The organism is Nannocystis bainbridge (assembly GCF_028368995.1).
GTDB lineage: Bacteria > Myxococcota_A > Polyangia > Nannocystales > Nannocystaceae > Nannocystis > Nannocystis bainbridge.
In genome coordinates, this window is the sequence record NZ_JAQNDL010000003.1 from 2,016,954 (window position 1) to 2,074,624 (window position 57,671).

Sequence of the window (57,671 nt, forward strand, 5' to 3'; positions counted from 1 at the left end):
TACCTCGACGTGATGAACGTGTACAACCACCAGAACGCCGAGGGCATCATCTATTCGCCAGACTTCTCGCGCACCAAGACGGCCGTCGGCCTGCCGATCCTGCCGGTCCTCGGCGTGCAGGTCAGCTACTGAGCCCTCAGGCCCGGCGACATCGCCACGTAGACCAGGCCCACGACCGAGCTCGCAATACGAGCGATGTCCGGGTCCGTCGACAACATGTCCTTTCGACCAGATCGCATCGGCCCCCGGTCGAGCGATCGACCTGTCCCAAAGTACATCCCCCGGCGGCGCCCTCGACCCGGGTAAGGAGCAGCACGAGACCCCGCCACTCGCACCTTCGCCGACCCCGACGTCGAACCCGGCCCGTTCGCCGCGGCAGGCGGCGGCGCGCGGCCTCGCGCCGGCGAATCCTCTCGCGGGACCGCGTCAGGCGCCGGGGGCTCGCCGCGTATACTCGGCCCGACCTGTCCCCGCAGACAGGAGGAGCCTCATGGACGCAGCAGTCGGCAACCGCGCCACTCTCGCCTGGTCGCGCATGCAGACCCAGTTTCCGGCCGAGCTGGCCTCGACCGTCGCCTTTGTCACCGACCCCGCCGCCTCACAGGTCACGCGGGCCGCACCGACCCACCGCAGCATCTCGGTCTTGCCGCAGATCGAGACGGACCTCAGCGGCCAGCTGCGGCTCGTGCACGACCCGCGCGACCGTTACCGCTCGCTCGGCGTGGTCGGCGAGGGCGGCATGGGCGTGGTGGAGCACGCCGAGGACGTCGACATCGGCCGCCCGGTGGCGATCAAGCGGCTCCTGCCCGAGGCCTCCCACCCGCTCGGCGTGGCTCGCTTCGTCGGCGAGGTCCGGATCGTCGGCAGCCTCGAGCACCCCAACGTCGTGCCGATCCACGACGTCGGGCTCGACGCCGACGGCCGCTACTTCTTCGTCATGAAGTACGTCGAGGGCGAGACCCTCGGCGAGGTCATCGACAAGCTGCGCCGCGGCGACCCCGGGGTGCACGCCGCCTGGCCGTTCGAGCGCCGGGCCGAGATCGTCCTCTCCGTGCTGCGCGCGCTGGCCTACGCCCACGAGCGCGGCATCGTCCACCGCGACATCAAGCCCGACAACATCATGATCGGCCGCTTCGGCGAGGTGTGGCTGATGGACTGGGGCATCGCCAAGCGGATGGACGAGCCCGACCCCGGGGTCTCCACGGAGCGCAGCGTGGACCCGACCGCCGGCCTCATCGGCACGCCCGCGTACATGTCGCCCGAGCAGGTCCGCTGCGAGCCGCTCGACGCCCGCAGCGACCTCTACTCGGTCGCGGTCGTGCTCCACGAGTTCATCGGCCTGCGCCACTACCTCGCCGACCGCGCCGACAACCTCCACGTCCTGCTCGACGCCATCGAGCGCGAGGACCCGCAGCTGCGCGCGTACGACACGACGCATCAGGGCCCGCCGCCCATCGAGCTGCAGATCGTCGCCGGCCGCGGCCTCGCCAAGGACCCGACCCAGCGCTACCAGTCGGCCGCCGAGATGCTGGCCGCCGTGCGCAGCTACCTCGAGGGCCGCGGCGAGGTCCGCTGCGTCTACTCGTTCACCAAGCGGGCCATGCGCGAGAGCGGCCGCGCGGTCGACCGCTTCCCCCGCCTCGCCGTCGCGCTCTACTTCACCCTGATCGCCCTGGCCCTCGTCGGCCTGGCCGCGCTCGTCAAGCTGCTGCTGCTCGGCTGAGCCCGCGCTGCCGACATTCCCCGAGGGACATGCTCCATCGAGCATGTCCCTTCGATCATGTCCTGAATCCTGGGTCTCCGGCCCAGGAGGCGGTCGGACGACGCCGGCCCGCCGCAACGGCCGCGCTCGATGGTTCGCGGCCGCCTCGCCGTGAGCGACCGCCGCGCCGTTGCTCCGCCGCGCGGCCCGGCCCAGAGATCCGCGCATGATGGGCGGTCTGAATCTCGGAAATATCAAGGGTGTGCGGATCTCCGCCGATTGGAGCCTGTTCGTCGCCCTGTGGCTGGTCGCGGTCAGCCTCGCGCTCGGCTCGTTCCCCACCTGGCACCCCGAGTGGGGCGGCGGCCTGCGCTGGGGCGTCGCCTGCCTCGCCGCCGTGCTGCTGTTCGCCTCGGTGCTGGTCCACGAGCTGTCGCACGCCCTCGTCGCGCGCAGCTACGGCCTCGAGGTGCGCAGCATCAACCTGTTCGTGTTCGGCGGCGTCGCCAACATCGAGCGCGAGCCGGAGACCCCGCGCGCCGAGCTGATGATCGCGATCGTCGGCCCGCTCACCAGCATCGGCCTCGGCCTGCTGTTCATGCTGCTCGGCGGCTGGCTCGCCCGCCTCGGCGGCGACCCCGAGCGACTGCTGCGCGACCTCGGTCCGGGCGCGACGCTGCTGTTCTGGCTCGGGCCGCTCAACCTGTTCCTCGGCCTCTTCAACCTGCTGCCGGGCTTCCCGCTCGACGGCGGGCGGATCTTGCGGGCCCTGCTGTGGCGCGCGACGGGCGACCTGCAAGCGGCCACGCGCTGGGCCTCGCTGGCGGGCCAGACGATCGGCTTCGCGCTGGTGTTCGCCGGGCTGGCGATGATCTTCGGCGCCCGCCTGCCATGGCTCGGCACCGGCGTGGTCTCCGGCCTGTGGATCAGCGTGATCGGGTGGTTCCTCGCCAGCGCGGCGGCGATGAGCTACCGCCAGCTGGTGATCCTCCACCTCGTCGAGGGCGTGCCGGTGCGACGATTGATGCGCCGCGAGGTCGCCGCCGTGCCGCCGAACCTGCCGGTCGCCCGCCTGGTCGACGATTACCTGATGCGCAGCGATCAACGGGCCTTCCCGGTGCTCGCCGGCGAGCGGCTGGCCGGCATCGTCTGCCTCGACGACGTGCGCGTGGTCGACCGCGACGTGTGGAGCGACGTCGACGTCGGCACCATCATGACCCCGGCCGCCGCGCTCGAGACCGTGCGCTCGGGTGACGAGCTGACCGTGGCCATGCGGGCCTTCAGCCGCAAGGACGTCGAGCAATTGCCGGTCGTCGACGACGAGCGGCTGGTCGGCGTGCTGCGCCGGCGCGACATCCTCAAGTGGCTCGAGCTGCAGGCCCCCCGCAGCGAGCGGCCGGTCCACCCGCGACCGGCCTGATCGGCCCGCGGGCGCGCGAGCCGGCGACAGGTGGCCGGCGCGCACTCGCCACGGCGCCGCTCGCTACATTCATGATTGCCCCGCACGCTGGCCCGCCGCGGCGCGTCGGCGGTGGCACGAATCGCAAATCGTCCAACGCTGCGGCCATGTCATTCACCAAGATCTCTCTCCCGCTGACCGTCGCGCTCGCCCTGGCGCTCCCGGGCGTCGCCGCCGCCGAAACCTCGCCCACCCCGCCGCCGCCGGGCACGGTCCCCGGCGCTCCCACCAATCCGAACCCGACGACGCCGCCGACCCACAACACCGAGGCCAACCCCACCAATGTGAACACCGACGATCTCTCCGACGCGGAGATCCTCATGGTGATCGAGACGATCAGCGACCGCACCGCCGAGCACAATCGCCGGGCCCAGAAGTCGGTCAAGCACAAGCGCGCCAAGAAATACGCCGACAACCGGGTCAAGCACGCCAAGGCGGCCAAGAAGCGGCAGACCGCCATGCGCAACCGCCACAAGCTCAAGCCGCAGCCCAGCGAGTTCGTCACCGCCTACGGGATCGCCATCGACGGGTCCTACAAGGACCTCGACACCGCCGCGAAGGGCCCCGAGTTCGACACCACCTACATCGACGACGAGATCCAGGTGCTCACCGACGTGCTCGACGCGGTCGACCGCAAGTTCATGCCCAGCGTCGACCTGCCCGAGCTGCGCGACGAGCTCAACACGGTCCGCGCCCAGGTCGCCGCCGACCTCGTGGAGGCCGAGGCGATCCGCGGCGCCCTGCGCGCCCAGCCGGCCGCCTGACGCTCGCCGCGCACGCCAGCGTCACCCGGGCACGCGGACCACGACGGCCTCGCTCGCTGCGGCGCAATACGGGCCGCACTCGGTGCCGTTGGGCCAATTGCCGACGTACGTGGGTCGATGGGTCCCCTGCGCCTGCACCGTGCCGTCGCGGGTCACGGTGATCGTGAGCTCGTCGGGGCCGGTGACGGCTCCTCCGTCCTCGCGGATTTCGGTGAGCGCGAGGGCGAGGCCGTCGCCTTCATGGGTGGCGTCGACGTCCCAGCGCACCGGCTCCCCCTCGAGCTCGCCCATCGCCGTGAGCGAATCGCGGTCACAGGCAGCGTCGGGCGGCTCGGCGGTCGCCAGCGTGCACTCCCACTCGAGGACCACGGCCGCCGATTGCAGGCGGAAGTGATAATCGCCGGGCCGAAGCGAGCCCCCCGCCGTCCCCTCGTCGACGACGCGGATCCACGGCTCCACGGCGCAGCCCGACTGCGTGCACACCTCCGGCTCGCTGCAGGCCGCCACGACCAGGACAGCCAGCGCCCGGTACCTCCAGGACGGTCCCATCAATCGTCCCATACGACCAGGACCTTGCGCTGCTGCCACCATTGCTCGAGCGTGCGCCCCGGGTCGGCGACGCAGGCGATCGTGAGCGGGCTGAGTCGCACGCTGATCGGGTGCGACGCCTTGCCGTCATACGTGCCGATGTCGACCACCGCGGCGCCGGCCAGCTGCAGCTCGTGGCGCCGCAGATACTCGCGGATCGCCGGCACCTGCAGGTCGACGCCCGTGGTCGCCTCCGCGTGCGGGTTGCGCAGGGTCTTGGCCAGCGCGATCAGCTCCGAGAGATCGGCCGGATGGGCGGCGAAGTTCGCCGCGTAACTTTGATAATAGACCGACTCCAGCGCGTCCTCCTGGCGCACGAATTCGCCGTCGACCTCGTAGCCGATCGCCCACCGGTCCTCGCCGTATTTGCGGTCCCACTCGCGCTGCCGCGCCGTGCGCTGCTTTTCGCCGCCCGCCTTGCCGAGCCGGCGCTCGGCCACTCGCCAGCCCATCTCAGCCGTCCTTCGTCCCGCCCTCGCCCTTGTCGTCGAGGAGGTGCGTCAGGGCGTGTCCGGAGGGCAAGATCGCCTCGCTCACCAGATCCAGCAGCGGCGGATCGTCGCTCGGCCTGGGCGCCGGGACCTCGGGCTTCACGACCTCGGGCGCGTCGGGCACGAACGTCACCGCGACCTCGAGCCCCGGCGACGCCTGTGGCTCCTCGAGCCGCGAAGGCTCCGTCGGCGTCGATTCAGTCACCTGAATCACCGGCGCCTCATCGCTCGCTCGCGAAGCCTCCGCCGCCCGCACGCCGGGCGACGATTCGCCCATCCGCGTCGGCAGCACCCCGGGCGCCTCCACCTTCGGTTCGAACGCCCGCGTCGGCAGCTCGCCCGGCGCCTCGACCTTCGGCGTCACCAGCGGCGCCACGTTCGACTCGTGCGTCACCGTCGTCCCGGCCGGCGCGCTGATGAACACGTGCCGCACCAGCTCCGGCGCCCCTGGCCCCGACCCGCGCAGCACCGTCCGCTCCGCGCTGCGCGGCGCTCCCGGCGGCGCGAACCTCGGCACCTCCGCCACCCGCCCCGAGCCCGACTCGCCCGGCAGCAGCGTGCGCGGGGCCAACAGCAGGTCTCCCGGCGTCCGCCCGCCCGACGGCATGTCGACCGCGAACAGCCCACGACGCCCGCTGCCCGACTCGCCCGGCAGCAGCGTCGTCCCGCCTAGCACCGGCCCGTCCGGCACCACCGTCATGCCGGTCACCACCGGCCCCTCGGGCACCACCGTCATGCCGGTCACCACCGGCCCCTCCGGCACCACCGGCTCCTCCGGCGGCAGCGTCTTGCCGTCCGGCCCCGTCCATGCATCGACCCGCTCGCCCGGCGACGACGGCGGCACTGCCACCATTCGCTCGCCTTCGCCCGCCGGCAACCTCGTGACCTCCACCGGCGCCTCACTCGCTACGTCCGCCGCGCCGAGCACGGCGCCCGCGAGCACGACCCCGCTCCCCGGCTTCACGCCGAGCACCTCGTCGACCGTCGGCGCCCGCGCCACCATCCGAGCCGGCCCCGCAGACATGTCCTTGCCGCCATGTCCCGAAGCACCGGTCCCGACGGACATGTCCTTCTCACCATGCCCCGAAGCACCCTTCCCTTCGGACATGTCCTCCGAGACATGCGCGTGCCCCAGCGGCGACACCGCCACCCCGAACGCCACGCAGGTCGTCGCCACCGCCGCGAACACCAGCGTCACCAGCGACTCCGTGCCCGGCACCGCCGCCGCGTGGGGCAGCGCCGCCAGCCCGGCGACCAGCATCCCGCGCGGCCAGCCCAGCGCCAGGGCCGAGAACGTGCGCTCGTCGACCCCGCGCAGCACCAGCCGCGCCGCCAGCAGGCGCAGCACCACCAGCAGCAGCCCGAGCACGATCCCCATCGCCAGCAGCCCCCACGGCGGCCCCAGGTTCATGCCGAGGTACGTAAACAGCAGCACCCGCGTGATCTCGACCGTGCGCGCGTGGTCGTCGAGCGCCGAGCGGAAATCTTCGTCGGCCGCCTCGACGATCGTTCCGCGCGGCCGGAACAGCGCCCCCACCAGCGGCCCCGCGTTGCTGACGACCGCGCCGAACACCAGCACCGCCAGCGCCCCGATCCCGCCGAGCGTGTCGGTCACCACGTACAGCGCCAGGATCGCCGCCAGCGTGTACGGATAGACCCCGCGGCCCGGGCCGACGCGGCGGATCGCCGTGATCCACAGCAGCCCGGCGAACGCCCCGAACGCCAGGCCCAGGCCGAAGCCGGCGGCGATCGCCGCGTACGCCTTGCCCACCGGCACGCGCAGGCTCAGCAGGTCGATGCAGAACGCCGTCGCCGCGATCGCCAGCGCCCCGGTCAGCGCCGCCTCGCGCTCGAGCGCCGCCACCAGGCCCGGGTGCGCCCGCCGGTACAGCGTCGGCGCGAACACCTCGGGCGCGGTGCACAGCATCAGCGCCCCGAGCATGAACGCGTGCGTCCAGCTCCACACCGGCAGCAGGTGCAGCCCCGACAGCGCCTGGCTGAACAGCGCCACCAGCGGCACCACCAGCGCCGCCCCGGCCAGCGCCAGCTTGCGCGCGCGCACGACCTGCTCGCTGGCTGCCCCGAAGACCATGTCGCGGCCGGCCTCGAACAGCACGATGATCACCGCGATCGCGGCGAAGAACGGCGCCAGCGCGGCGATCGTCGCCGGCGGCACCAGCCCCGTGGCGCGCAGCACCACCCCGAGCACGATCAGCCACGCCGCCTCGGGCACGTTGGTGCGCAGCGCCAGCGGGCGCACCGCCGCCGCGGCGGCCAACAGACAGGCGATGGCGACGAGAAAGACGGTGACGGGCGCCATGGGGGACCGTCAGTGTGCCACAGCGCCCGCGCCTCGCGGCCGGCAGTCACCGCCGCCCACCGGGCCCGAGCGAGCGCCTGGCCGCCGCTCGCGCCACGAGCGAGCCGCGACGCCCCGCGCTGGTTATCGACGCGCGGCCAGCCGGCGCGCGAAGTAGAGCCCCGCGTAGACCTTGAGGTCGATGTGGTGGCCCTGGGCGACGCGGTCGTCGAGCCAGGCCTCGACCTCGGCGAGCGGCACCTCGAACACGGTGATCTGCTCGTTGCCGTCGCCGCCCCCGGGGCCGACCTTGCGCAGGCCGGAGGCGAGGAAGATGGTGATGCACTCGCTCGTCAGCCCGGGCGAGCTCGGGCCGTGGGCGACTTGCTCGATCTGGCTCGCCTCGTAACCTGTCTCTTCGACCAGCTCACGATTCGCCGCCGTCGCGGTCTCCTCCGCCTCGTCGCCGGGCGTATCGCCGACCAGCCCGGCCGGCAGCTCGACCGCGATCCCGCCGAGCGCCGGCCGCGGCTGCTCGATGAGCACCAGCCGCCCGTCGTCGGTCACCGCCACGATCGCCGCGGCCCCGCGGGCCCCGCGGCGCTCCACGTACTCCCACTTGCCGCGGCGCACCAGGCGCAAGAAGCGCCCGTCGCCAATCGTCTCGGTCGCCGGATGGGTCGCTTCCTGCAGGCTCGACATCCCCCCGACTATCGCAGCCGCGCCGCCCTTTGGCCAGGGCTGCCGGTCACGCCCGACCCCGACCTTCACCCGGTGCGCGGGTCCGGGTAGCCTCATGCGAGTGACGGCCGCCCGCCTGCTCAGCCTCGACGCCCTGCGCGGCCTCGCCGTCGTGTTGATGATGGAGCAGCACATGGCCGTGTGGCTGTGGCGCTCCGACCCTGGCCTCTCGCCGATCGCGCAGGCGCCGGTGCTGATGGCCTTGAACGGCCTCGGGGGCCTCGCCGCGCCGACCTTCATCACCCTCGCCGGCGCCGGCACCAGCTTCCTCGCGCGCAGCCGCACCACCGGCCTCGACGCGATCCTGGTCCGCCGCGGCCTCATCGTCATGGCCTTCGGCTGGCTGCTCAACCTGCTCACCCCGAGCTGGTTCTCCGCCGGCTCGTGGTTCGTCCTCCACCTCATGGGCGTGGGCATGGTCACCGCCCCGCTGTGGCGGCGCCTGTCCGATCGGGCATTGCTCTTCGGACAGGCGATGTTCCTGCTCGCCGCGCCGTTCGTGCAGCACTGGCTCGTCACGCCCGAGCTGCTCGTCAACGATCGCATGCGCCGCCTCGACCTCGCCGGCGGCCCGCTGCGCCTCGCCCTCGCCGAGGGCCAGTTCCCGATCGTCCCGTGGCTCGGCCTGTTCCTCGGCGGCATCGTCGTCGGTCGCTGGCTGCAGCAGCGCCGCACCGCGCCGATCCTGCGCATGGCGAGCGTGCTGCTCGTCACCGGTGTCGCCCTCGCCGCCGTCGGCCTGCGGCTCGGACCCCACGAGGGCGTGTGGCACCGCCTGTTCCAGATCCGCCTGAGCTTCTACCCGGCCACGCCAGCGATCGTCATGTTGCTCCAGTCGGGCACGCTGCTCCTCTTGCTCGCCGCCCTCGCGCTCGAGCGACGCGGCAAACTCGACGAGCGCGGCTGGCTCGTCCCGCTCGGCCGCGCCTCGCTCACGCTGCTGCTGGTCCACGTCGTCGTCTTTCGCGAGCTGACACGACCGCTCGGCGCGTGGCAGGCCTTCAGCTCAGAGGTCGCGCTCACCATCGTCGCGATCTGGGTGATCTTGTGCGCGCTCGCTGCGCGCCTGTGGCAGCGCGTTGGCTATCGCTACGGCGCCGAGTGGCTGCTCCGGATCTTCGGCGGTTAAAACGCTGACGACGTTGCCGGCGCATGCTCTGGTCGCGCCTATGCAACCGGCTCAAGTGCTCGCCGTCGCCGCGACCGCCGGGGAATCCTCGGTGCGACGCAAGTCGCGGTTCACCACCCTGCCTCCTCAAGTCCTGGACTTCGCGCTGTCGCTGGCGACTCAGGGCCGCGCCATCGTGCTCGTCAGCGTCGTGATGGCCGCCGTCGTGGTCGTCGCCGCCGACCCCGGCCCGGCCGCGATCGTCGGCTGCAGCGCGTTCGTGTTGGTGCAGGCGGTCTCTTTCTTCAACCCTGTCTCGTTCGACCGCGCCCGCACCCGCACGCGCGACCTCGTCCGCTACGCCGCGCTCGCCGTGCTGCTCGTCGCATTGCCGGGCCAGCTCGCCGCCGACGCGCCGGTGATGCTGCTCGGCCTCGCCGCCGCCTGCGCCGCCCCGCTGTCGTTCGCCCCCAAGCTCGCGGGCATCTGCATCGCGGGCCTCAGCCTCGCCTGCGCGCTCGGGGTCGTGGTCGCCGGCGGCCCGGCCGGGGCGGCGCTGATCGCCGCGCTGACGGTGGCCGCCGCCGGCGTGCCGCTCAACCTCGTGCTGGCGCACCACGGCCGCAGCGGCGAGATCTTGCGCTCGGCGCTCGGCCGCCTCGAGCGCGAGATGGAGAACCGGCAGCAGATCGAGGATCAACTGCGCCGCACCCACGACGAGCTCGAGCGCCGCGTCGAGGAGCGGACGATCGCGCTGACCCGCGCCAACCGCAAGATGGAGTCGGAGATCCGCGTGCGCCGCCAGGCCGAGGAGCAGGCGCTCGAGGCCAATCGCATCAAGAGCTCGTTCCTCGCCAACATGAGCCACGAGCTGCGGACCCCGCTCAACGCGATCATCGGCTACAGCGAGATCTTGCTCGAGGACACGGCCCGCCCGGCCCTCCGCGAGCTGCACGACGACCTCGGCAAGATCCACGGCTCGGCCGAGCACCTGCTCGCGCTCATCAGCGACATCCTCGACCTCTCGAAGATCGAGTCCGGCAAGATGGACATCAACCTCGAGGCGTTCCGGCTCGATGACGTGCTCGCCAGCGTGATGTCGCACCTCGCCCCGCTGGCCGAGCGCAACGGCGACACGCTCAAGCTCCGCTGCGCCCGCGATCTCGGCGAGCTCAAGACCGACCGCACCAAGCTGCACCAGATCCTGAGCAACCTGCTCAGCAACGCCTGCAAGTTCACCCACAACGGCCGCATCGAGCTGTCGATCAAGGCCCAGGGCGAGGGCGGCCGCGCGTGGTACCGCTTCGAGGTCAGCGACACCGGCATCGGCATCGCCCCCGACGTGCTCGAGCGCCTGTTCGCCCCGTTCGTCCAGGCCGACTCCTCGACCACCCGCAAGTTCGGCGGCACCGGCCTCGGCCTCGCCATCAGCCGCCACTACGCCCGCATGCTCGGCGGCGACATCACAGTGCGCAGCCAGCCCGGCGTCGGCTCGACCTTCACCCTCCGCCTGCCGCAGGAGTCCATCGACCCGCGCAAGGCCGGGGTAATCCTCGTCTCGCATTTTTAAAGTGCATGTCCCTCGGGACATGTCTCGAAGTTCGCCGACCCCGTACATGACCTTCGGGACATGTCTCGCCGAAGCAGTCGGCTCGTGCATGACCTTCGGGACATGTCTCGCCGACCCGCGGCTTGTGCATGACCTTCGGGACGTGCCACGCCGACGCCGAGCGCCGCCAGCGGGGGCCGGCCCGGCCCGGCGACGCACCTGAGCGACGGCCCGCCCGGGCTCGTCCTCCCGCGCGTGCGCCTCGGGATCGGCCCGGACAAGGGCCTCCCGCGCGGCGCGCGATCGCGCCGGGCCTGGACGCTCGCGGGACCCGTCGTCGCGCCCCGCCGCGAGCCCGCGCCGATGCGCGGAGGTCCGCCGCGGCCTCCGTGCGGATCCACGCCGGGTCGAAGTGGACACGACTGTCCGTTTCGACCACACTCCTCCGGCCGAAGGAGTGCCCCCATGAACCAGCCAGCGTTCCCGACCCTGCCCCCGAACGCGTCGTTCGTCACCCGCGTCCGCCTCAGCCTGCACGCGCTCAAGGTCCTGACGGACGACCCCGGCAACACCTACTACGGCCCGCTGGTCAACGCCTGCCTCGACGGCGACACCTACGCCAAGCTGGCCCGGACCTGGCGCGCCAGCGACGACGGCCGGCAGATGCTCGACGAGCGCCCGACCCTGCAGGGCCGCGAGCTCGACCTCGACGCCCTGGAGCAGCTGCCCGCCGGCACTCTCGGCCACGAGTTCGTCCGCTACTTCCGCGACAACGGCATCCAGCCGTTCGAGACCACCTTCCCGGTCGAGAACGACGTCGACTACCTGAGCAAGCGTTACCGCGAGACCCACGACCTGTTCCACGTCCTCACCGGCTACGGCACCGACGAGCACGGCGAGATGCTGCTGCAGGCGTTCGTACTCGGCAACCTCGGCGTGCGCCAGGCGGTGCTGATCCTCGCCTACTCGGTCCCGCGGCGGGTCAAGGTCGCCGGCTGGAAGGACCTCGTGCCCTACCTCGGCCGCCTGCGCGCCGCCTACCGCCGCGGCCGCCGCTCGCGCGAGCTCCTCAGCGTCAACTACGAGAAGCTGTGGTCCACCCCGGTGGCCTCGCTGTCCCGCCTGCTGTGCGCGCCGGCATGATTCGCCTTCGCCGACGAGATGTCCGAGAGAACATGCCCATGCGGACATGTTCTTTCGGCCACACCACCGCGGCGCGCCTCACTCGGCGAGGGTGAGGACCCGGGTGTAGACGGCGTCGGCGACCGAGAAGTACGGCGCCAAGAACGGCACGGCCGGCAGCCCGGGCCAGGGCGCGAGGGACGGGTTCGGCAGCAGCAGCAGCGCGCCGCCGCGGTGCTCGAGGCGCGCCCCGGCGACCATCTTCTGGCCGAACCACACGTTGCAGCGGACCACCCGCAGGCTCCCGTTCGCGGTCTCACCGAGGATCGCCCCGTGCCCGTCGCGCAGCTCGACGCCGTGCTCGAACAGCTCGAAGCGGTACAGCGTGCGCCTGAACGAGGCCATCTCGGGGCGCCCGAGGATCGCAAAGAGCACGATCAGCGCGGCGAAGGCGAAGACCACGGCCGGCGCCGCGAAGCAGGCCACGAGCGGCAGCGAGGGGTCTTGCCAGCGCACCAGCGGCGCGAACGCGGCCGCCGGAACCAGCGAGCACACCGCGACCGCGAGGACGAAGCGCACCGCGTTCGTCTCCCACACGGTCTCACGCGCGAGGGCAGGTCTCGCGGCGCCAGGAGAGGCTGCGTTCGTCGTCACCGGGATCGAGTAGCACGGCCCGTCGCGCCCGGTCGACGGAATCCGCCCGAAGACGCCGCGCGATCGCTCGCCCAGCGCGCTCGCTGCAGCGCTTCGCTCGCGCTGCGCGGCATCGCCAGGCCCTCGTCGCGCGGCCGCGCCGATTGACGCCGGTCGCAGGGTCGCCTCCCGCCGCGATGGAGGCTCAGTCCGGGCTTCCTTCTCGACTACGATAAGTCCCAGCCCGGACGCTCACCTCCGCTCATTTTCTGCGCGAATGAACCTTCGGACATGCCCTTCAAGGCATGTCCGAAGATTCATATCCATCTGTTCTTTCGGACACCCGCCTCACGGCGGAGGCGTGTCGTCGTCCTGGTCGCTCGTGATCGGCGGCAGCGGGCGCTTGCCGGGCGGCGGCGGTGGTGGAGCCGGGCGCGGGCGACCGGGCGTCGGCGGCGTGATCGCCTCTGCCACCGGGCGCACCGGCTGCGGACCACTCGCGTTGGTGCGCGCCACCGTCGGGCTGCGCGGCGCGTCGAGCTCCGCCTCCAGCGGGGGCGGCGGCGCCTCCATCGTATCCGTCATGCGGAACCGCGACGCGCGCGGGCGCGGCGTCGTGTCTTCGTGGACCAGCCCGCCGCTGTCGGTCGACTGGCTCATGAAGATCGCCTCCGACACCCCTGACTGGGCCGCGCGCGGCACCACCATCGTCTGGTGGATCGCCGCCTGCGCCGGCACCGGCCCTGAATTGCGGCTCGCTGGCGGCGGCGGCACCGGCCGCGGCGGCGTCGGCCGCCACAGCGGCCGCCACAATCCGCCCTGCGCCGCGCTCTGCCAGCCCCACGGCAGCCAGCGGATCAGCGACCACGCCAGCCACAGCGCCCACGCCAGCATCAGCCCGCGGTACCACCACAGCGACACCGAAAGCACCCACGGGCGCGGCATCAGCCCGCCGACCCCTTCGACGTACTCCACCCGGTCCTGGTACCAGCGCAGCGAGCTCGCGTACGACCCGTTGCCTTCGATCTGCATGTCGGGCTGACCGAGCAGCCCGGCGTGCACCGCCGCGATCAGGGCCGAGCCCGCCAGCAGCGTCCAGCCCGCGATCGTCAGCTGGCGCAGCGCGAACCATCCTGGCGTCAGGTCGACCCGGCGGCGGCGCCAGCCGAGCAGCAGGAACCACCCGATCACCAGCATCGCCTCCGGCACCGACACCGTCGACAGCCCGAGCCCGAGCAGGAACCACTGATGGCCGCGCAGCGGCGACACTGACAGGCGGGCCAGCACCGCCGACCCGATCAGCAGCACCACGATGTAGCTCCAGAACAGCACCGCCGGCCCGAGCCGCGGCCCGCCCAGCAGCAAGATCCACCGGCTCGGCGGGAACTCGACGTGGACCTCGGCGTTGACCGCCGCCGCCCCGAGGTCGACCACCGGCGCCGTGTAGCGCTGGCCCAGCGTCGCCGCCTCGCGCCACTCGAGCTGGACCCGCTGCACCCCGGGCGCCACCGGTACGCGGACCTGCTGGCCCTCCTGGCCGATCGGCTGCTGCGCCCCGTTGATCAGCACCTTCTGCAGCTGCGCGTCGGCCGGCAGCGCCAGCGTGTGATGGCCGCCGCGAGACGAGCGCAGCTCGAGCTGCAGCTCCGCGTCGACCGCCCGCATACCTGGCCGAAGGGTCAGGCGCGCGAAGTCGAGGGTCAGCGTCTCGCCGGGCACCCCGGCCGGGCGCGAGATGTCCAGCACCACCTGTTCCCCGGGCCAGGGCGTCCAGACCTGCAGCCCCTCGGCGCCGCGGCGGGTCGGCGGGATCCCCCCGGCCTCCACGTGCCACACCGGCCCCACCATCACCTCCCACACCTCGCTCCACGGCGCCCCCGTGGCCGCCGCCAGCACGATCTGCGGCGAGATCGGCAGCACGCTCGTCCACTCGACCACGTCCTCGTCGGGGCGGATGTTGACCAGCACCGCCCCGGCCTCGACCCGCTGCTCCGCCGTCGTCACCGACTCGCCCGGCAGCAGCGGCACCTTCAGCACCACCGCCGATCCGCGCGGCGTGGCGCGGACCACCCGCGTCGTCACCTCCCACGACAGCCCCAGCGTCAGCGCCCGCTCGACGCGCACGAACGGCGGCAGCGTCCCGACCTCGAGCGTCTCCGCCTGCGCCGCGTCCTGCTTGCTGGTCCGCGTCAGCTGCAGCACCTCGTCGGCCAGCCCGTCCTCGTGCAGCCCGGCGACCGACCAGCCCTCGGCCCTGGCCGTCACGCGGTGCGGCCCGAGCGGCAGGCGCAGCTGGATCGTCTCGCGGTTCGGCAGCGGCCCCTCGAGCACCACCTCATGTCGGCCCGGCTCGAGCGCCAGTCGCAGCCCGCCGTCGCTCGTGCGCATCAGCCCGCCTGTCGCCGGCGAGCCGTCGACGCTCACCTGCGACGGCAGCCAGTGCTCCGCCGAACCGGGCAGCGGCGCCTCGACCTGGGCCGCCGCGTGCAGCTCGACCACCAGCCGCAGCGCCGACCCGCTCGCCTCCAGGCGCATGCGCGGGCTCGTCACGCAGTCGGGCAGGCAGCTCGGCGGCTCGGTCAGGCGCGCGCGCAGTTGCTCGAGCGTCGCCGCGTCCGGCACCTCCGCCGCCGTCGCCGTCGTCGGCAGCAGCAGCGCCGCCAGCGTCATCATCACCGTCGAGCCGATGGCCGAGTTCGGCCGCTGCGGCGGCGCCTGCCGCCGCTTGCGGAACACCCCGAACACCGCCAGCACCAGCGCCACCAGGAACAGCACCCGCACCCCTGCGAGCGCCAGGTTCACGTGCGGCGGCACCAGCACGAAGCTGACCTGCTGCGCCCGTTCGACCGGTCCGCTCCAGCGCAGCGGCACCGAGTGCCATGACCACCGCGGCACGCCCGGACCGGTCTGCACCACCGTGCTCGCGTCGTACTCGCGCAGCTTCTTCTGCTGGCGCCGGCGATAATCGCCGCTCAGGCTGGCCCCGCTCGCCCCCCACGACGACGACACCGACTGCTCCTCGTCCTCGTCGAGTTTTTCGGCCAGCTTCGCCCGGCCCATGCGGCCCTCCTCGCCCCCGTACGCCTTCCCGCCCTCGGTCTCGAGGTCGTTGGCCTTCTGGTCGAGAGAGCCCGGGGCGAACGTCGCGGGCGGCATCTCCTCGGCCATCACTGCCGGCCCCAGCTGACCTGTCGCAAGGGCCAGATCGAAATTGTCGCGCCCGCGCTGCTCGAGCGCCGGGTACAGCCCCTGGCGCAGCTGCTGGATCGCAAACACCGAGCAGATCCCCGCCAGCATCACCAGCGCCGCCAGGCGATAGCCGCGGACCAGCGAGCGCAGCCAGCTCTCGGGCAGCGCCCGGTGCAGCGCCTCGCCCACCAGCACGAAGATCCACACCGACCGCGGCGCCATCCACTCGGGGAAGATCAGCGCCAGCGTCACCACCGCCAGCACCCCCCAGGCCCAGCCGTACAGCCTTGCGATCGCGATCGCGATCACCAGCACCATGAACAGATCCAGCAGCGTCCAGCGGCCGAGCCACGTGTCGTCCACCTGATCGACCCCGGTCGCGTGCAAGATCCGCCAACCTGGCGGCAGGTGCAGCGTCCCCGTCACCGACGCGAAATCGTGGTCCCAGTCGACCGCCGACACCGACGGGCGCAGCCCCCCCGCGGGCACGCGCAGGTCCGCCGCCAGCGACACGTTCGGGCTGCGCAGCTCGATCCCTGCCTTGTTCGGGTCTTCGCGCGCAGTGATGAATTGCGGCTGCCCGCCGACCGCCACCGCCCCGAGGCGGGCCGAGCCCTGCATCTCGAGCCGGCGTGTGCCCTGCACCTGGCCCTCGATGCGGTCCTTGACCGTGAACCCGCCGCCGTCGAAATCGAGCCACCAGTCGCGGGCCAGCGCCAGCTGATCGGGCCCGCGGTCGGCCTCGCCGCGCTGCGTCACCGTCAGCTGCAGCGCCTGCCCGGGGCGGGCGCGGAACGCCGGGAACGAGCGCCACGCGTCGGGCAGCTGCGTCTGTTGTGGGTCGACCGCGTCGAGCCCGGCGAACTCGACCCGCCGCAGCTCCGGCGTCGGCGCGAACACCCACACCTCTTCGCTGGCCCACGGCCCCTCGTTGCTGGCGAGGGCGATGCTCTGCAGGTCACCCGGGTGGCGCGCCTCGATCCGGATCGTCCACGAGCCCGGGCGCACCTGCACGCGCACGCGGCCGTCGGGCTCGAGCCGGGCCGGCAGCTCGCTCGCCACCTCCATCGCCACGAAGTCCGGCGGCAGCGCCTTGCCCAGCAGCTCCTCGCGGCTCTTGCCCGCCACCTGCAGCGAGATCTCCGTCGTCAGCCGCAGCGGGATCGCGTCCGTCACCTTGCGGTGCACCACCACGTCGAGCAGGTTCTGCTCGCTCGCCGCCTCCACCTTCTTCTGCAGCCACAGCGTCCCGTCGTTGTCCCGGCGCGGGAGCGCCTCCGGCTTGCCGCGCAGCTTCAGCGCCAGCAGCCCCGTCTCGGCCGGCACGCTGAGCTTCTCCGGCATGCTGTCCCACAGGAACGCCCCGGTGATCCGGTGCGCGCCGGGGCCGAGCTCGACCACCGGCAGGCCGCCGCGGCTCATCACCACCGCCGCCTGCCCGTCGACCTCGACCTCTTGCGGCCAGCGGCGCGCGTCGCCGGGCAGCGGCACCATCCCCTTCGCGTAGAGCTGCCAGCGCTGGGTGAACGACCCGCGCTCGTCGGCCAGCTCGAGCTCGAGCTGCGACGGCCAGGCGCAGCGACGCTCGCTGGTGCTGGCATGTACGTACGGACATGACCGATCGGACAGGGGCTGCAGCACCCACGGGATCCACTCGCGCAGCGCCTCGGGGATGTCCGCCGGCGCCTGCGCGACCGGTTCGACCGGGGCTCGTGGGGGCGCCGCCGCGGCCTCCGCCGCGAACAGCAGCATCATCAGCGCGAGGACCCAGTGCAGCTGCCGAGGCGTGGAGCGAGTCATGGGGGACCCAAGGGTACAGCGAGCCCAGGTGCCCGGGACAGGGCGGGACCCCTGGTCGGCCGCGGGCCCTCGCCCACCCGGCCCGCCCGTGGCACCCTGACCTGCGTGTCTTCGCCCACCGACTCCGAGCTGGCCGAGATCCTCGCGCGTGCGCGCACCATCGCCGTGCTCGGCGCGCACACCGACCCCAACAAGCCCGCGTGCTACGTCCCGGACTACCTGCACGCCGCCGGGTACACCGTCTTGCCGGTCAACCCCGTGTTCGCCGGCCGGCGCATGTGGGGCTCGACCTTCGTCGCCGCCCTGACCGACCTCTCGCTCGCGCCCGGCCAGCTCGACATGGTCGACGTGTTCCGCCGGCCCGAGTACCTCCAGGGCCACCTCCCGGAGATCTTGGCCGTGAAGCCCCGCGTCGTCTGGCTGCAGCTCGGCATCCGCCACGCCGAATTCGCGCGCACCCTCCGCGAGGCCGACATCGAAGTCGTCGAAGATCGCTGCGCCCTCGCCGAGCACCGCCGCCTCGGCCTCCCGAACCTCGGCGACTGACCGCGAAGTCCGCGCAGCGGCCCGGCCCGCGCGGTGCCCCGCCGCCAGTGCGTGGGGGACATGCCCTTTACGACATGCCCTTTACGACATGCCCTCGACGACATGTCCCTTCGACCCGGCGCCCCAAACGAAGACACGCCGGCGAGCTCCCTCGCCGGCGTGTCGCCGTACAGTCGGCTCGCGGCGTGCTGCCGCGAGCCGCGTTCGTTCACGCGATCATCGCGTCGATGACGCCCGGCTCGAGCTCCGGGTCGCCGAAGTCTTCGACCAGCTCGCCGGTGACGGCGCTGAGGATCGTGTTGTGGAACTGGTTGTGCGTCACCCCGCCGGCGTCGATGTACTGGCCGGTCTTGAGGTAGCCGCCGCAGCTGCCGGCGCACACCCACGGGATGTTGTTGTACGTGTGGCTGACGCCGGCGCCGAGGTCGTTACACCAGATCGCCACCGTATCGTCGAGCAGCGTGCCGACGTCGGTCTGCAGCGCCGACAGGCGGTCGAGCAGGTGCTTGAACAGCTTGCCGTGCTCGCGGTCGATCACGTGGTGCTTCGACTGCGCGTCGGGGATCGGGTCGCCCTCCGAGCCGTCGGCGTAGATGCGGTGCGAGATCTGGTGGAACCGCGGCAGCTGGACCCCGTCGATCCAGTACTGCGTGCCGTCGTTGCCGTCGCCGATCTGCAGCGTCGCCGCGCGCGTGTAGTCGCACGAGAACGCGAACGCGATCAGGTTCATCTGCAGGCGCGTCACCGTCTGGATCAGCTCGTCGGCGCCGTTGTAGTCCTGCTGCGCCTCCATCTCCATGATCTCGGCGTCGCTGGGCAGCTCGCACAGCAGCTCGACCTCGAGGTCGCGGATCGCGTCGAAGTGGATCTGCAGGCGGTCGTGGTCGGCCTTGCTCATGTCTTGCTTGCTCATGAGCGCCTGCATCTGCTCGCGGACCAGGTCGTTGACGCTGGTGCGGCGGGCCTTGATCTTCATCGCCACTTCTTGCGGCAGCGCCGTGATGCCGACGATCTTGGTGTACACGCTCCACGGGTTGCGGTCGGCCGCGCGCAGGTCCTTGGCCCCGCGGTAGCTGAGCACCTCGTTGATGTAGCCGGCCATGCGGCCCGCGTAGAGCGTCAGCGGGTCGGGGTTCGAGGCCGGGTTGAGCTCGCGGGCGATGCGGTTGTCGACCGACTCGCCCATCGACAGCGACAGGTTGCCCTTCGGGTCGTCGGACACGCGGGCCGCCGTGAGGCACTGGTTGCCGCCGCCGGAGTGGCCGCAGCCGTTGCCCGGGAAGCCGAAGCGGGTGCCGCGGACCAGCAGCAGCTTGTCGGCGTAGTCGGCGAGCTCGTTGACGGCCCGCTCGGCGTCGATCGTCGACAGGCTCTCGGTCGTGACCGGGCCGAGCGCCGACGGCCAGAAGCGTTCGGGCTCGTCGCCGTCCTTCTGGGCGCAGCCGTTGGCCTGGCGGACGTACACGCAGTAGCGCGGGCGCTCGGTGGCCGCCTTGGCGTTGCGGGGCAGCAGGCTCGGGAGGAACGGCAACGCGACGGTGGCGCCGCCGATGCCGGTGATGAAGGCGCGTCGGGACAGGTTGCTGGGAAGTCGCATGGCTTACTCCTCCACCGGGGCGCGGAAGCGGAACGCGTCGCTCGTCGTCAGCTCGACGATGAGCTCCTTGATCGAGTACATGCCGTCGCGCGAGCCTTCGGCCAGGCGCTTGATCTCGGCGTTGTCCTGCAGCCGCGGCACCCGACCGTAGCCGTACTCGAGCAGGTGCGACACGTAGCAGCGGTGGGCCTCGTCGCTGCCGGAGATCAGCTTGGCCAGCTGCACCCCGCCGTCGAAGCTCTGCTTGCCCTGCACGAAGTTGAACGAGCCCGACGCGTCGACCGGCTTGCCGGCGTCCATCGTCTGCCAGCGGCCGAGCGGGTCGTACTGCTCCATCGCGAACCCGAGCGGGTTGATGAGGTAGCCGTGGCACGCCTCGCCGCAGGTGCCGACGCCGGTGTGGCGATCGATCAGCTCGCGCAGCGACTCGCCCTCCATCGGCGGCGGCGGCGGCGGCACGTTGTTGGGCGGCGGCGGCAGCCCGGTGCACAGGATCTGCAGGTTGAGGAACACGCCGCGGTGGATCGGGTCGTTCTGGGTCGAGCTCGCGTTGGCCGCCAGGAACCCGAGCTGCGTCAGCACGCCGGCGCGCTGGCTCGGGTCGAGGTCGGTCTTGACGTGCTGGTCGCTGAACTCGCCCTGCGCCCCGTACAGCGGCGCCAGCGTCGAGTTGACGAAGCTGTACGGCGCCGCCAGCAGCGTCGCCACGTCGCCGAGCTCGTGCTCGAACACCACGTCGTCGACGAACATCATGGTCTCGCGGACCATCATGTCGCGCATCGGCTCGGCGAACTCGGGGAACTTGTCGGCGTTCTTGTTGATCTTGCTGTAGCTGTCGACCTTGAGCGTCTGGAAGTGGAACGACGCCACCATGTCGTGCGCGCGCTGGTCGTCGAGCATGCGCGCGGCCTGGGCCTCGATGCCGGCGACCGACTCGAGCGCGCCGCCCTTGGCGGCCTCGAACAGCTCCTCGTCGGGCATCGTGTCCCACAGCATGTACGACAGCTTGGTCGCGACCTCGTAGCCGTCGAGCGGCACGTTGCCGTCCTCGTCGGGCGCGTCGCTCAGCTCGACGCGGTACAGGAAGTACGGCGACTGCAGGAACGTCTGCAGCACCACGCGCACGCCCTCGAGCACCGGGTCGCCGCCGCCGAGCGCCGCGCCCTCGTGGAACACCTGCATGTGGCGCTCGATCTCCTCCGGCGTCAGCGGGCGGCGATACGCCCGCGGCCCGAACGACTCGATGAACCCGCGCCCGCGCGCGTCGCTGTCGCCCTCGCTCGGCACCAGCAGCGCGACCAGCTCCGCGTCGGCGATCACCTGCTCCGCGATCTCTTCGGCCGCGCGCTGGTAGTCGGTCCACAGCGTCGCCGACACCACCAGCTTCTCGCTGTTGTTGTCGTAGCCGCCGCTGATTGGGTCGCCGATGAACAGCGACGACTTGCCGATGGTTTGATCGAGCAGCAGCAGGTCGCGGATCGAGTTCTCCCACTGGCGATGCGACAGCCGCGGCACCCGCGACGACTCGGGCAGCTCGGGCAGCTCGGTGCCGCCGGTGTCCGTGTCGCTGGAGGGACCGCCGTCGGTCGGTTGGCCGTTGGTCGTCGCGTCGGTGTCGCCGTCGGTCGCGCCGCCGGGACCGCCGCCGGGACCACCGCCGGGCCCACCCGAGGGATCACCATCGGTCTGCTGCCCCGACATCCCCGAGTAACACCCGGTCGACAGGCAGAGCCCCAAGGGCCACGCCCCCAGAGTTCGCCACCAATGCGCTCGTCGTCGCTGAGCCATAGGGAGGCAATGTCCCGGTAGCAGCCTGCGCTGTCAACCGTGGGCGATCCCCGATGGACTGCCAGCGACGCCGAGGGGGCCCAGGGCCCCGTGCCTTCTGCGTGTGTGGCCGCTGCCGACGAGCGCGGATACGACCGACGACACGCGTATCCGTCAGTGCGTGTCTCGCATCTTCTGCAGGCTGCCGTCGGCGAGCATGCGCTCGACGTCCGTGAAGCCGCCGATCAGCGTGCCGCGCACGAACACCTGCGGGAAGGTGGGAAAGCCCGACCACAGCTTGATCGCGAGCCGCTCCTTCCACTGGCTCACATACGAGCCGTACTCGAGGTACGTGAACGGCACGCCTGCGGCTTCGAGCGCCCGGCGGGCCTTCTTCACGAACGGGTTCTGCGCCATGCCGACGACGACCACCGGGTCGCGGGCGATCGCCGCAGTGATCGCGTCGACGATGTTGCGGTGGAAGCTCTGGATCTTGTCGCCGACGTGCGGCGCGAGCGAGGACTCGGGGAGGAGGGGGCGAGACATGGGCGCGGAGCGTGGTGCCGGATCCGCCCGTGGCAAGGCTTCGCGCGCGTGCGCCCGCTCGCGGGCTCGCGTGAGCGATCTGCCCGAAAGGCCCTGTAAGCGGCGCGCGTCGTCCGGCGCGAGCGGGCGACGCGGCACGAGAACGGCATTCATCGCGGTCGCGTGCGGCGTTTCAAAGCGTATGCGCGGGAAGACCCGCGGCCCCGACGATCGCGTTGCAGGCCGGCGAACGATACCCTCGCCAACCTGGAGAGATCCATGCGCCGCCACATCCCGCTCGTCGTCTGCCTCGGCCTCGCTGGCCTCGTCGCCTGCACCGGTCGCCCGGGCCCTTCGGACTCCCAACAACAGTCGCAGCCGCGCGCGACCGACGAATGCAAGCTCGAGTGGCGCGCCCCCGATCCGCAGCCGACCGCCGGCGTCGCGCCCTTCTCGCTCACCAGCCAGGACGGCACCGGCCTCAAGCTCCTCAGCGTCAAGAGCCGCGCCGTCGTCGAGGACCCGCTCGCCTTCACCGAGCTCCACCTCGCGTTCCAGAACCCCAACGATCGCGTGATCGAGGGCCGCTTCGAGATCAACCTCCCGCCGAACTCGGCGATCTCGCGGTTCGCGATGCTGATCGACGGGCGCTGGCAGGAGGCCGAGGTCGTCGAGCTGCAGGCCGCGCGTCAGGCCTACGAAGACTTCCTCCACCGCCGCCAAGATCCGGCCCTGCTCGAGAAGAGCGCCGGCAACCGCTTCAGCGCGCGCGTGTTCCCGATCCCCGCCCGCGGCGTCAAGGAGATCATCGTCTCCTACTCCGAGGAGCTGAGCTCGAGCAGCGAGCCGTACCGCGTCTACCTGCGCGGCCTGCCGCAGCTGCAGGACCTCGACGTCGAGGTCGTCGTGCCCAAGGGCGGCGGCGTCAGCGAGAAGACCCGCATCCACGAGACCAACTTCATGCCGCAGCAGGACCTCGAGCTCGCCACCAGCCGGCGCGCGCCCGAGGTCGGCCTCCGCTACGACCGCCTCGCCGTCGCCCGCATCACCCCCGACGTCAAGCTGCCGGAGGTCCCCGTCACCGGCGTCACCGTGTTGTTCGACACCAGCGCCTCGCGGGCGCTCGACTTCAAGGGTCAGGTCGCGCGCCTCGGCCAGCTCGTCGCCGAGCTGCGTGGCGCCGCCGGCGTCGATTTCCCGCTCACCGTCGCCTGCTTCGACCAGGGCGTCGAGCAGGTGTTCGCCGGCCCCGCGAGCAGCTTCGGCGCCGCCGCCCAGGACGCGATCTTGAAGCGCGGGGCGCTCGGCGCCTCCGACCTCGCCGGCGCGCTGCGCTGGACCGGCACCCAGGCGAAGGTCCACGACCGCGTCATCCTCGTCGGCGACGGCGTCGCCACGGCCGGCGGCATCGAGCGCGACGTCCTGCGCACCGCCGTGCAGGAGCTCGGCCGCGCCGGCGTGCGTCGCCTCGACGCGGTCGTCGACGGCGGCCTGCGCGACGAGGCCGCGCTGCGCCAGCTGACCACCGCCGGCCTGCAGGACGCCGGCATCCTCGTCGACGCTCGCCTGCCCGCGCCGCTGGTCGCCTCGCGGCTGGTGCGAGCCACCAAGGCCAACGTCAAGGTGCATGTCCCCGGGGCCAGCTGGGTGTGGCCGCAGACGCTCGGCGCCGTGCAGCCCGGCGATCAGTTCCTCGTGTTCGCCGACCTCCCCGTCGACAAGCCGATGCGCGTCGAGCTCGGCGAGCGCGGCGAGGATGTCCGCGACATCAAGCTCGGCGACGCCGAGCGGCCGCTGCTCGAGCGGGCATGGATCCGCGCCAGCATCGATCGCCTGAGCGGCATGATGGGTCACGAGGCCGCCGGCGACGCCAAGGCCAAGGCCGACCTCAAGCAGCAGATCATCGGCCTCTCGACGCGCTACCGCGTGCTGTCCGACTACACCGCGCTGCTCGTGCTCGAGACCGACTGGGACTACCAGCGCTTCGGCATCGATCGCACCGCGCTGGCCGAGATCCTCACCGTCGGCCCCCAGGGCGTCGCGGTGGTCGACCGCACGCGCCTGCCCGACAAGCCGATCGTCGTCCAGCCGATCGTCCCCGAGCAGCCCATCGCGCAGGCCGACGACGGCGACGACGACGGCCCGCTCGGGTGGTTCTTCGGCGCCGAGAAGCGCAAGAGCGAGAGCCGGAACAAGAAGGATGCCTCCGCGGTCGCGGCCAACTTCGAGCCGCAGGCCGAGGCCAAGAGCGAGGCGCGGCCGCTGCCCAAGCCGGCCGGCGCGCAGGACAAGGGCGGTCGTGGCGGCGACGGTGAAGCGGCCGAAGAGGCGCGGGCGATCGGCGGCGCTCCGGGCGCAGCCGAGGCCGCGGTCGACGGCATGGCCGACCCGGCGATGAGGGCGCGTGATGAAGCGCCGGCTGACGCTCCCGCACACGCGGCACCGCCGCCTCCGCCCCCGTCCGAGCCTTCGCCCGAGCCGGCCGGGCCCGCGCCCGTCACCGCCGGAGGCTCGCCGCATGCGGACATGCGCGAGGTCGAGGATGCCGTCACCACGGACACCCGCCGACCCACGCGCGTCGCCGCCTCGCGTCGCGCCCCGCCGCACGGCCACGAGGCTCCCCCGTGGGATCCGCAGCCGCGGCCCACCTTCGAACAGCCCAAGCCCGCCGACGCCTGGGAGGGACGTTTCGCCGATGTCATGTTCGAGGTTCGCGCCGGCCGCGCCGCTCAGGCGCTCACCAAGGCGTGGGAGTGGCGCGACAGCAACCCTGGTGACGAGGTCGCGCTGGTCAGCCTCGGTGAGGCGGCCGAGGCCAGCGGCGACCGCGTTTTGGCCGCGCGGGCCTACGGCTCGCTCATCGACCTGTTCCCTGGCCGCGCGGACATCCGTCGCATGGCTGGCGAACGGCTCGAGGCGCTCGGCGACGTCGGTCTGCAACTTGCGATCGACACCTACGCGCAGGCCGTGGCCCAGCGGCCCGACCATCCTGCCAGTCACCGGCTCTACGCCTTTGCGCTGGTCAAGGCCGGCCGGTACGCCGAGGCCTTCGCGGCCGCGCTCGCCGGCGCCCGCCGCAGCTATCCGAGCGGTCGCTTCGCTGGCGTGCAGCAGATCCTCGGCGAGGACCTCGCCCTGATCGCGGCCGCCTGGCTCGGGGCTCAGCCCGGTGACGCCGCCGCGCAGTCGGCGATCGCCGCTGCCGGAGTCACCCCCGCTCGCAGCCCCTCGCTGCGCTTCGTCCTCAACTGGGAGACCGACGCCAACGACGTCGACTTCCACATTTACGACGGCAAGGGCGGGCACGCCTACTTCAGCCAGCGGCAGCTGCCCTCGGGTGGCCGTCTGTACGCCGACGTGACCACGGGTTACGGCCCCGAATGCTTCACCATCCCGGGCGACGCCGCGGCGTTCCCGTACGTGCTCCAGGCGCATTATTACAGCCGCGGGCCGATGGGTTACGGCATGGGCAAGCTGCAGGCCGTGCAGCACGACGGCAAGGGCGGACTCGCGTTCATGGAGCACCCGTTCGTCATCATGAAGGACCGCGCGTACGTCGACCTGGGCCGCGTCGACCAGCCGCTGTCGGACCTGAAAGTCGTCGTTCCGCGCCTGCCGTCCGGCCCTGGGGCCCAGGGTCAGCCTTACGCACCGTACACGCCGCCGCCGCCGGTTCCGCCGCCGCCTTCGCGCTATTAAAAACCTCGCGTGCGTGTCGGTCGCGCGACCGGACGTGCGCGTGCGATTTTGCTCCGTGACGACGCCGTGCCCGTTCTCGGGTACGGTTGCGTAATTCCGACGATCCGGACGGATCCACCGCGTCGCAACCACTGCTGCCCGTGGGTTCTTCATCCCGGGTCGCTACGAACCACCTGGTTTCTTTTCCAATCGAGGCTCGCATGTCCCGCTCTCGTGCTTTCTTGTTGAAGCTCGTCGCTCCCCTCTGTCTGTCCGCCGTCGGCCTCTTGGCCTGCGGCGACAGCAGCAGCAGCTCCAATTCCAACAGCGCCTCGAACTCCGGCACAGGCACCGACGTGACCTCCGGAGGCATGACCGAGCCGACGGCGGGCAGCGTGAGCATGTCGGCCAGCGAGGCCACCGACGGCACCGCGGGCATCTCGGACTCGAACTCGGGCGTGCCGACGACCAGCGGCATGGGCATCTCGGACTCGAACTCGAGCGACACGATGACCGAGGACACGACCACCGGCATCGGCGGCGGCGGCTGCGGCGACAACGTGCTCGACCCGGGCGAGGAATGTGACAGCGGCGCGAACAACGGCGGCGGCAACGAGTGCAAGCTCGGCTGCATGCTCAACTTCTGCGGCGACACGTATATCGGCCCGGGAGAAGAGTGTGACAACGGGGCCGAAAACGGCGACATGAACTCGTGCAAGCCCGACTGCAAGAAGGCCTTCTGCGGCGACGGCAAGGTCGGCCCCGGCGAGGGCTGCGACGACGGCAACCAGAACAACGCCGACACCTGCACCAACACCTGCGCGCTGGCCTCGTGCGGCGACGGCATCATCTCCGCCCAGGAGCAGTGCGACGACGGCAACCAGAGCAACGAAGACGAGTGCACCAACAACTGCACCGCCGCCAAGTGCGGCGACAACTTCGTCCAGAACCCCGAGCAGTGCGACGAGGGCCCCGACAACGCCAACACAGGCGACTGCACGCTCATGTGCAAGCTGGCGGTGTGCGGCGACGGTGAGCTCCACAACACCGGCAGCGGCAACGAGGAGTGCGACCTCGGGGCGGGCAACGGCCCGGGCCAGCAGTGCAACGCCCAGTGCAAGACCAACACCTGCGGCGACGGCGACAAGAGCCCGACCGAGCAGTGTGACGACGGCAACAACCAGGGCGGCGACGGCTGCACCTCGCTGTGCAAGCTCGAGGAGTGCGGCAACAACGTCATCGACCCGGGCGAGCAGTGCGACGACGGCAAGAACGGCAACCAGGACGACGGCTGCACCGACGCCTGCGCCCTGCCGAAGTGCGGCGACGCGCTCGTCCAGCCGAGCCTCGACGAGCAGTGCGACCTCGGCCCCGGCAACAACAACTCCGGCGCCTGCACCCTGGTGTGCACCGCGGCCAAGTGCGGCGACGGCCTCATCTGGCAGAACCACGAGGAGTGCGACGACGGCGTCAACAACTCCAACACCGGCACCTGCAAGGCCAACTGCACCAAACAGTTCTGCGGCGACGGCTTCGTCGGCCCCGGCGAGGCCTGCGACGACGGCAACCAGAACAACAATGACGGCTGCACCAACGTGTGCAAGATGGCCAAGTGCGGCGACGGCTTCATCCAGCCGGGCGAGCAGTGCGACAACGGCGGCCTCAACAGCAACAACGGCACCTGCACCACCGCCTGCCTGACCCCCAAGTGCGGCGACGGCTACATCCAGGCCAGCAACAACGAGACCTGCGACGACGGCGTCAACAACGGCGACAGCAAGGCGTGCCTCTCGACCTGCGTCCCGGCCAAGTGCGGCGACGGCAAGACCCAGGTCGGCGTGGAGGAGTGCGACGACGGCAACAACGTCAACACCGACCTCTGCACCAACACGTGCAAGGCCGCCAAGTGCGGCGACGGCATCACCCAGCCGAACGCCGGCGAGACCTGCGACGACGGCAACAACGACAACACCGACCTCTGCACCAACTTCTGCGTGCCCGCCAAGTGCGGCGACGGCTACAAGCAGCCGCAGAACCAGGAGCAGTGCGACGACGGCAACAACGACAACACCGACGCCTGCAGCAACGCCTGCAAGACCCCCACCTGCGGCGACAGCATCGTCCAGCCGGGCGCGCCGTTCAACGAGCAGTGCGACAACGGGGCCAACAACGCCAACGACAAGGCGTGCAACGCCACCTGCAAGAAGACCACCTGCGGCGACGGCACCAAGCAGACCCCCAACGGCAACGGCCAGAACGAGATCTGCGACGACGGCAACCAGTCGAACGCCGACGCCTGCACCAACACCTGCGCCAAGACGGTCTGCGGCGACGGCATCACCCAGAACCCCAACGGCAACGGCCAGGCCGAGACGTGCGACGACGCCGACCAGTCGAACGCCGACGAGTGCAACACGTCGTGCAAGAAGACCACCTGCGGCGACGGCATCATTCAGAACGACCCCAAGAACGGCGACGGCGTGACCGAGATGTGCGACCAGGGCGCGCAGAACGGCACCCAGGGCTCGTTCTGCTCCGCCACCTGCCAGATCAAGCCGGCCTGACCCGGACCTGAGCCCGGCCCCCGCGCCGGACCCCACGCGCGCCGCGAGCGACATGTCCCCAAGGACATCCGCTCGCGGCGCGCCGCGTTGTCGACATGTCCCGAAGGTCAGCCGCTCGCGGCGCGCCACGTCTCCATGGACATGTCCCGAAGGTCAGCCTATCGCGACGCGCAACGACTCCATGGACATGTCCCGGAGGCCATGTCTCGGCTCCGCAGCGAGCACGTGGTCGAAGCTGTCGGCGAGCGGCTCACGGCGAGGCCGCGAGGCGGTGCGCATCTGCGCCAGCCGCCCGTCGCCGCCACGCCGCGCGGTCGTCGTCGGTCGGACCGCGAGCGCGGCTCGTCGCTACTGGCCCGGACCGGGAGCGCGAGCCGACGCTCCATCCTGAAGCCAAACCCGCGAACCCCCGCTCGTGCCGCATGAGCGGGACAGCCGACTCCGACGTCCCGTTCGCTCCGGCGCCCCTGGACGTGCAAGGATTCTGCGTGGCCCCCGACGGGCAAGCGACGCCGGGCTTCCGCCACGGGAGCACGACGAGCCCTCGGCGCCCCGGGAGCCAGGAGAGCGCGCAAAACGGATGCCCGGGGTAGCCCTGTTCATCGCTCCGTCCGACCTGGTCGTTTGCGCAGAGGCGCCATCAGGCCATTGCGGCGCCCGATGAGCCCGGTATCATCCGCCGATGATGCCATGCCTGCAGCGGACGAGCGCCTCGCTCCTCGTCCTCACCCTTTTTTCTGCCAGCCTCCCCGCCCACGCCCAGCCCGCCGAGGCCGTCGCCGCGCCCGCGGAGCAGCCCGGCGATCGCGTCCACCTCGTCAACGGCGGCATGGTCCAGGGCTCGATCCTCGAGGTCTTACCGAATGACTCGTTGACCATCGTCTCGGCGGCCACCGGCGACCGCAAGACTTTCTCCTGGTCCGAGGTCGCCGCCTACGAGCAGGGCGGCCAGCGCATCGAAGTCGGCGCCGTCGCGACCCCGGCCCCCGCCGCGCCCGAGCCACCGCCGGCTTACGGCCCGCGCCTCCATATCGAGACCACCAAGCCCGCCAGCGTCCAGCTCTATGAGATCACCGGCGAGATGATCGCTCACGGCGCCAACGTCACCGTGCACGGCATCCACTACCGCTCCGTGTGCTCGGCCCCGTGCGGCGGCGTCATCGACACCAGCCGCGGCAGCTCGTTCTTCTTCGGCGGCGAGGGCCTCACCACCTCCAATCGCTTCAACCTCGCCGACGCGCGCGGCGACGTCACCGCCCTCGTCAAGCCCGGCCGCAGGGGCCTGCGGATCGGCGGCATCATCACGATGAGCGTCGGCATCAGCCTCATGGCCCTCGGCGGCTTCCTGGTCTGGTACGCCAAGTCCGAGGCCGAGTTCGATGCGGAGCTCAACGGCGGGCCCGCTCGGTCGCCGAAGTACGGGGCGCCGATCGGTCTGCTCGTCGGTGGCGCCGCCGCCCTCGCCGGCGGCATCACCATGATGGTCCTCGGCAAGACGCGCTTCCAGCTGAAGACCGGCGGCATCGGCCTGCTCCGCCCGCTCCGCTTCGGCTGATCTTTCAGGCCAAGCCCATCGCCGCGCTCGAGAGATTTGGAGGTCGCGCGAGCGACCTCCAAATCTTCAAAAATTCCGCACCTCTCATTCGATCGTTCGCCAATCACAGCACCCTGCGATCGCCCCGTCCCATGCCGGACTCGCAGGATTTGGCGCCGCGAATGGCACGACTGCCTGGCCTGGTCGCGAGACCCCATTCGCCTCGCCGGAGCATCGCGCACCCAAATTGTGACGCGAGTGAATGGCCTGGGTGATCGAATCCTCGATCGTCGGAGTGGAGGGCCATCGTGCACCCTCCCGGACGCTCACATAGGCCCGCGGCGAGCATTATTAAATCTCGCGGCGCATGAAGACCCGCGACGACTCGTCCAGCCCGCGGGCCTCGTGTTCCACGCGGATCGCCGCCATCCCTGGCGTCAGCGCCTCGACCTCCACGAAGCCCAGGCGGCGGTAATACGGCGCGTTGAACGGCACGTCCTTGAACGTCGACAGCGTGAGCGCGGCCCAGCCGCGGGAGCGAGCGACCGCAGTCACCGTGTCGAGCAGCGCTGCACCGATCGCTCGGCGCGCGTGGCTCGGCAACACATCGATCTGCTCGACGTACGCGCAGCCTTCCAGCTCGCGGAACATGACGAACGCTACTGGAATCTCGTCTGCCGCGGCCACCAGCAGCCCGCCCTCGGCGATTCGCCGCGCCAGCGTGTCCACATCGGTCGGTTCGTCGTCGGCGATCGCCGCCCGGCTCGTGCCGACGAAGCGCGTCGCCGAGATCTGCTCGATCTCGCGGACGCGCCCGATCTCCGCGGCGCGTGCAGGGCGAAAGCTCAGGCCGTCCGTCATTGCGGCCCCGAGGGTCGCCCTGGTTCGCCGGGCTCGCAACCCCCGCGAGCGCTCGCTCGCAGTTCCGCGCCCCGACGCATCCTCCCATCGTCGCGTCGCGGCGTATCCTGCGCCTCATGATCGCCGCGATCGCCGGGGACATCATCGGCTCGGTGCACGAGCGGGCCGACATCAAGCGCACCGACTTCACGCTCTTCAAGACGAGCAGCAGCTTCACCGACGACACCGTCATGACGATGGCCGTCGCCGACTGCCTGCTGCACCGCAAGCCCTACGCCGCCACCTTGCGCGAGTACGGCCGGCGCTACCCCGATCGCGGCTACGGCGGCATGTTCCGCGAGTGGCTCGCCGACGACGCCATGGGCCCCTATCAGAGCTTCGGCAACGGCTCGGCCATGCGCGTCAGCCCCGTGGGGTTCGCCATGCGCAACCTCGACGACGTCCTGTCCGAGGCGCGCGCCTCCGCCATGCCGACCCACGATCACCCCGAGGGCATCAAGGGCGCCCAGGCCCTCGCCGTCGCCGTGTTCCTGGCCCGCCACGGCGCCGACAAGGCGAAGATCCGCGCCGACATCGAGGCGCGGTTCGGCTACGACCTGCGCCGCAGCGTCGCCGCCATCCGGCCCCGATATGCCTTCGACGTCACCTGTCAGGGCTCGGTGCCCGAGGCGATCATCGCCTTCCTCGACAGCGACGACGTCGAGTCGGCGATCCGCCTCGCCGTCTCGCTCGGCGGCGACGCCGACACCCTCGCGTGCATGGCCGGCGCCGTGGCCCAGGCCTTTTATAAAGAGGTCCCGCCGGCCATCGTCGCCGAGGTCGAGCAGCGGCTGCGGCCCGAGCTGTGGCAGCTGCTGCAAGACTTCTGCAAGCACTATCGCGTCCCGGCGTGAGCCTGGCGCGCGGGCGGCGAACGTTCGCCGCCAACGGAGCTCGCGGGCCGGCGCGTCGCGGCCGTTTGGCGGCCCGCAGGACCACGCAACGCCGACACCGCCACCTTGCCATGCACGAGCCGCCTGGCCGCTGAAGCTCGATCGACCTCGGGCTCTCCCGCCGGCCGTCCCCGGTGCTTCACGCAGGGACACCCGCCCACCGGGCTCGTCGGCGGTCCCGATCGCCGCGCCGCGCCAGCCGCCCATCGCCGCGGAACATCGGTTTCAGCCCGCTCCTCCGCCCCTCGTCGCCCCCCGCTGCGAAAATCCGTTCGCCGCCGCGGCCTCGTGGAGGCGCCTGCTACCATCTGCGCCGCGTGTCCGGCACCAACCTATACGCCAGTCTGAGCTCGCTGCTCGCCGCCGCGGTGGCCGCAGCCATCGGCATCAGCGTCTACTTGCGCGACCGCGAGCGGGTCCAGTTCTCACGCTTCTTCGCCTTCTGTCTCAGCCTGTGTCTCTTCCACCTCGCGCGCTTCTTCGCCGGCTTGCCGAGCTTGCCGCGCTCGCAGTGGGTCGCCGACACCCTCAGCCTCATGTTGCCGCTGATGGCCGACCGGTTCCTCTCGGGCTTCTTCCCGACGACCAACCCGGCCCCCGGGCGCAACCCTGTCCAGGGCCCGCTACTCGGCGTCCTGCTGGTGTTTCAGGTCATCGCCCTCGTCTTCCCGCAGCTCGCCGCCGAGCCGTGGTGGGTCGTCATCGACGTCAGCATCATGATCTACGTCGTCGGCGGCCTGTTCTTCGCCGTCATGCGGATGTGGCGGGCCGCTCGCGCAGCCGAGGGCACCGCCGCCGGCCCGCGCCTGCGCTACCTGTTCTACGCCGCCCTCATCGCCCTCGCGCTCGGTCAGCCGGCCGTCCCCGTCATCGGCCCGATCATCACCGCCGTCTATTTGTACTTCATGGCCCAGACGCTGACGCGCGAGCGTCTGCTCGACCTGCCGGAGATCCTCGGGCGGATCGCCAGCATGACGCTGCTCGTCATCACCGTCACCGCCGTCTACGCCGCGCTGGTGCTATGGGTCCCGTGGACCTTCGCCGGCGAGCCGATGCTGCTCGTCTTCAACACCCTGCTCGCCTCGTTCGCCGTGCTCGTGCTCATCGACCCGCTGCGCACCGTGCTCGATCGCCGGCTCGAGAGCTGGCTGTTCCACGACCGCACCGTCCTGCGGGCCCTGCTCGACCGCCTGCGTCGCCGCCTCGTCAACCTCATCGACCCCGACGAGATGGTCCGCGTCGTCATGAACACCTTGCGCGGCTCGGAGCGCGTCACCCGGGCCTCGCTGTTCCTGCTCGACCGTCAGGGCTCGGCGCTGCGGCTGCGCGGGCACACCGGCGCTCCCACCCCGCCCGCGAAGCTCGACCTCGCGACCCGGCGGCCCTTGCTCGAGCGCATGCGCCAGAGCGGGCCGCTGCTGCGCGACGTGCTCGAGCGCCAGCGCGAGCGGGCCAACAACGAGCTCAAGGCCGAGCTCGACGAGTGCCTCGACACCTTCGCCGAGGTCGGCGCCAGCCTCGCCTTGCCGATCCGCGGCCTCGCCGGCGAGCAGCTCGAGGGCGGCCCGCCGCGGCTGCACCTGCTCGGCGTCCTCTTCGTCGACGACGAGCGCCTGCTCGAGCCGTTCTCGCGCGAGGAGGTCGAGCTGTTCGAGGGTGTCGTGGCCCAGGCCGCGGTGATGATCGAGAACTCGACCGTCTACGAGCAGCGCAAGGAGCGCGACCGGCTCGCTGCGCTCGGCGAGATGGCCGCCGGTCTGGCCCACGAGATCCGCAACCCGCTCGGCGCGATCAAGGGCGCCGTCCAGGTCGTCGAGCCCGGGCTGCAGGACGCCGACCCGACCACGCGCGAGTTCCTCGGCGTCATCGTCGAGGAGGTCGAGCGGCTCAACCGCGTCGTCACCCAGTTCCTCACCTACTCGCGGCCGTTCACCGGGCAAATGGGCCCGGTCGTGCTCGGCGAGGTCGTCGTCACCACCATGCGCCTGCTCGACGAGGACGCCCGCGCGCGCGTCACCTTCACCCAGCCGGCGAACCTGCCGCCGGTGCGCGGCGACGCCGAGGCGCTGCGCCAGGTCCTGCTCAACCTCCTGCGCAACGCCTTTGACGCGCTGTCCGGCCAGGATCCGCCGGGGCGGGTGTTCGTGTCGCTCGGCCTGCGCCGGCACGGCCTCGGCAGCGGCGACGCCGTCACCCTCACGGTCCGCGACAACGGCCCCGGGTTCGCCCCTGGCGCGCTGGCCAACCTGTTTGTCCCCTTCCACACCACCAAGGCCGCGGGCACCGGCCTGGGGCTGCCCATCAGCCAGCGGATCGTGGAGAATCACCGCGGGCTCATCGAGGTCAGCGCCCCCGAGGCCGGCGGCGCCCAGTTCACGATCGTCCTGCCCGTCCACGCCCAGCCGCGCGCCGAGTCGCCGACCTGACGCTCGCCGAATTCTGCTCGAGTCTCATCTGCCCCTTCAGACAGGTTCATCTTGTCCCAAGTACAACACCGGATCCTCCTCGTCGACGACGAACCCAACCTGCGCAAGGTCCTCGGCGCGCTGCTCAAGCAGCTCGGCTTCGAGGTCCACGCCGAGAATGACGGCGCCGCCGCGCTCGCGCGGGTGCGGACTGCGCCGCCGGGGACCTTCGACGTCGTGATCACCGACCTGCGCATGCCCAACCTCGACGGCATGGGCCTGCTCAAGGCGTTGCAGGTGCACGAGCCGGGGCTGCCGGTGATCCTCTTGACGGCGCACGGCAGCATCGACAGCGCGGTCGAGGCGGTCAAGCTCGGCGCCTTCGACTACCTCGAGAAGCCGTTCGACAAGGACCAGATCCACCAGATCGTGCAGAAGGCGATCGCCACGCGCGAGCGCAGCGGGCCGAGCATCACCCCGGCCCCGCCGCCGGGCGAGATCGCCGACCCGTGCGCCGCGGCCGGCATGGTCGGTCGCTCGCCGTCGATGCAGACGATCCGCGAGATCGTCGGCACGGTCGCCGCCAGCCCGTCGACCGTGCTCATCGCCGGCGAGAGCGGCACCGGCAAGGAGTTGGTCGCGCGGGCGCTGCACCTCGGCTCCTCCCGGCGCAGCCAGCCCTTCATCAAGGTCAACTGCGCCGCGATCCCCGGCGGCCTGGTCGAAAGCGAGCTCTTCGGCCACGAGCGCGGCGCCTTCACCGGCGCCGTCAGCTCGCGCGCCGGTCGCTTCGAGCTGGCCGACGGCGGCACCCTCTTTCTCGACGAGGTCAGCGAGATCCCCAAGGAGATCCAGGTCAAGCTGCTGCGCGCGATCCAGGAGTCGGAGTTCGAGCGCGTCGGCGGCGTCAAGACCTTGCACGTCAACGTGCGGCTGATCGCGGCCACCAACCGCAACCTCGACGAGCTCATCCGCGACGGCCAGTTCCGCGAAGACCTCTACTACCGGCTCAACGTCGTGCCGGTCCACCTGCCGGCGCTGCGCGAGCGGCTCGAAGATCTGCCGTTCCTCGTCTCGCACTTCGTGCAGCGCTGCAACGAGCGCCTCGGCAAGAGCGTGCAGGGGCTGACGCCGGCCGCTCTGGCGGCGCTCGAGCGCTACCCGTGGCCGGGCAACATCCGCGAGCTCGAGAACCTGATGGAGCGGATGGTGCTGTTCGCCTCGGGGCCCTGGATCGACGAGGACGACCTCCCGGACGCCTACGCCGGCGAGGTGGGCGGCGGCGCGCCCGCGGCCGCGGAATCGAGCGCTCGCCTCACCGAACCGGGCGACCGCCAGATCCGCCTGCCGCTGTCGAGCCTGGGCCAGGACCTCAAGGAGGCGGTCAAGGCTGGCTCGCGGCTGGTCGAGGAGGCGCTCATCCGCGAGGCCCTGGCCAAGACCGACGGCAACGTGACCCGCTCGGCCCGCGCCCTCGGGATCAGCCGGCGCAGCCTGCAGTCCAAGATGAAGGAGCTCGGCCTGCGCGAGAGCCCCGACGACGGCGGGCCGAAGGGGCCGCCGCCGCAGCCGGCGAGCTGACCCCGAAGTCGAGGCCGCGTGCGCGGCAGATCTCGCCCCACGTCGCCCGCCGCGCCCGAGCCCGCCGCGCGGGCTCCGCGACGGCGAGCGTGGGGCCTCACGGGCGCCGGACGGCCGAAAACGGGGTCGAGGGCCTGGCAAAGGGTCCCTTCTTCCGGGTTTTTCGCCGTGGGATCGGTGGCTTGCGGTGCTGCAATCGGGGTCGGGATCGTGGCTGGCCCGGTCGCTTCGGCCCAGGAATGTTGACGCTACAGGCCGCGCGCTGGTAGCGTGCAGCGACCCCTCTTGAGGTGCTCCCTATGCGGAAACTGTGCCGCCTCCTGCCCGTCCTGACTCTTCTCGGCGCGGTCGCTCTCGCTGCCCCCACGGCGAATGCTGCCGAGGTCACGCGAGTGGCGAGCTCCTTCGACGGCGACAACAAGTTCGATTTCCACTTCGGGGTCGGCTACGACTTCAACTTCAAGCAGGCGGCGATCCTCCGCGAGTGGAGCGACCCGAACAACCCGAAGAGCACCATGGTGCGCGACCTGCTGTACAGACAGCAGCGGCACGTGGTGACGCCGACGATGGAGATCGGTCTCTACAAGGACCTCGCCATCTACGCGGCCCTGCCGATCGTCATCAGCGACCAGCGGACCTACGGCTTCGACCAGAAGGCCGAGCCCTGCGTGTACGCCCAGGACGCCACCGGCACCAACCCGGCGACCTGCGTCCGTCACGACAACAGCACGACGATCCGCGACGGCATCATCCCGCGTGACGGCTTCAACGCCATGAACGCGGCCAGCCCGTTCGGCGCGTTCGGCGGCGCGGGCACCGAGACGATCTTCAAGGGCGCCAACCGCTACGGCCTCGACCAGCTGATCGTCGGCCTGAAGATCGGCATCCTGAACCAGGACCGGCTGTCGCACATGCCGAAGTGGGTCCTCGGTCTCGAGGGTCGGTTCGCCGTCGGCAAGCCGATGACCTTCTCGCGCGACACCGTCGACAGCGACCCGGCGGGCAACCACCGCGTCGGTCGCGGCACCCACGAGCTCGGCGTGTGGACGGCCCTCTCGCGCCGTTACCGCTTCCTCGACCCGTTCTTCACCGCGTGGTGGTACCAGGCCATCCGCGCCAACGGCTCCGAGTTCAAGAACTACGGCGCGACGCAGGACCGCATCAACCCGCAGTCCAACGTCGGCGTGTCGTTCGGCACCGAGATCGTGCCGTTCGAGCGCAAGGCCAAGGGCCAGAAGGTCGCGCTCAACCTGCGCGGCCTGGCGATGCTCAAGTACGGCGGCCGCGGCTACAGCGAGGCGTGGGAGCTGTTCGCCGACAGCCCGGCGCTCGTCGGCACCTTCCAACCCGGCCAGGCCGGCCTCGAGTGTGATCGCGGCGCGGTCGACAGCGTGGTCCAGTACGCCAAGGACAACCCGCAGAACGGCGACGCGCTCGGCGGCTCGGGCGTCACCGGTCGCTCGGGCGGCGGCGGGTGCCAGCGCTTCAACGGCATCACCAACATCCAGGACTTCGCGACCTTCGGCGTCAACATCGCGCTGCACGCCCAGCTCAGCAAGTACGCGATGCTGATGATCGGCACCACGCTGACCACCGACACCCGCCACCTCATCACCGCGGCCAGCCGCGGCAAGGCGGCCCTCGGCGGCGACCCCAACCTCGTCGACCAGCCCAACGAGATCAACCCGGTCCGCCGCGACGTGATCGACCAGGTCGGCCGCCGCTACGCCGTCGGCGACGTGTTCGGCGCGATGGGCTACTTCCGCTTCCTGCTCACCTTCTGAGCCGGCTGCCCCAGGGGACATGTCCGGACGGCCCTGGCCGCCCGGACATGTTTGTTTAAGGGGCCGGCCTCGCCGCCCAGGCCGCGATCAGGACGACCCGAAGCACCTGTCCTTCGGGACGCTCGCCGCGGCCGAGGTCAGGACGACCCGACCCACCTGTCCTTCGGGACGCTCGCCGCTGCCGAGGTCAGGACGATCCGGGCGCCCCACCGCACCTGTCTCACCTGGCCCTTCGGCCAGCTCACTCGCTGGCGCGGCGCAGGGCCCCGAGCTGCTCGTAGATCGCCCGCGCCTCGAGCCCGGTGAGCGCCGCGATCTGCTTGGCCTTCTCGCGCGGCTTCAGCCCCGGGTCGCACACCAGCTGCCACAGCGCCCGCGCGGCGTCCTGCGCCGGGTCGGCGGCCGCCGGCGCCTGCGTGCCCGCGAGCACCACCGTCACCTCGCCGCGCAGCGCCTCGTCGACCGTGGCCGCCAGCTCGGTCAGCGAGCCGCGCAGCACTTCTTGGTGCTGCTTCGTCAGCTCGCGGCCGATCGCCACCCGCCGCAGCTCGGCGTCGGGCAGCGCCGCCGCCAGATCGCGCAGCAGCGCCGGCACCCGGTTGCCCGCCTCGTACAGCAGCACCGTCCCGCGCTCGTGCGCGATCGACTCCAGCCGCTCCGCCCGCTCCGCCCCGCCGCGCGGCAGGAAGCCGAGGAACCGCACGTCCTCGGCCGGCAGCCCGCTGAGGCACAGCGCCACCGCGGCGGCCGTCGGCCCCGGCACCACGTCGACCGCGTAGCCGGCCTCGACCGCCGCCTGGACCAGGCGCAGGCCCGGGTCGCTCCACACCGGCAGCCCCGCCTCCGACACGTACGCGACCACCTTGCCGCGCGCGAGGTTGTCGAGCAGCAGCGCCACGCGATCGCCCTCGTTGGCGACGAAGCAGCTGATCCGCGGCGGCAGGGTCGCGCCCTCGCCGAGCAGGCGCAGCGGGCTGCGCGTGTCCTCGCAGAACAGCACGTCGGCGCCGACGATCGCCTCGCGGGCGCGCGGGCTGAGGTCGCCGCGGTTGCCGAGCGGCGTGCCGACCAGCACCAGCATCCCCGGCGATTCGGCGCTCATTCGTGACCCAGGGCGATCTGGACCGCGTCGCCGAGCTCGGTCTGGAGGAACTCGCGCAGGCGCAGGACCATGCGCTTCTCGAGCTGGCGCGCGCGCTCGCGGCTGACGCCCCAGCGGTCGCCCAGCTCCTGCAGCGTGATCGGCTCGTCGGCGACGATGCGGTCGCGGAAGATCTCGAGCTCGCGACCCGCCAGCGTCGAGCCGAACCGGCGCAGCTTGGCGTGGAGGATGTCCTTGAACTCGGTCGACTCGACCTCGACCTCGGGGTCGTCGCTGCTGTCCTCGATGATGTCCATGCGCGTGCGGCCGTCGTCCTCGTCGCCGCCGCTGGTGAGCGGGGCGTCGAGCGACATGTCGGGGGCCGACAGCCGGCGGTCCATCTCGATGACCTCGGCTTCGCTGACGTCGAGGGCGGCGGCGATGCGCTCGGGCGTGGGGTCGACGCCGGCCTGCTTGAGGCGGTCGACCTGCTTGCGCAGGTTGAAGAACAGCTTGCGCTGGTTCTGGGTGGTGCCGATCTTCACCAGCCGCCAGTTGTTGAGGATGAACTTGAGGATGTAGGCGCGGATCCACCAGCCCGAGTAGGTCGAGAGCTTGACCCCGCGGTAGGGGTCGAACTTCTTGACCGCCTGGATCAGGCCGACGTTGCCCTCCTGGACCAGGTCGAGCAGGTTCTGGTAGGCCCGCTTGTACTCGTGGGCGATCTTCACCACGAGGCGCAGGTTGGAGGTCACCAGCTGCTTGGCCGCCTCGGCGTCGCCGCCCTCGACCCACCGGACCGCCAGCGCGTGCTCCTCTTCGCGCGTCAGCAGCGGGTGGCGCCGGACCTCGGCCATGTACTGGCCCATCGGGTCGCGGCGCACCAGGGCCGTCACGGGCGCGGCCGGGGCCCGCGGACCCGCGGGCGAGACCCCGATCTCCGCCTCGATGAGGTCGAGCTCGGCGTCGGTCGCCGGCTCGGTCTCGGCCAGCACCTCGGCGTCTTCGTCCTCCTCGTCCTCGTCGGGCTCCGCGACGACGGCCGTGGCCTTCACGGGCAGGTTCTGGTCGGCGGGCGCCTCGACATCGACGACCGCCGGCGCCTTGCGCGAGGACTTCCCGGACGAGCTGCGCTTCGGTTGAGACATGCCGGGGCGGAGTCTACGCCGCCGCTCGCCATCTTTGACAGGCCGACGGAGGTTCGCCCGTGCGCGACCTCCGGGACGCGACCCGGGGCGGGTGCCCGCGGTTTCGGCCGCGCTGCTGCGCCGCCACCGCGCGGCCCCGGCCCGCCTACACACGTCCGGCTGCCTCGTGGTGGCCAGTGTGCTTGCCCCCCACTACACTGGCCAACGTGATCGCTCCGCTTCGTGGTCGACTCGGTCGGGCCTCCACCCCGGCCATCGTCTTCGGCTCCTTCGCCCTCGCACTCGGGCTCACGGCCGTGCAGGACCGCGAGGCGCTGGCCCAGCGCAGCGAGGCGCGCGCCCCGGCCCGGGCCGCCGCTCAGACCTACGACGCCACCGACCTGCGGATCCTCGACTGGACCCTCTGGTACGTCGCCAAGTACTACGTCGAGCCCGAGCGCATCGACCCCCACCGGATGACGATCGCCGGCCTCGAGGGGCTCGAGCAGGCCATCCCGCAGGTGCTCGTCGAGCCGCTCGGCGGCGGCAAGAAGGCCGCGCGGGTCAAGGTCCGCGTCGGCACCGCCGAGCAGGAGTTCGAGCTCGGCAGCGTCGACGCGCTGTGGGCCGTCGGCACCCACGTGCGCGACGTGTTCCGCTTCGTCGCCCGCCACACCACCCTCAGCGAGGACGACCGCCGCGACGCCGAGTACGCGATCGTCGAGGGCGTGCTCGGCACCCTCGACCCGCACACCAACCTGCTGCGGCCCGACGAGTTCGACGTCATGAAGACCAGCACGAAGGGCAGCTTCGGCGGGCTCGGCATCGAGGTCGGCATGCGCGACGGCATGATCACGGTGATCCGCGTGATCGACGGCAACCCGGCCTCCAAGGCGGGGATCGAGTCGGGCGACCGCATCGTCCAGATCGACGAGGAGTCGACGGTGACGATGTCGCTCAACGAGGCGGTCGACCACATGCGCGGCGAGCCCGGCACCGCGGTGGCGCTGCACATCCGCCGCGAGGGCGTCGACAAGCCCAAGCGGTTCCGCATCACCCGCGACGTCATCACGCTCGACAGCGTCACCGGCACCGTGCTGCCGGGCGTCAACAGCGAGGGTCAGCCGGTCAAGGTCGGCCTGGTCCAGATCCAGCGCAACTTCGCCCAGACCACCGGCAAGGAGCTGCGGGCCAAGCTGGCCGAGTTCGAGAAGGCCGGGGTCCGCGGCATCGTCCTCGACATGCGCGACAACCCGGGCGGCCTGCTCACCGCCGCGGTCGAGGTCGCCGACGCGTTCCTCAAGTCGGGCGTGATCGTCTCGACCGTCGGCCCTGGCGCCCCGCGCGAGGACCTCACCGCCGACGACCGCTACGACTTCGCCAACGTGCCGGTGGTGGTGCTGATCGACCAGGGCTCGGCGAGCGCGACCGAGATCGTCGCCGGCGCCCTGCGCAACCTCGGCCGCGCCGTCCTGCTCGGCCGCCGCACCTTCGGCAAGGGCTCGGTGCAGGTGCTACACGACCGCAAGGTGGCCGACAAGGAGCTCGCGCTCAAGCTGACGATCGCCCAGTACCTCACCCCCGGCGACGTCTCGATCCAGTCGGTCGGCGTCAGCCCCGACCTCGAGACCCTGCCGGTCGTCGTCACCAAGGACTTCGTCGCCTACCACGGCCGCAAGCGCTTCGACCTCGTGCGCGAGGAGTCGCTGGCCTCGCACCTCACCTCGACCAAGGCCGACCCGTCGCAGAAGATCACCGCCGGCCCGCTCTACTTCCTCAGCAACGCCATGGTCCCCGACGACGACGGCGGCGACGAGAAGTCCGAGGCCGCCAAGCAGAAGGAGCGCGACAAGCTGCGCGCGGCCAAGACCGACAAGGCCGGCAACCTGACGGTGGAGGCGCTGCTCGAGGACCCGGAGATCCGCATGGCCCGCGACCTGGTGGTGTGGGCGCCGTCGCCGTCGCGCGACGCGATCCTGGCCAAGATCGGCGACTTCGTGGCCAAGGAGACGGCGGTCGAGGAGAAGCGGCTGACCGAGGCGTTCGCCAAGCGCGGGATCGACTGGAGCCCCGGCACGGCGCCCGAGGCCGGCAAGGGCGCGGTGCTGCGCATGTCCGTCAAGATCGACAAGAAGGACAACACGGTCCTCGCCGGCGAGACGGGCGTCGTCACCGTGACCGTCACCAACGAGGGCACGGCCCCGGCCTACCAGGTCCGCGCCTTCTCCGACTCCGACTACTCGTACTTCGACGAGCGCGAGCTGCTGCTCGGCCGCATCGACCCCGGGCAGACGCGCACCGCGACCGCCAAGGTCAACGTCAACGAGCACGAGCTGTCGCGCACCGATCGCATGGAGCTGCAGCTGTTCGACCGCCACGGCTCGACGGTGTCGCCGAGCTCGCAGCGCTTCATCGACATCAGCAGCGCCGGCATCCCGCGCCCCGACTTCTCGCTGGCCTATCAGCTGCTCGACGACCCCAAGGCCGGCGCCAACATCCACGGCAACGGCGACGGCGCGCTGCAGGTCGGCGAGCGCGTGCGCCTGCGCGTGCACGTGCGCAACACCGGCGAGGGCCAGGCGCTCGACGCCTGGGTCAACCTCAAGAACATGAACGGCGACGCGGTGTTCCTCCACACCGGCCGCGAGCAGCTCAAGGCGCTGCCGACCGGCGACGGCCGCGTGGTCGAGTTCGACTTCGAGGTCAAGAAGGCGCCGACCGAGGGCGAGGTCAAGCTGCAGCTGTCGGCCCACGACGCGAAGATCGGCGTGGCGCTGGCGCAGAAGCTGCACTTCCCGCTGGCCCAGAGCACGGTGACGGTGGCGCCGGCGACCGGGACGGCGGCGTGCGAGAAGGCGTGCGAGCTGGTCCAGAGCCCGCTGGCCGCCGACAAGGTGGTGGCCCGCGCCGAGGCCGGCTCGGGCCTCAAGGTCACCGGCCGCGCCGACGGCTGGCTGCGCGTCGACCTCGACGGCAAGCGCTCCGCGTTCGTCAAGGATGCCCAGGCCAAGCTCGGCGAGCGCGGCAGCAAGCCGAAGATCACCGACGTGTTCGCCATCAGCCCGCCGCGCATCGCCCTGGCCCAGAGCCCGAGCCAGACGGCCGACCCGCGCATGAAGGTCAGCGGCACGATCACCGACAGTGAGGCGGTCCGCGACGTCTTCATCACGGTGGTCAACCCGTCGCGCGACCTGTTCGGCAAGGCGGAGAAGGTGTTCTACCAGGCGGCCACCAACCCGAAGGACGGCAAGCTCGAGTTCTCGGCCGACATCCCGCTGACGCCGGGCAACAACTTCATCGAGGTCCGGGCCCGCGAAGACGACGACGTCAGCGCGGCCAAGCACATGTGGGTGCTGCGCACGAGCGGCCTCGAGGAGGCCCGCTCGAACGAGCTCCACAAGTCGACCGGCAAGCTCAGCGTCGACACGCTGTCGAAGTAAGCACCCCGCACGGACCGGCGGCTCGCCCGGGCTCGGAAGAGCGCCGCGCGGGCCGCAGGACCGTCGTGCGGCCCCGGCTCGCGGAGCTTCGCGGGCCCGCTGGCGCGCGAGCGATGGCCGCGGGTACCGTGGCGAGCGTGCGTACCCCGGACGAACAGAATTTTCACCTGCTCTTCCTCGACCACTTGCTCCGCGAAGGCCGCGTCACGACCGACGCGCTCGCGGCGTTCGTGGGCGAGGCCGTCGACCTCGAGGCGCTGCGCGAGCAGGCGCGGGCGGAGGGCATCCCCGGCGAGAAGCAGGCGGCCAGGGCCGTGGTCGCGCGCCTGTCCGAGTACCCGGTCCGCGACGAGGATCTGGCGAGCATCGATCTGCTGGCGTCGGACGGGGGCGACGACATCTACATGTTCCTCGAGGCGCTGGTGGACATCGACACCGGCGGCGAGGAGGACTGGTACGACACGTCGGGCGTACCGGACATCCGCCGCTGCGTCAACGTCACCCGCGTGCTGGCCGACAACTACTTCCAGGGCCTCGATTGCACGCTGCTGACCGGGCTGCCCGCCGTGACCGAGGTCGCGCTCGGGATGCGCTGGTCGAACGCCGAGGCGCTGCTCGCGGTCCCGGCTCTGCGCAAGGTGTCGGCGAGGCTGCCGCTGCCGCCGCAGCTGGTCGCCGACCTCAGAGCCCGCGGCGTCGAGGTGAAGCTGCCTCCGGAGCCCGGTGACGAGGACGAGGACGAGGACGAGGACGAGGACGACTGACCCGCCCGCTCGAGCCGAGGTCGAGCGGCGTGCGGTGAGCAACTCTCGTCACGCCGCGGCCAGCGAGCTGACCCTCGTGGATGAGGATCACGGCCTGGTTCTCGGCGACGTCCCTCGCAACCGGTCGCATCCGCCTCGCTCGCGCTCGGACCCTGCGCGGCAAGGACCAGGCCCGCTCGCTCGCCGATGAACGACACCGGCCGCGCACGGGCGGCCCGCGTCACTTCTTCGCGGCGAGCTTGATCGAGCCGATGTCGTGGACCTCGCCCTCTTTCATCGCGCTGTGCATGGAGAAGCCGAGGGTGGTCTGCCACTTGCTGCCGACCTTGACGGCCACGCCGTACTCGCCGAGCGGCACCTCGGCGAAGCTCCACGCGCCCTCGGCGTCGGTCTTGCCGATGAACCGGACCGGCTGATCGGCGCACGGCGTCTTCGAGTAGATGAACGCCGGGGTCGGGCACACCTCGAGCGTGGCGCCCACGACCGGCTTCTCGTCGTTGTCGACGATGCTGCCCTTGAGACCGCCCTTGCGCACCTCGCCGGCGCTGGGCAGCTCGGCGGGGCCGCTGCCGAGGACCAGGATGCTCTTGATCTCGCCGGCGATCTCCGGCGCCGCGCCGCTCGGCCACTCGTGCTTGCTGCCGTCGGCTGCGACCACCGAGAGGCCCGCGTCGGTGCCGACCCACACGCGCCCGCCGTCGTCCACGCCGACGGCCCAGATCAACCCCTTCTTGAAGTCTCTGCCGCTGCGCCGCGACTGCAGCTTGCCTTCGGCCGGCTTGGCGGCGGTGACCTTGTCGACGTCGATGAGCGCGAGGTAGCCGTCGGTGCTGACCGCGAGCTCGCTGTACGAGCTGGTGCCGCCGAGCTTGAGCTTCTTCGTCGGCTGGCCGTCGACCAGCTGGAACACGCTGTCCATGCCCATCGCGTACACGCTGCCGTCGGACGCGAGCGCAGCCCGGGTGAGGTAGTACGGGCTGCGAGCCCGGGTCGACTTGAGGTCGACTTCCTTCCAGGCGTCGGCCTCGCGCACGAACACCTTCTGGCTGGTGACGAGCCAGGGCTTGCCGGCCCGGTCGACGGCGATCGCCTGCGGGAAATCGTCGGCCGCGAGCGCCAGCACCGACACCGGCTCGCTGGTCCACGCCTTGCCGTCGAAGTGGTCGATCGCGCTGAAGGCCGCGACCCAGATCTGCCCGTCGGCCGCGACCGCGTAGTCGGTCATCGAGTTGGGCAGCCGCGCATCGCCGTCGCCCACCACGGCCTTGAAGCCCTCGCTGTCGATGCGCCCGATCTGCGAGTAGTCCGCGGCCCACACCTGGCCGTCCGCGCCGACCTGCAACTTGCGATACGAGCCCGTCTCGGCGCCGCTCACCGGCGTGAACTTGCCGCCGTCGAGGCGCACGATGCCCTTCTTTTCGACGGCGATGAACGCCGGCCCCGGCGCGCCCGCGGTGATCGTCAGCGGCGCTGCTGCCGGCTTGGCCGGCTCGGCCTTGGGCTCGGCCTTGTCGTCCGCCGGGGTCTCGGTCTTCGTCTCGACCGTCGTCTCGGTCTTCGTCTCGACCGTGGTCTCGACCTTTGCCGGCGGCTCGCTCTTCCTGGCCTCGTCGGGCGTCGGCCCGCCGTCACAGGCGGTCATCCACAGCGGCAGGGCACACACAAACAGTTTTGTCCTGGGGGTCGGCACGCGGCGATCTTGCCAGGCCACAATTGGCTGTCAACGACCTGTCCCTTGAGACATCCGGTCGGTGGGACATGTCCTCGCGGACATATTCTGTTCGGGGGGCGAGAGTCCCCAACGCAGCGCCTTAACGAAGAAGGGCCGCGCCGGCGCTGCCGGGCGGCCCTTCGGGCGAGCGGAGCGTGGCGGCTCAGCTGGCCTCTTTCTTCACTTCGCCGTCGTTGGCGTAGACGACCACGGGCTGCTTGCCCTGGAGGATGCAGTCCTCGTTGACGACGACCTCGCGGATGTTGCCCTGGCTGGGGATCTCGTACATCACGTCGAGCATCGCGCGCTCGAGGATGGACCGCAGACCGCGGGCGCCGGCCTTTTGGGCGCGGGCACGCTGGGCGACCGCCTTGAGGGCGCCGTCGGTGAACTTGAGGCCGACGCCGTCGATGCCGAGCAGGCGCTCGTACTGCTTGACCAGCGCGTTCTTGGGCTGGGTGAGGATGGCGACCAGCGCGGCCTCGTCGAGGTCATGCAGCGGGGCGACGATCGGCAGGCGGCCGATGAACTCGGGGATGAGGCCGAACTTCATCAGGTCCTCGCTCTGGACCTGCTGCAGCAGCTCCCACTGGCGGAGCTCCTTCTTCTGCCCGTGCTGCACGCCGAAGCCCATGGTCTTGGCGCTGATGCGGTGGTCGATGATGTCCTCGAGGCCCGCGAAGGCGCCGCCGCAGATGAACAGGATGTTGGTCGTGTCGACCTGCAGAAAATCCTGCTGCGGGTGCTTGCGTCCGCCCTTGGGCGGCACGCTGCTGATCGTGCCCTCGAGGATCTTGAGCAGCGCCTGCTGCACGCCCTCGCCCGACACGTCGCGGGTGATCGACGGGTTTTCGCCCTTGCGCGCGATCTTGTCGATCTCGTCGATGTAGACGATGCCCCGCTGCGCCCGCTCGATGTCGTGGTCGGCGTTCTGCAGCAGGTTGACGATGATGTTCTCGACGTCCTCACCGACGTAGCCGGCCTCGGTCAGGCTGGTGGCGTCGGCGATGGCGAACGGCACGTCGAGGATGCGCGCCAGCGTCTGCGCCATGAGCGTCTTGCCCGAGCCGGTCGGTCCGAGCAGCAGGATGTTGCTCTTCTGCAGCTCGGTCTCGTCGGGCAGCTTCTTGGCGTTGATGCGCTTGTAGTGGTTGTAGACCGCGACGCTGATGGTCTTCTTGGCCAGCTCCTGGCCGATGATGTAGTCGTCGAGGACCTTGCGGATGTCTCGCGGCTTCGGGATCTTCGCGCTGACGTCGGCCCGCTCTTCCTTCTGGACCTCCTCGGCGAGGATGTCGTTGCAGAGCGAGATGCACTCGTCGCAGATGTAGACCGAAGGGCCGGCGATCAGCTTCTTCACCTCCTTCTGCGACTTGCCGCAGAAGGAGCAGCTGAGGTTCCCGTTGTTGTCGCGCTTCGAGCTCATGGAGTCGTCCCCCCAGTCGGCGGCGTCGGCCGCTCCTTCCGCGGCCGGCTCAGCACCTCGTCGATGAGCCCGTAGCCCTTGGCCGTCTGCGGGTCCATGAACTTGTCGCGCTCGGTGTCACGCAGGATGTCGTCGACCGTCTTCCCGCTGTGCTCGGCGAGGATAGCGTTCAAGATCGCCTTGAGGCGCCGGATCTCGAGCGCCTGGATCTCGATGTCGGTCGCCTGACCCTGCACCCCGCCCGAAGGCTGGTGGATCATGATGCGCGCGTTGGGCAGCGCGAAGCGCTTGCCCGGGGCTCCACCGGCCACCAGCACCGCGCCCATCGAGGCGGCCTGGCCGATGCAGTAGGTGGCGACGTCGCAGCGCACGTGCTGCATGGTGTCGTAGATGCCCAGGCCGGCCGTCACCACGCCGCCCGGGGAGTTGATGTACATCGTGATGTCCTTCTCCGGATCCTCGGACTCGAGGAAGAGGAGCTGGGCGATGATGACGTTGGCGACCTGGTCGTTGACCCCGGTGCCGAGAAAGATGATCCGGTCCTTGAGGAGCCGGCTGTAGATGTCCCACGAGCGCTCACCACGGTGCGTCTGCTCGATGACGAAGGGAATGTTGGCGACCGGGCCCAAGTCTTCGTGGTGCTTCATGCGGCGGCTCCGCGCTCCTTCTAGGTGTCTGCTATCGTGACCGCCTCGCCGGGACGATGCAAGGCCCCAGAGCGCGCGGCTGCATCACCACTTTCTCACCGTCGATCGAGAAAGCGGCTGGAGCCACCCGGGGGTGGCTCCTCTCGACGTTCGGCGCGCTCGGCACCGGCGCGTGCGGCGGACTCGCTCGTCAGGTCGCGGCGGTCTCGCCGCTAGACTCCGACGTCGCGGGCGCCTCCGGCGACGGATCGGGCGCCTCGGTGACCTCGGCCTTGCCCATCAGGAAGTCGAGGATCTTTTCCTCGCGGAGCTGCGCGCGCAGGAGCAGCAGCTGGTTGTTCTTCTCCATCGTCGCGCGCAGGCGATCGATGTTCTGGTTGCGCTCGGCCGCCATCTCCTTCAGCTCGGCCTCGACCTCGTCCTCGGCGACGACGATGTTCTCGGCCTTGCCGATCGCGTCGAGCAGGAGGAACGCCTTGACGTTGAACAGCGCCTGGGGCCGGTACTGCGAGCTGAGCTGCTGCTCGGTGACGCCGAGCCGCTGGAGCGTGAGGCCCTGCTGCTGGACCTGACGCTTGAACAGGTCGACCTGGGCGGCGACCTCGCGGGCGACCAGCGACGGCGCGACCTCGAAGGTGTTGCGCTCGAGCAGGACCTCGACGAGGCGCTTGCGGGCGTCGCGCTCGGCCTCGTTCTTGTCCTCTTCGAGCAGGCGCTCGCTGAACTTGGCCTTGAGCGCGTCGAGGCTGTCGGCCTCGCCGGTGTCGCGGGCGAAGTCGTCGTCGAGCGCGGGGACGTGCTTCTCGCGGAGGTCGCGGAAGCCGATCGTCAGCACGGCCTCGTGGCCGCGCAGCTCCTGCTTGAGGCGCTCCTGGGTCGGGCTGAAGCGCACGACCTGCGTCTTGCCGACCTGGTCGAGGGTGGTGCTCGCCAGCGCGGCGGCGAGGCCGGGGATGTACTCGTTCTCGGTCTCGCCGATGTCGACGCGGAGGTCCTTGCGCGCGATCTTCTGCGGGCCGATGTGACCGTCGAGGTCGACGGTCCACACGTCACCCGGCTGGGTGGCGGTGCGCTCGCTGCCCTCGGCGAGCGGGCGCAGCTCGGTGAGCTCCTCCTGCTTGGCCTTGAGCTCGGCGTCGATCTTGGCGGCGTCGGCGACCGCGGGACGGCGACGCACGGCGATGCCGGTGTAGTCCTTCGGGGTGATCTCCGGCGGGACTTCGAAGCGCGCGGCGTACTTGAAGGTCTCGTCCTTGACGAGCGTGCCCTCCTCGAGGACCGGCTGGGTCAGCGGCACCTTGCTGTGCTGCGTGACGGCGGCCTGGAAGGTCTCGTCGACGAGCTCGCGGGCGAGCTCCTCGCGCACGCTCTTGCCGAACATGCGCTCGAGCATGTGCGGCGGCACCTTGCCCGGACGGAAGCCAGGCAAGCGAGCCTTGCCCTGCAGATCGCGCAGCTTGGTGGCGAACCGCGGCGAGATCTCCGTCCACGGGATTTGCACACGCACGCGGCACTCGACCGCACTGATCTTCTCGATTTGACTTTCCATGACGGGCGAAAGCGGGGACGGTCCAGTACCAGAGCGCCGCCACGATCTCAAGTCGACGCACGCACGGCCGCCGCAGCGCCGGGCCGCGGCCGCCACGACGGGCGGCCGCGAGGCGTGACAAGCCGCACGGCCTGCCTCAGCCCTCGTGCTCGGCCAGCAGCTCGTCGCGGTCGCGGTAGCCCGGGCTCACGTCGCGCAGCGCCTCGGCGGCCGCCGCCGTGTCGCCGAGGGTCGTAAAGACCTCGGCCAGGCGGTACTGGGCCGCGTCGCGCTCGTCCTCGTCGTTGGCGCTGTCGATCGCCTCGCGCAGGGCGGCGACGGCGACCGAGGGCTCGCCGCGGAGGATCCGGAGGTCGGCGATCATGACCTTGGCCCGCGACTGCCAGGTGCTGTCGGCGGCGGCCAGCCCGAACTGGGCCAGCGCGTCGTCGATGAGGCCCATCTCGTGATAGGCCATGCCCAGATCGAAGTAGGTCTGGGCGTCGGCCTGCTCGGTGAGGGTGGCCACGGCCCGCTGCTGCGGCGATTTCTTGCGGCTGACCGGCGACGGCTCGTCGAAGATCGAGGACAGGAAATCGTCGTCGTCGTCCTCGTCGTCGAGGCGCTGGACGGTGTGACCGGGGCTGACGGCGGCGGGCGCGGCGGCGACCGGCGGCGGGGTGTCCTCGATCATCACCGGCGCGGCGGCCGACTCGAGCTTGGCGCCGGTGGCGAAGCGGTCGGCGAACTCGGCGAGCGCCGGATGGCCGGGGAAGCGCCGCTGCAGCTCGAGGTAGGTGAACTGGGCGTCGTCCTCGAACCGGCTGCTGATGAAGAAGCGCAGCTCCTCGACCTCGTCGGTGATGTCGGGGTAGTCCGCCGGCGCGGCGGGCTCCTCGGCCGAGATCTCCTCGACCGCGGCGAGCTCCTCGAGCTCGGCGCTCAGCAGGTCGGCGACCTTGCTGTCCGCGGAGACAGCCTCGGGCTGGCTGTCCGAAGGGGCAGCTTCGCTCGTCGGCGCCGCGATGTCCGCAGCGGCGGCCTCGGGCTTGGCCTCGGCCTGGCTGTCCGAAGGGGCAGCCTCGGTCGGCGCCGCGATGTCCGAAGGGGCAGCGTCGGCCTGGCTGTCCGCGGGGACAGCTTCGAGCGGCGCAGCGATGTCCGAAGGCAGGGCTTCGGCCTGGCTGTCCGCGGGGACAGCTTCGGTCGGCGCCGCGATGTCCGAGGGCACGGCTTCGGCCTGGCTGTCCGCGGGGACAGCTTCCGGCTTCGCCTCGCTCGTGTCCGCGGGGGCAGCTTCCGGCTTCGCCTCGACGATGTCCGCGGGGGCAGCCTCCGGCACCTTTGCCTGGCTGTCCGAAGAGACAGCCTCGGGCGCCTTCGCCTGGCTGTCCGAAGAGACAGCTTCCGGCTTCGCCTCGAGCGCCTTCGCCTGGCTGTCCGAAGAGACAGCCTCCGGCTTCGCCTCGGGCTGCTGGACTGGCGCGGGCCGGGTCTCGGCCGCGGGGGTCGCGGGCGTGCTGGCGGGGGTCGCCGCCGGCTTCGGTCCGCTGGGGCCGCCGAGGCGCGTCACCGGCTTGGCCGGCTTCCCGCCGAGGCGCATCGCGCGGAGCTTGGCGGCGGCGTCGGACTTGGGCGCCTGGGCCGGTCCGCGGACGATCTCGGCCTTCAGCACCTCGGGCTTGGCCGACTCGGTGCTGGCGGGCGTCGGCTCGGTCTTCGCGGCCTCGGGCGCCTGCGCCTCCGCGCTCGTCGACGCAGCCTCGGTCGCGGGCTCGGCCGGGCTGTCCGTCGGGACAGCTTCGGGCTTCGCCGCGACCTCCGTCGGGGCGGCTTCCGTCTTCTCGCCGGCGTCGGCCCTGTCCGAGCTGTCCGCGGGCACAGCTTCCGGCTGCGCCGCGCTCGAGCTGTCCGCGGGGACAGCTTCAGGCGCGCTCGCCTCGGGCTTGGCCGGGCTGTCCGTCAGGACAGCTTCGGGCTGCGTCGCCTCGGGCTTGGTCGCGGTGTCGACCACGACGGCCTCGGGCTGCGTCGCCTCGGGCTTGGTCGCGGTGTCGACCGCGACGGCCTCGGGCTGCGTCGCTTCGGGCTTGGCCGAGCTGTCCGCCGGGACAGCCTCGGGCGGCGGCGCGACCGGCTTCGCCGTCACCACGCTCTCGCTGCGCGGCGGCTCCGGGCGCTTCGTCACCACGCTCTCGCTGCGCGGCGGCTCCGGGCGCTTCGTCACCACGCTCTCGGTCCGCGGCTGCGGCGGCGGCGGGCGCTTCGACACCACGCTCTCGGTCCGCGGCGGCGGCGGACGCTTCGACACCACGCTCTCGCTGCGCGGCGGCTCCGGTCGCCGGGTCACCACGCTCTCGCTGCGCGGCGGCTGCGGCGGGGCCTTCTTGGGCGGCGTCGGCTCGGACGCGGTCTCGTCGACGAGCTCATCGAGCTCGAGCTCCTCGACCTCCTCGGCCTCGAGCTCCTCGACCTCCTCGGCGCTTTGTGCCGGCTTGTCGGAGGGCGGGCGGCGCGACGGCTTGCGGCCAGACTCGACCGGCTCGCTCGCGGGCTCGGAGGTCGTGGCCTCGACGTGCGCGCCCTCGACCGGCGCGCCCTCGGAGGTCATGGCCTCGCTCGCCGCGACCTCGGCCGTCGCGGCGACCTCGGGCTGCGCCGCTTCGGGCGGCGCGGCCTCGCTCGTGGTCGCCCCGGGCTGGGTTTCACCGGCTGTCTCGGCGGACATGTCCTCAGGGACAGTCGCCTTCTGGACCGGCGGCTTGAACGTCGGCAGCGGCGTCTTCTCGCCGAACGACCGCGGCAGCGGCGTCTTCTCGGAGAACTTGGTCGACAGCGGCGTCCGGATCGCGCTGTCGCTGTCGTCGTGCGCGACCGGGGCGGCCATGCCGAACGCCAGGTTCTGCAGGCCGCTGGACTCGCGCACCGGCTCGTCGGCGGGCGCCTTCGGCTCCTCGGGCAGCGGCGCGGGCGCGGGCGTCGGCGTCAGGTCGGCCTGGACCTTCGAATCGGTCTCGGTCGACGTGTCCGAAGAGACATCCCCGTCCAGGGCGGCGATGCGGGCCGAGTCGGCCGGCGAGCTCATACTCGTGCCGCTCTGGCCGGCCGTCGGCGGCGGCGCCTCGGCGTCGCCGGCCAGGCGCTCGTGCTTGGTGCCGCGGACCAGCGGCGCGGCCTCGTCGGGCTGGCTGCCGCTGGCCTCCAGGGCCGTCAGCACCATCTCGGCCTTGGTGTGGTTGGGCGCCAGCCGGAGCGCGCGACCCAGGTGGTCGCGGGCGAGCTTCAGGTCGCGTCCGGCGACCAGTTGCGCCAGGCGGACGGAGGTGTCGGCGGCCTCGGAGTTGCGGCCGAGCGACTCGAGGATCGACGCCTGCAGCTCGAGCGCCTGGGTGTTGCTGGCGTCGCGGACGAAGATCGAGTCGAGGTGCCCGAGCGCGTGCTCGAACATCTTGTATTTGATGTAGACCCGGACCTCGAGCAGCAGCTTGTCGATGTCGCCGACGTTGTCCTCAGGCTCCTCTGCCGCGCTGGGCGCCAGGTTCGCGCCCACCCCTGCGAAAGGGCGCGAAGGCACGTCCTCGACTTCCACGTCGAGCTCGAGGTCGGTGCCGGTCTGCGACGCCGCGGCCTCCTCTTCGACCACGTCGATGTCGAGGCCGACATCCTCCTCGCGGTCCTTCGGGTCGACCGGCAGCGCCGCGATCTCGGCGTCGATGTCGGCGGCGATCTTCTTGAGCTCGTCGGCGTTCTCCGGCCCGAGCGCGATCGCCTTGCGCAGCACGCGGGCGGCCAGCACCTTGGCCTTGCGCCCGCCCTTGCGCTGCTCCTTGGCCAGCTCCTGCAGCACGCTGACCGACTTGTCCTGCTTGCCCAGCGCGACGAACGTGTCGGCCAGCAGCTCGAGGCCCTCGGGGTCGGCGGGGGCCGAGCGCAGCAGCGCGTTCAGCTTAACCAGCGCGCGCCGGTTCTCGTTCTGCGACAGGTAGATCCGCGCCAGCGAGCGCAGGACCGGCAGGTCGTCTTCCTTGTGATAGATGAGCCGCTCGGCGACGCGGATGTAGTCGTCGATCCGGCGATCCGAGAACAGCTTGTCGGCGGCGAGCCGGAAGTGCTCGACCGCCTGCGGCACCATGCCCTCGCGCGAGTAAAGCTCGGCCAGGCGCAGCCGCTTGCCGACAGCGCCCGGGTCGAGCTCGGCGACCATGCGGAAGCCCTCGAGGCCCTCGAGCACCTGGCCGCTCTGGAAGTACGCCTGAGCGACGAACTCGTAGGTGGCGATGGCGTCCTGGATCCGGCCCAGCTCCTTGTAGAGCGCGGCGACCCTGGACTGCACGTCGAGCCGACCCGAGTCGATCTGCAGCACCTGCCGGTAGACCGCGAGCGCCTTCTGGTGCTCACCGGCCTCGGTGTAGTGCTTGCCGACGAACACGAACCGCTCGCTCGCGCCCGCGGTGTCGCCCATCTGTCGCAGCGCGTCGGCGAAGAGGAGCCACGATCGGATGTCCGAAGGGTCAGCTTCGACGACCGCCGCGTACTCCTTCGCCGCACGGTCGTGCTGACCCTTCGCCGCGTACTTCGCAGCCGCTGCCAGTGCCTTGTCGCGGTTGAACGCCACCCGTCTCCTTCTCCTGGCTTCCTTTACTCCTTCAGCCTTGCACTTCGGCGTCGGCCTCGGCGCGCACGGCCTCGGGGTCGAGCGACGCCTCGAGGAAGTGGGTATCGTATTTACCACTAATGAACGCCGGTTGCTTGAGAAGCCACCGGTGCAGCGGGATATTGGTCTGGATGCCCTCGATGACGCATTCGCCGAGCGCGCGCTGCATCCGCCGGATCGCCTGCTGGCGGTCGGGGGCGTGGACGATGAGCTTGGCCAGCATCGAGTCGTAGAAGGGCGGAACCGTGATGCCCTGGTACATGTGGCTGTCGACCCGGACCCCGTAGCCGCCCGGGAAGTGCAGCGCCGAGATCGTCCCCGGCTGGGGGATGAACTTGATCGGATCTTCGGCGTTGATCCGGCACTCGATGGCGTGCCCGCGCGGCCGGAACTCGCGCATCAGGTGCCCGAGCGGCTCGCCCGTGGCCAGCCGGATCTGCTCCTGCACGAGGTCGATGCCGGTGATCATCTCGGTCACGCAGTGCTCGACCTGGACGCGCGTATTCATCTCCATGAAGTAGAAGCGGTCGCCGTCGAGCAAGAACTCGATCGTGCCGAGCGAGTGGTAGCCGATCGCCTTGGCGGCCGCGACCGCGGCGGCGCACATCTCCCGCCGCAGGGCGTCGCCCAGCACCGAGCAGGGCGCCTCCTCGAGCACCTTCTGGTGGCGCCGCTGGACCGAGCACTCGCGCTCCAGCAAGTGATTGGCGTTGCCGTGCTGGTCGGCGACGACCTGGACCTCGACGTGGCGCGGGCTCTGGACGTAGCGCTCGAGGTACATGTCGCCGTTGCCGAACGCCTTGAGCGCCTCGACCTGGGCGGTCTGCAGCGTCTGCGGCAGCAGCTTGATGTCGCGGACGATCTTCATGCCGCGCCCACCGCCGCCCGCCGACGCCTTGAGGATGACCGGCAGCCCGATGCGCTCGGCCTCGGCGACCGCGTGCGCGGCGCTGGTGAGCACGCCCGAGCCCGGCAGCACCGGCACGCCCGAGCGGTCCATCGTCTGGCGCGCGGTGACCTTGTCGCCCATCACGCGCATGTGCGTCGGGTCAGGGCCGATGAAGGTCAGCTTGCACTTCTGGACGATCTCGGCGAACTCGGCCCGCTCCGACAGGAAGCCGTAGCCGGGGTGCACCGCGTCGGCGCCGGTGAGCTCGGCGGCGGCGATGATGTTCTTGATGTTGAGGTAGCTCTGCGACGACGGCCCCGGCCCGATGCAGACCGCCTCGTCGGCGAACCGCACGTGCAGCGCGTGCTCGTCGACGGTCGAGTAGACGGCGACGGTGCGGATCCCCAGCTCGCGGCAGGCCCGGATCACGCGCAGGGCGATCTCGCCCCGGTTGGCGACCAGGACCTTGCGGATCTCTCTCAGCGGCGGCGTGGACCGCGGCGCGGCGGGATGAGGCGTCTTCGTCGGCATCAGAGCTTGCGGACCCGGAACAGCTTGGCCCCGTATTCGACCGGCTTGGCGTTGTCGAGCAGGCACTCCTCGATCACGCACGGGAACTCGGCCTCGAGCTCGTTGAACAGCTTCATCGCTTCGACGATGCAGAGGGTCTGACCGCGCTGCACCGTGGTGCCGACCTCGACGAACGAGGGCGTGTCGGGGCTGGACGAGCGGTAGAAGGTGCCGACGAACGGCGAAGTGATGAAGGTGCCGGCGGCCGCAGGCGCGGCGGCCGGGGCCGCAGCCGGGGCGAGCGCCGGCGCGGGCGCGTCGTAGACGACCGGGCGGGCGGCGACCGGCGCGGCCTCGACGGCGGTGTTGCGGCGGAGCAGCACGCGGTGCTCGCCGCTCTCGATCTCGATCTCGTCGAGGTCGTTCTGGCGCAGCACCTTGGCCAGCTCGCGGATGTACCGCAGGTCCGGCAGCGAATCAGGCCGTGGAGACGAATCCCGAGGTTCGGACGACATGCACTCTCCGTCAGGGTCGAAGGGTCCCGGGCGCGTCGCTCACGACGGGCGGGCCGCGTGCTCGGCTACGAGGTAGCGCAGAGCGAGGTGGTAGGAGGCAGTGCCGAGGCCCATGATGACGCCGACACATGCTACGCCAGACATTGATACCTGGCGCAAGCTTTCGCGGCGGTAGAGGTTGCTGAGGTGGACCTCGACCGCCGGCACGGGCACCGCTCGCAGCGCGTCTTGAATCGCCACGCTGGTGTGCGTGTAGGCGCCCGGATTGATGATGATGCCGTCGGCGGTGCCGTACGCGGCGTGGATCCAGTCGAGGATCACGCCTTCGTGGTTGCTCTGCCGGCAGGTCAGCTCGGCCCCGAGCTCGCCGGCCAGCGCCTGCAGCGAGGCGTCCAGCTGGGCCAAGGTCTGCGCGCCGTAGATACCCGGCTCGCGTTGGCCCAGCAGGTTGAGGTTGGGCCCGTGGATCACGAGCACCCGCGGCGCCGCCGACATCCCCAGCCTACAGACTGGCGAGCAGCTCGGGCGCCGCCGACTTCAACACCCAGCGCCCCTTGCCGAAGCTCCCCGAGTCGGCCAGCAGCACGATCGTGAAGAACTCCTCGGACAGGCAGCGCACCAGCAGGGTGCCGCGCTCCGCCTTGATCGTGATGTCGGTCAGGGCGCCGAGGTCGAGCGCCTTGGAGGCCTTGAGCAGCTCGACGAACCGAAATGAAAACTCGGTTGCGATGCCCTCGATGTCAGCCCCGCTGTCGCCGTCGTATTGCTCGACGGTGATGCCATCAAAGCCCATCAGGATGGCACCCTTGGCGCCTGGGATCTGTTCAACGATGGATTTGAGGGTTTCTTTCATGATTGGCGCAGTCCTCGCGCGGGCCGCCAGGTTGGCAGAGCAAATCGGTTCTGGCAAGCCTCAACTCGGCCGCAACCAGGCGTTCGCACTCGTTCACCCTCGTCTGTGGCGACCCTGCGCTCACTCCGCGGGCAATTGCGCTCGCTGCCGCAGCAGCCCCAGGATCTCGCGCGGGGTCAGCGGCAACACCAGCGGCTCGCCGACCCGCGCCAACGCCACGTAACTCACGGTGCCGCCGACGCGCTTTTTGTCGACCGCCAGGGCGCGCTCGACCGCGGCGCCGCGGTCCCCGGTGAGCCACGCGTCGAGATCTTGCGGCAACCGCAGGCGAGCGAGCGCCTGCGTGACCATCGGTTCGAGCCCCGGCTCGGCGACGCCCTTGAGCTCGGAGACCCGCGCGGCCGCTCGCAGCCCGAGCGCGACCGCGTCGCCGTGCGGGACTTCGTAGTTCGAGGCCGCCTCGATCGCGTGCGCCATGGTGTGCCCGAGGTTGAGCAGCACCCGACCCTTGCCGGCCTCGCCCTGCTCCCACGGGTCGCGACCGATGCAGGCCGCCTTGAGCCCGACCGAGGTCGCCACCAGCGGGGTGATGACGTCGACGTCGCGGGCGTAGATCCCGTCGGCGCGCGCGAGCAGCTGCTCGAGGTGGTCGCCCGAGAACAGCAGCGCGTGCTTGAGCATCTCGGCCAGACCCTGCGCGAGCTCGCGGTCGGGCAGCGAGCTCAGGACCTCGGGGTCGATGGCGACGAACAGCGGGAAGTGAAACACCCCGACCATGTTCTTGGCGCCGGGCAGGTCGACGGCGACCTTGCCCCCGACCGAGGCGTCGACCTGCGCGAGCAGGGACGTCGGCACCTGCACGACCGGGATGCCGCGCATGAACAGCGCCGCGGACAGGCCCGAGAGGTCGCCGATGACGCCGCCGCCGAGCGCCACCACGGCGTCTCGTCGACTGAGGCCGCCGGAGATCATCTGCTCGAGCACGGCGAGCAGCGACGGCATGGTCTTGTGCACCTCGCCCGCCGGAACGACGATCGGTACGACCTGGAAGCCGTGCGCTTCGAGGCTGGCCCGGGCCGCGGCGCCGTGCAGGCGCGCCACGTTGGCGTCGGTGATGAGCGCGACCGAATTGGCCCCGCCGAGCCGCTGTCGCAGCTCGGTGCCGATCCGCGACAACATGCCGCGACCGATCAGCACCGGATAGCTGCGGCTCTCGGCCGGGACGTGGACGTCGAGCACGAGGGGCCGAGGGCGCTTGCGTTGGCTGGATGACCCGCTGTCTTGCATGCAGGACCTCAGAGGATGCG

General features: G+C 71.1%; 40 protein-coding genes (2 of these 40 cut by a window edge). 17 read left to right on the plus strand and 23 right to left on the minus strand.

What is annotated here, in order from left to right:
- From POL25_RS33160 to POL25_RS33175, 4 genes are all read left to right on the plus strand, one after another.
- Window positions 1-132, plus strand: the end of a protein-coding gene (locus POL25_RS33160) for a TonB-dependent receptor (RefSeq protein ID WP_272090313.1). 2,202 nt of this gene lie to the left of the window's left edge; the window shows 132 of its 2,334 coding nt (coding positions 2,203-2,334); its start codon lies beyond the left edge, outside the window; it ends in the stop codon at window positions 130-132.
- Window positions 133-490: 358 nt separating this feature from the next.
- Window positions 491-1,723: a serine/threonine-protein kinase gene (locus tag POL25_RS33165; protein ID WP_272090314.1), complete on the plus strand. Its 1,233-nt coding sequence runs from the start codon at window positions 491-493 to the stop codon at window positions 1,721-1,723.
- 205 nt (window positions 1,724-1,928) lie between these two features.
- Window positions 1,929-3,122, plus strand: a complete 1,194-nt coding sequence (locus tag POL25_RS33170) for a site-2 protease family protein (protein ID WP_272090315.1) — start codon at window positions 1,929-1,931, stop codon at window positions 3,120-3,122.
- Between the two features lie 146 nt (window positions 3,123-3,268).
- Complete coding sequence (locus tag POL25_RS33175) at window positions 3,269-3,925, plus strand: DUF4142 domain-containing protein (RefSeq protein WP_272090316.1); 657 nt, start codon at window positions 3,269-3,271, stop codon at window positions 3,923-3,925.
- A gap of 21 nt (window positions 3,926-3,946) precedes the next feature.
- On the opposite strand, the gene POL25_RS33180 is transcribed toward POL25_RS33175, so the two are convergent.
- From POL25_RS33180 to POL25_RS33195, 4 genes are all read right to left on the minus strand, one after another.
- Window positions 3,947-4,474, minus strand: coding sequence for a hypothetical protein (locus tag POL25_RS33180; RefSeq protein ID WP_272090317.1), 528 nt, complete (start codon window positions 4,472-4,474; stop codon window positions 3,947-3,949).
- Window positions 4,474-4,965 (minus strand): hypothetical protein, encoded by a 492-nt coding sequence (locus tag POL25_RS33185; RefSeq protein WP_272090318.1) that lies wholly within the window; start codon window positions 4,963-4,965, stop codon window positions 4,474-4,476. Before POL25_RS33185 ends, POL25_RS33180 begins: the two co-directional genes overlap by 1 nt.
- 1 nt (window position 4,966) lies before the next feature.
- Complete coding sequence (locus POL25_RS33190; RefSeq protein ID WP_272090319.1) at window positions 4,967-7,324, minus strand: cation:proton antiporter; 2,358 nt, start codon at window positions 7,322-7,324, stop codon at window positions 4,967-4,969.
- Between the two features lie 123 nt (window positions 7,325-7,447).
- Window positions 7,448-8,005 (minus strand): NUDIX hydrolase, encoded by a 558-nt coding sequence (locus POL25_RS33195; RefSeq protein WP_272090320.1) that lies wholly within the window; start codon window positions 8,003-8,005, stop codon window positions 7,448-7,450.
- Between the two features lie 100 nt (window positions 8,006-8,105).
- Here POL25_RS33195 and POL25_RS33200 point away from each other — a divergent pair, with 100 nt between their 5' ends.
- The 3 genes from POL25_RS33200 to POL25_RS33210 all read left to right on the plus strand — a co-directional run bounded on the left by POL25_RS33200 (window position 8,106) and on the right by POL25_RS33210 (window position 11,844).
- A complete protein-coding gene (locus POL25_RS33200) occupies window positions 8,106-9,173 on the plus strand; it encodes a DUF418 domain-containing transporter (protein WP_272090321.1) in 1,068 nt (355 codons plus the stop codon).
- Between the two features lie 40 nt (window positions 9,174-9,213).
- A complete protein-coding gene (locus POL25_RS33205) occupies window positions 9,214-10,722 on the plus strand; it encodes a sensor histidine kinase (RefSeq protein WP_272090322.1) in 1,509 nt (502 codons plus the stop codon).
- Between the two features lie 444 nt (window positions 10,723-11,166).
- On the plus strand, window positions 11,167-11,844 hold the full coding sequence (locus POL25_RS33210; RefSeq protein WP_272090323.1) for a Coq4 family protein: 678 nt from the start codon (window positions 11,167-11,169) through the stop codon (window positions 11,842-11,844).
- Between the two features lie 78 nt (window positions 11,845-11,922).
- On the opposite strand, the gene POL25_RS33215 is transcribed toward POL25_RS33210, so the two are convergent.
- Together POL25_RS33215 and POL25_RS33220 are read right to left on the minus strand one after the other, a co-directional pair.
- The gene (locus POL25_RS33215; protein WP_272090324.1) at window positions 11,923-12,477 is read right to left on the minus strand and encodes a hypothetical protein; all 555 of its coding nucleotides are present in this window, start codon (window positions 12,475-12,477) and stop codon (window positions 11,923-11,925) included.
- Window positions 12,478-12,804: 327 nt separating this feature from the next.
- Window positions 12,805-17,445, minus strand: a complete 4,641-nt coding sequence (locus POL25_RS33220) for a hypothetical protein (protein ID WP_272090325.1) — start codon at window positions 17,443-17,445, stop codon at window positions 12,805-12,807.
- A gap of 105 nt (window positions 17,446-17,550) precedes the next feature.
- On the opposite strand from POL25_RS33220, the gene POL25_RS33225 reads away from it, so the two are divergent.
- Window positions 17,551-17,991, plus strand: a complete 441-nt coding sequence (locus POL25_RS33225) for a CoA-binding protein (protein WP_272090326.1) — start codon at window positions 17,551-17,553, stop codon at window positions 17,989-17,991.
- Window positions 17,992-18,199: 208 nt separating this feature from the next.
- Here the strand turns inward: POL25_RS33225 and POL25_RS33230 are convergent, their stop codons facing one another.
- The 3 genes from POL25_RS33230 to POL25_RS33240 form a co-directional block, all read right to left on the minus strand.
- Entirely contained in the window at window positions 18,200-19,588 is a 1,389-nt protein-coding gene (locus tag POL25_RS33230; RefSeq protein ID WP_272090327.1) for a DUF1552 domain-containing protein, read from the minus strand.
- A 3-nt stretch (window positions 19,589-19,591) separates the two neighbouring features.
- Entirely contained in the window at window positions 19,592-21,289 is a 1,698-nt protein-coding gene (locus POL25_RS33235; protein ID WP_272090328.1) for a DUF1592 domain-containing protein, read from the minus strand.
- A 240-nt stretch (window positions 21,290-21,529) separates the two neighbouring features.
- A complete protein-coding gene (locus tag POL25_RS33240) occupies window positions 21,530-21,901 on the minus strand; it encodes a glutaredoxin domain-containing protein (RefSeq protein ID WP_272090329.1) in 372 nt (123 codons plus the stop codon).
- A gap of 258 nt (window positions 21,902-22,159) precedes the next feature.
- Between POL25_RS33240 and POL25_RS33245 the strand changes: the two genes are divergently transcribed.
- The 3 genes from POL25_RS33245 to POL25_RS33255 all read left to right on the plus strand — a co-directional run bounded on the left by POL25_RS33245 (window position 22,160) and on the right by POL25_RS33255 (window position 29,677).
- The gene (locus tag POL25_RS33245; RefSeq protein WP_272090330.1) at window positions 22,160-25,579 is read left to right on the plus strand and encodes a VIT domain-containing protein; all 3,420 of its coding nucleotides are present in this window, start codon (window positions 22,160-22,162) and stop codon (window positions 25,577-25,579) included.
- Window positions 25,580-25,779: 200 nt separating this feature from the next.
- The gene (locus POL25_RS33250) at window positions 25,780-28,122 is read left to right on the plus strand and encodes a DUF4215 domain-containing protein (RefSeq protein ID WP_272090331.1); all 2,343 of its coding nucleotides are present in this window, start codon (window positions 25,780-25,782) and stop codon (window positions 28,120-28,122) included.
- 682 nt (window positions 28,123-28,804) lie between these two features.
- A complete protein-coding gene (locus POL25_RS33255; protein WP_272090332.1) occupies window positions 28,805-29,677 on the plus strand; it encodes a hypothetical protein in 873 nt (290 codons plus the stop codon).
- Between the two features lie 330 nt (window positions 29,678-30,007).
- On the opposite strand, the gene POL25_RS33260 is transcribed toward POL25_RS33255, so the two are convergent.
- Window positions 30,008-30,517 carry a GNAT family N-acetyltransferase gene (locus tag POL25_RS33260; RefSeq protein WP_272090333.1) on the minus strand — a complete coding sequence of 170 codons (510 nt, stop codon included), beginning with the start codon at window positions 30,515-30,517 and terminating at the stop codon, window positions 30,008-30,010.
- Window positions 30,518-30,621: 104 nt separating this feature from the next.
- Here POL25_RS33260 and POL25_RS33265 point away from each other — a divergent pair, with 104 nt between their 5' ends.
- The 4 genes from POL25_RS33265 (at window position 30,622) to POL25_RS33280 (ending at window position 37,219) form a co-directional block, all read left to right on the plus strand.
- Window positions 30,622-31,410, plus strand: coding sequence for an ADP-ribosylglycohydrolase family protein (locus POL25_RS33265; RefSeq protein WP_506417456.1), 789 nt, complete (start codon window positions 30,622-30,624; stop codon window positions 31,408-31,410).
- Between the two features lie 356 nt (window positions 31,411-31,766).
- On the plus strand, window positions 31,767-33,875 hold the full coding sequence (locus tag POL25_RS44655; protein ID WP_272090335.1) for a sensor histidine kinase: 2,109 nt from the start codon (window positions 31,767-31,769) through the stop codon (window positions 33,873-33,875).
- Window positions 33,876-33,926: 51 nt separating this feature from the next.
- On the plus strand, window positions 33,927-35,435 hold the full coding sequence (locus POL25_RS33275) for a sigma-54-dependent transcriptional regulator (protein WP_272090336.1): 1,509 nt from the start codon (window positions 33,927-33,929) through the stop codon (window positions 35,433-35,435).
- Between the two features lie 392 nt (window positions 35,436-35,827).
- The gene (locus tag POL25_RS33280) at window positions 35,828-37,219 is read left to right on the plus strand and encodes a hypothetical protein (protein ID WP_272090337.1); all 1,392 of its coding nucleotides are present in this window, start codon (window positions 35,828-35,830) and stop codon (window positions 37,217-37,219) included.
- A 241-nt stretch (window positions 37,220-37,460) separates the two neighbouring features.
- On the opposite strand, the gene rsmI is transcribed toward POL25_RS33280, so the two are convergent.
- Together rsmI and POL25_RS33290 are read right to left on the minus strand one after the other, a co-directional pair.
- Complete coding sequence (gene rsmI, locus POL25_RS33285; RefSeq protein WP_272090338.1) at window positions 37,461-38,321, minus strand: 16S rRNA (cytidine(1402)-2'-O)-methyltransferase; 861 nt, start codon at window positions 38,319-38,321, stop codon at window positions 37,461-37,463.
- Window positions 38,318-39,448, minus strand: a complete 1,131-nt coding sequence (locus POL25_RS33290) for an RNA polymerase factor sigma-32 (RefSeq protein ID WP_272090339.1) — start codon at window positions 39,446-39,448, stop codon at window positions 38,318-38,320. The genes rsmI and POL25_RS33290 overlap by 4 nt, the downstream gene beginning before the upstream one ends.
- 206 nt (window positions 39,449-39,654) lie before the next feature.
- Here POL25_RS33290 and POL25_RS33295 point away from each other — a divergent pair, with 206 nt between their 5' ends.
- Together POL25_RS33295 and POL25_RS33300 are read left to right on the plus strand one after the other, a co-directional pair.
- Window positions 39,655-42,867, plus strand: coding sequence for an MXAN_5808 family serine peptidase (locus tag POL25_RS33295; RefSeq protein WP_272090340.1), 3,213 nt, complete (start codon window positions 39,655-39,657; stop codon window positions 42,865-42,867).
- A gap of 137 nt (window positions 42,868-43,004) precedes the next feature.
- Complete coding sequence (locus POL25_RS33300; protein WP_272090341.1) at window positions 43,005-43,631, plus strand: DUF6892 domain-containing protein; 627 nt, start codon at window positions 43,005-43,007, stop codon at window positions 43,629-43,631.
- A gap of 220 nt (window positions 43,632-43,851) precedes the next feature.
- On the opposite strand, the gene POL25_RS33305 is transcribed toward POL25_RS33300, so the two are convergent.
- The 11 genes from POL25_RS33305 to POL25_RS33355 form a co-directional block, all read right to left on the minus strand.
- Complete coding sequence (locus POL25_RS33305; RefSeq protein WP_272090342.1) at window positions 43,852-45,294, minus strand: NHL repeat-containing protein; 1,443 nt, start codon at window positions 45,292-45,294, stop codon at window positions 43,852-43,854.
- 211 nt (window positions 45,295-45,505) lie between these two features.
- Window positions 45,506-46,768 (minus strand): ATP-dependent Clp protease ATP-binding subunit ClpX, encoded by a 1,263-nt coding sequence (gene clpX, locus POL25_RS33310; RefSeq protein WP_272090343.1) that lies wholly within the window; start codon window positions 46,766-46,768, stop codon window positions 45,506-45,508.
- Entirely contained in the window at window positions 46,765-47,415 is a 651-nt protein-coding gene (gene clpP, locus POL25_RS33315) for an ATP-dependent Clp endopeptidase proteolytic subunit ClpP (RefSeq protein ID WP_272090344.1), read from the minus strand. The genes clpX and clpP overlap by 4 nt, the downstream gene beginning before the upstream one ends.
- Before the next feature lie 190 nt (window positions 47,416-47,605).
- Window positions 47,606-48,964 (minus strand): trigger factor, encoded by a 1,359-nt coding sequence (gene tig, locus POL25_RS33320; protein WP_272090345.1) that lies wholly within the window; start codon window positions 48,962-48,964, stop codon window positions 47,606-47,608.
- A 136-nt stretch (window positions 48,965-49,100) separates the two neighbouring features.
- Window positions 49,101-53,558 carry a tetratricopeptide repeat protein gene (locus POL25_RS33325; protein WP_272090346.1) on the minus strand — a complete coding sequence of 1,486 codons (4,458 nt, stop codon included), beginning with the start codon at window positions 53,556-53,558 and terminating at the stop codon, window positions 49,101-49,103.
- 31 nt (window positions 53,559-53,589) lie between these two features.
- Window positions 53,590-55,017 (minus strand): acetyl-CoA carboxylase biotin carboxylase subunit, encoded by a 1,428-nt coding sequence (gene accC / locus POL25_RS33330; RefSeq protein ID WP_272090347.1) that lies wholly within the window; start codon window positions 55,015-55,017, stop codon window positions 53,590-53,592.
- A complete protein-coding gene (gene accB, locus POL25_RS33335; RefSeq protein WP_272090348.1) occupies window positions 55,017-55,511 on the minus strand; it encodes an acetyl-CoA carboxylase biotin carboxyl carrier protein in 495 nt (164 codons plus the stop codon). The genes accC and accB overlap by 1 nt, the downstream gene beginning before the upstream one ends.
- 39 nt (window positions 55,512-55,550) lie before the next feature.
- A complete protein-coding gene (gene aroQ, locus POL25_RS33340; protein ID WP_272090349.1) occupies window positions 55,551-56,006 on the minus strand; it encodes a type II 3-dehydroquinate dehydratase in 456 nt (151 codons plus the stop codon).
- A 7-nt stretch (window positions 56,007-56,013) separates the two neighbouring features.
- A complete protein-coding gene (locus POL25_RS33345; protein ID WP_272090350.1) occupies window positions 56,014-56,364 on the minus strand; it encodes a roadblock/LC7 domain-containing protein in 351 nt (116 codons plus the stop codon).
- 120 nt (window positions 56,365-56,484) lie between these two features.
- Complete coding sequence (locus POL25_RS33350; protein WP_272090351.1) at window positions 56,485-57,603, minus strand: 3-dehydroquinate synthase; 1,119 nt, start codon at window positions 57,601-57,603, stop codon at window positions 56,485-56,487.
- Between the two features lie 56 nt (window positions 57,604-57,659).
- On the minus strand, window positions 57,660-57,671 hold the 3' end of the coding sequence (locus POL25_RS33355; RefSeq protein WP_272090352.1) for a shikimate kinase. Its footprint extends 555 nt past the window's final position; 12 of the gene's 567 nt are visible here — the last part of the coding sequence; its start codon lies off the right edge, out of view; its stop codon occupies window positions 57,660-57,662.

Bases quoted from the DNA above. Each gene is read 5' to 3' on its own strand.
- POL25_RS33255 (WP_272090332.1), top strand. From the start codon at position 28,805: ATGATGCCATGCCTGCAGCGGACGAGCGCCTCGCTCCTCGTCCTCACC.
- accB (WP_272090348.1), bottom strand. From the start codon at position 55,511: ATGTCGTCCGAACCTCGGGATTCGTCTCCACGGCCTGATTCGCTGCCG.
- POL25_RS33195 (WP_272090320.1), bottom strand. From the start codon at position 8,005: ATGTCGAGCCTGCAGGAAGCGACCCATCCGGCGACCGAGACGATTGGC.
- accC (WP_272090347.1), bottom strand. From the start codon at position 55,017: ATGCCGACGAAGACGCCTCATCCCGCCGCGCCGCGGTCCACGCCGCCG.
- POL25_RS33245 (WP_272090330.1), top strand. From the start codon at position 22,160: ATGCGCCGCCACATCCCGCTCGTCGTCTGCCTCGGCCTCGCTGGCCTC.
- POL25_RS33240 (WP_272090329.1), bottom strand. From the start codon at position 21,901: ATGTCTCGCCCCCTCCTCCCCGAGTCCTCGCTCGCGCCGCACGTCGGC.
- POL25_RS33230 (WP_272090327.1), bottom strand. From the start codon at position 19,588: ATGCGACTTCCCAGCAACCTGTCCCGACGCGCCTTCATCACCGGCATC.
- tig (WP_272090345.1), bottom strand. From the start codon at position 48,964: ATGGAAAGTCAAATCGAGAAGATCAGTGCGGTCGAGTGCCGCGTGCGT.
- POL25_RS33165 (WP_272090314.1), top strand. From the start codon at position 491: ATGGACGCAGCAGTCGGCAACCGCGCCACTCTCGCCTGGTCGCGCATG.
- rsmI (WP_272090338.1), bottom strand. From the start codon at position 38,321: ATGAGCGCCGAATCGCCGGGGATGCTGGTGCTGGTCGGCACGCCGCTC.
- POL25_RS33175 (WP_272090316.1), top strand. From the start codon at position 3,269: ATGTCATTCACCAAGATCTCTCTCCCGCTGACCGTCGCGCTCGCCCTG.
- POL25_RS33345 (WP_272090350.1), bottom strand. From the start codon at position 56,364: ATGAAAGAAACCCTCAAATCCATCGTTGAACAGATCCCAGGCGCCAAG.
- POL25_RS33250 (WP_272090331.1), top strand. From the start codon at position 25,780: ATGTCCCGCTCTCGTGCTTTCTTGTTGAAGCTCGTCGCTCCCCTCTGT.
- POL25_RS33210 (WP_272090323.1), top strand. From the start codon at position 11,167: ATGAACCAGCCAGCGTTCCCGACCCTGCCCCCGAACGCGTCGTTCGTC.
- clpP (WP_272090344.1), bottom strand. From the start codon at position 47,415: ATGAAGCACCACGAAGACTTGGGCCCGGTCGCCAACATTCCCTTCGTC.
- POL25_RS33260 (WP_272090333.1), bottom strand. From the start codon at position 30,517: ATGACGGACGGCCTGAGCTTTCGCCCTGCACGCGCCGCGGAGATCGGG.
- clpX (WP_272090343.1), bottom strand. From the start codon at position 46,768: ATGAGCTCGAAGCGCGACAACAACGGGAACCTCAGCTGCTCCTTCTGC.
- POL25_RS33220 (WP_272090325.1), bottom strand. From the start codon at position 17,445: ATGACTCGCTCCACGCCTCGGCAGCTGCACTGGGTCCTCGCGCTGATG.
- POL25_RS33180 (WP_272090317.1), bottom strand. From the start codon at position 4,474: ATGGGACCGTCCTGGAGGTACCGGGCGCTGGCTGTCCTGGTCGTGGCG.
- POL25_RS33290 (WP_272090339.1), bottom strand. From the start codon at position 39,448: ATGTCTCAACCGAAGCGCAGCTCGTCCGGGAAGTCCTCGCGCAAGGCG.
- POL25_RS33185 (WP_272090318.1), bottom strand. From the start codon at position 4,965: ATGGGCTGGCGAGTGGCCGAGCGCCGGCTCGGCAAGGCGGGCGGCGAA.
- POL25_RS33190 (WP_272090319.1), bottom strand. From the start codon at position 7,324: ATGGCGCCCGTCACCGTCTTTCTCGTCGCCATCGCCTGTCTGTTGGCC.
- POL25_RS33235 (WP_272090328.1), bottom strand. From the start codon at position 21,289: ATGTCGGGGCAGCAGACCGATGGTGATCCCTCGGGTGGGCCCGGCGGT.
- POL25_RS33170 (WP_272090315.1), top strand. From the start codon at position 1,929: ATGATGGGCGGTCTGAATCTCGGAAATATCAAGGGTGTGCGGATCTCC.
- aroQ (WP_272090349.1), bottom strand. From the start codon at position 56,006: ATGTCGGCGGCGCCGCGGGTGCTCGTGATCCACGGGCCCAACCTCAAC.
- POL25_RS33205 (WP_272090322.1), top strand. From the start codon at position 9,214: ATGCAACCGGCTCAAGTGCTCGCCGTCGCCGCGACCGCCGGGGAATCC.